Raw genomic sequence first — 57,671 nt, forward strand, 5'->3', positions numbered from 1 at the left:
ATATAAAAACTCAAATAGCGTCGATTTGAGGCACCAGGAATTTACTTCAAAAAAATAAGGTTGTAGTCAAAAGTATGTGAAATACTCATTCTACAACCTTATATATTTTCACCCCGATGGAAATTTAAAGGGGATTTTCAGTGCCCTCTTAAATCGACAGCCTCTTTTTTTATCTTTTTTCATATTGCTGGTTGTAATACTTCTCGTAATCTCCTGATAAGATATGATCTAACCATTCTGAATGGGATAAATACCAGTCAATTGTTTTTTCAAATCCTTCTTCGAACTTGATGCTTGGATTCCATCCTAATTCTTTTTCTATTTTGGTAGCATCAATGGCATACCTAAGATCATGACCAGCCCTATCTTTAACAAAAGTGATGAGTTTTTGTGCGGTGCCTAATTCCTGTCCTAGTTTTAAATCCATTATATCGCATAATTTTTTAACTAATGCCAGATTAGACCATTCATTGTTTCCTCCAATATTATAGGTTTCTCCTATTTTACCTTGATGATAAATAAGGTCTATAGCTAAAGCATGATCTTCAACAAAAAGCCAGTCCCTCACGTTTTCTCCTTTTCCATAAATTGGAAGTGGTTTTGAGTTTTTGATGTTGTTAATCACCAAAGGAATTAATTTCTCGGGAAATTGATTTGCACCATAATTATTAGAGCAATTGGAAAGCACTACAGGAAGGTTGTAAGTGTGATGATATGCACGAACCAAATGATCTGAACTTGCTTTAGAAGCAGAATAGGGACTTCTTGGGTCATATGGGGTGGTTTCCGTAAACTTACCTTCTTTCCCCAACGAGCCATATACTTCATCGGTGGAAATATGATAAAACATTTTACCTTCCATATTATTTTTCCAAGTCTCCTTGGCTGCATTTAGTAAATTTACCGTACCTACAATATTGGTAGTAATAAAAGCTAATGGATCAGAAATAGAGCGATCGACATGAGATTCCGCAGCTAAATGCAAAACACCATCAAATTGATGTTTTTGAAATAAATCTGTAACAAAGGTAAGATCTGTAATATCTCCTTTTATGAAACTATAATTGGCATTGGAATCAATGTCGTTTAGATTTTCTAAATTACCAGCATAGGTTAGAGCATCTAAATTCACAATTTGGTAATTCGGGTATTTATTTACAAAAAGTCTAACAACATGAGAGCCTATAAATCCGGCTCCTCCGGTAATAAGAATTTTCTTTTTCATTTTTATAAATTTTCCTGTGCCTAATTTTGGGGTAGAATATTTAGACTGTTAGTTAGATTTTAATTGAGCGATTGCTATTTGCCATTTCCATGCTGAAAGCAAAGTTTCTTCTAAAGTACATTGAGATTTCCAGCCAAGCGTTTTATTGGCAAATGAAGTGTCTGCATAGATTTTTTCAATATCACCAGGACGTCTATCCACAATTTTATGAGGTACTTTTTCTCCAGTTGCTCTCTCAAATGTTTCGATGATTTCTAATACAGAAACTCCTTTTCCGGTTCCAACATTAAAATATTCGTAATGAAAATCTTGTTCATCTTTCAGGAGTCTTTCAATAGCAACAACATGTGCTTTTGCTAAATCTATTACGTTAATATAATCTCTGATACAAGAACCATCCGGGGTATTATAATCAGATCCAAAAACGTTTAATTCCGGACGAATACCAGCTACTGTTTGGGTTAAAAATGGAATTAGATTATTTGGTACACCTAATGGTAATTCACCTATTATAGCACTTGGATGAGCTCCAATTGGATTAAAATAGCGCAAGGCAATACCTTTTAATTCTGGATGGGCTTTAATCGTGTCACGAATAATGTCTTCACTAATTGATTTGGTATTTCCGTAAGGAGATTCTGCTTCTTTTCTTGGTGTAGATTCAGTTACCGGCAGTTGATCCGGCTGACCATATACGGTACAGGAGGAAGAAAAGACAAGATTGTAAACTTTATTATTCTTCATGTTTTCCAAAACATTCATTAGAGAATTCAAATTGTTTCTATAATAAAGTAATGGATTTTCAACAGATTCTCCTACAGCTTTACTTGCCGCGAAATGAATAATGGCTTTCAGATTTGAATATTTTTCAAACAATTTATCAGTCTCAATTTTTTCACTTAAGTCAACTTTTTCAAAAATTGGGCGAATTCCACTTATTTCTTCAATACCATCTAGTACTTCAATTTTTGAATTAGATAAATTGTCCGCAATAACAACTTCATATCCATTTTTTTGAAGTTCTACAGTAGTATGTGAGCCGATATAACCTGTCCCTCCAGTTACAAGTATTTGTTTCTTCATAATTTAATAATTGATTGCAAATTGATAAGTAAAATTAGAATCTTTTTATGGGATAAGTGTTACTAAATATCAAAAATAATATTTCTTTTCAGAATACTTTGATAATTAAAGAGTTGCTGTTTGTATGTGAATTGTCCATTTGAGTGACATTTATTTTTAATTATATTTGTATACTATGTTGGAAGTATCAAAATATATATCGGATTTACTCTTTATTCACGATTGTGTAATTTTACCTGGTTTTGGTGGATTTGTGGCTAATTACCAACCTGCCGAAATTGACGAAAATCAATCTCTATTTTTACCGCCCAAAAAAGCGATAGGGTTTAACCGTAATTTGACTCAAAATGATGGTTTGTTGATTCATCGTGTAGCCGATTCTGAAAACTTAAGCTATGTGGAGGCGGAAAAATCTGTGCGGTTTTTTATTGAGGATATAAGCGTAAGAATCCAGAGAGGTGAAAAAGTTTCCATAGATAAGGTAGGAGTTTTCTATAACGACAGAAGATATAATTTGCAATTTGAACCTTCAAAGAACTTAAATTATTTAGCAGAGGCTTTTGGATTGGAGCAAATTAAGATTCCTCAATTGAGTTCTTCTGTACCAGAAATTTTGTTGACGGATAAAAAGAAAATTAAACTTTTATTTTCTGAAAAAAGATTGCGGTACGCAGCTGTAATATTACCTTTTGCACTAGCTATAGCTTTAATTCCAATGAGCTCGGTGAACTTACCAAATTTAAGTTCTGCATCGATGAGTTGGTTTCAAAATGACAACAAGGTACTTTTAGAGAAAACAGCTCCTTCCACTCAGATTTCGCCACCTGAAGAATACGTGCGATTTGAGCCTAAATTAAGTGAAAGTATTGTAAAGGCTAAACTTCCTGTGAAAGGAAAATATTATTTGATAGCAGGTAGTTTTACTTCATTAAATAATGCAGAAATTTTGCGCAAAGAATTGATTTCAAGAGCATACCCTGCAAGTATTATTCGAAACAAAAATCTATATTCTGTAGCAATTAATCAATTTGAGAATAGATTTGAAGTGGATTTGTTCAAGAAAAAAGTAATTGCAAAAAATCCAAAATCATTTTGCTGGATATTAAAAAAGTAATAAATAATACTATCTAGGAGTTAAATAACTTCTTATCAATAAGACTAAAAAAGGGAACTTTGTAAAAAGTTCCCTTTTTGTTTGCCCTATGTTAATGGATTATCCGCATTTTGAAGTACCACACGATTGGCAAATTAAACATCCTTCCTGATAAATAATATGCTCAGAACCACAACTGGTACAAACCATGCCCTTCGCTTTAGTCCCATTAGGAATATATTTTTTAAGAGCTCGTTCCACACCATTTTTCCATGTGTTTATATTTTCGCTATCCAATTGAAGACCTGCAACCAAATTAACAACCTGTTCTATCGGCATACCATGTCGTAATACTCCTGATATTAATTTAGCGTAGTTCCAGAATTCTTTATCAAATTTATAGGATAATCCTTCAAAGGTTGTTTTGAAACCACGTTTGTTACAAAATTGAAAATCGTAACGTGTATTTCCTTCTTCATCCTTACGTTTGATTATTACTCCCTTATTTACGGATTTTGGAAGCAGTATACCTTCTTCGTCATCCTGAATACCAGTGAAGATTTCGTAAGGTTGTCCTTTATATAAACCAATAAATGCGATCCACTTTTCCTTGTTATTTTGAAATCGAACCACGTCTGCCTCTAATTCAACCGGACGTTTTTCAGGAATATCTTTCATCTCCTCTTTGCTATCATTGGCAATCAATACTCCAGAACGTGATCCATCACGGTAAACGGTGCAACCTTTACAGCCACTTTTCCATGCTTCAATATATAATTCACCAACTAATGATTCAGAAACATCATTTGGTAGATTTACAGTTACGCTAATGGAATGATCTACCCATTTCTGAACTTTACCTTGCATGCGAACTTTTTGAAGCCAGTCCACGTCATTAGAGGTGGCTTTATAATAAGGTGATTTTTCGACCAAAGCTTCAATTTCTTCATCGGAGAAATGTTGGGCTGCATTGATTCCATTCGCTTCCATCCAGGTCACGAATTTATGGTGAAACACTACAAATTCTTCCCAACTGTCTCCAACTTCATCTACAAAATCAACTCTAACATTCTTATCGTTAGGATTCACTTTTCTTCGTCTTTTGTAAACAGGAAGAAATACAGGTTCAATTCCGGATGTTGTTTGTGTCATCAAACTAGTTGTTCCGGTAGGAGCAATGGTTAAGCAAGCAATATTTCTTCTACCATATTTTACCATTTCCGAGTATAAGTTCTCATCGGCTTCTTTTAATCGAAGAATAAATGGATTTTTAATCTCACGGTTCGCATCGAAAATAGTAAATGCACCACGATCTTTTGCCAGATATACAGAAGATCGATATGCCTCGATGGCTATAGTTTTGTGAACATCAATAGAAAAGTCTATGGCTTCATCGGTTCCATAACGCATGCCAAGTGCTGCCAACATATCTCCTTCAGCAGTTATTCCTACCCCAGTTCTTCTACCTTCTTTTGCTTTTGTTTGAATGTTTTCCCAAAGTTTTTGTTCTACTCTTTTGATTTCGGCATCTTCAGGATCTGAAATTATCTTTTCAATAATTGCATCAATCTTTTCTAATTCTAAATCAATAATATCGTCCATCATGCGTTGAGCCAAAGCAACATGCTTTTTGAATAAATCAAAATTGAATTTAGCTTTATTGGTGAATGGATTTTCCACATAACTATACAGATTTATCGCGAGCAAACGGCAGCTATCATATGGACATAATGGGATTTCTCCACATGGATTGGTAGAGACGGTTTTGTATCCTAAATCAGCATAGCAGTCTGGTACAGATTCTCTTGTGATGGTATCCCAGAATAAAATTCCAGGTTCAGCCGATTTCCATGCGTTATGAACAATCTTGCTCCAAAGCTTATTTGCATCAATATCTTTGGTGTAGGTAGGTTGTTTAGAATAAATAGGATATTGCTGTGTAAATTTATTACCATCGACTACAGCTTGCATGAATTCGTCATGAATTTTCACAGAGACATTAGCTCCGGTTACTTTTCCCTGCTCCATTTTAGCATCAATGAATTCTTCGGAATCGGGATGCTTTATGGAAACACTCAACATTAAGGCACCACGACGTCCATCCTGAGCCACTTCACGAGTGGAATTAGAATATCTTTCCATAAATGGCACAATACCTGTTGAAGTCAGGGCAGAATTCTTTACAGGCGAACCCTTAGGGCGAATATGAGATAAATCGTGACCCACACCACCTCTTCGTTTCATTAATTGAACCTGTTCCTGATCGATTTTCATAATACCGCCATAGGAATCGGAATCACCATCGTTGCCAATTACAAAACAATTAGATAGGGAGGCAATCTGAAATTTATTGCCAATACCAGACATAGGACTTCCTTGGGGGACGATGTATTTAAAATCCTTTAAAACAGAAAATATTTCTTTTTCTGTCATAGGGTTTGGATATTGCTTTTCGACTCTTGCAATCTCTTTTGCAATTCGTCGATGCATATCATCAGGAGTTTTTTCATAAATATTTCCGAAGGAATCTTTCAGCGCGTATTTGTTCAACCAAACTCGTGCGGCTAGTTCATCTCCTTTAAAATACTTAAATGATGCCTCAAATGCTTCTTTGGGGTCGAAAGTTTCTTTCATTTCCTTAGCTTGTCGCTTCTTCTCCATTACTTCCATTCAGATTCAAATAAAGTGGTTTTTTACATGGGTTTACTTTCTCTCAGTAGCAAAGGTTTAGCTGATTTTATTTTGAGAGAAATTGTACTTTGCAAGTTAGGTAATGTCCGCTTTCTGTACAACAAGTAAAATTAAATTTACAGAAAAGTTATCCACAAAAATATGTTAATAGGCAGATTAGTAGTAGTTTAAGTTTCTGTAAAATTGAAAAAGTTTTCTAAAAGAAAAACTTTTAGTCTTATTCAGATAAGAAAACCATTCGAATAAAACAAATTATTTCACCACCAAAAACAGATGTTTGGTAAAAATTAAACATGAAAATCGTGGCACCTCCAGTAAACATTGAGGATCTTGAAAAAATAAAATTTGAAGTGATAAATCAGGACTGGATTAAGGAGAGAATTTTGTTGCTGGCACCTCTCATTTCATCCACATAGTTTTTGGATTTCTGACCGGAAGTTTGTCTGAATTCTGTGTTTTTATGGTACTTGTCGAAATGTTTTTCTAAATCTCTGTAGTTTTCATAAGAATAAGCAGCTCCGATTGCTATCAGATCTTTTGCTTCCTGGAATTTTTGATAATTAGGCCCGAAAAGAATGGGTAAACCGAAGGTTGCAGCCTCCAAGGTATTGTGTATTCCTCTGCCAAAGCCTCCGCCAATATAGGCAATATCGCCATATCGATAAAGAGAGGACAACACCCCAATACAATCGATCACTACCACTTCGGCAGCTTCTATTTCCGCTTTGCTGGCTTGAGTATAGCGCACCCATTTCTTGTTGATCTTCGATACAATATTTTTCACATGACCTTCGTCTACCTCGTGTGGGGCGATGATGTATTTATAATCAGACTTGCTTGTATTTAGGTAACGAATAATATTGTCCTCATCTTTTGGCCAGGTGCTTCCTGCAATTATAACGGGTCTGGCATTGCTGAAGTTTTCCATCTCGGGAAGTGTTTTAGAACTGGTAGCAATGCTGTACACACGATCGAAGCGGGTATCCCCAGTGATGCTGACATTATCAAGTCCAATACCCTGAAGTAAATTCTTAGATTCCTGATTTTGTACAAAAAGATGGGTAAATGCACCAAGCATTCTTCGGTGAAAAGTGCCGTATGATTTAAAAAATAGTTGGTTGGGACGGAAAATAGCAGAGAAAATATAGGTGGGAATATTTCTGTCTTTTAATTCTTTTAGATAATAATGCCAGAATTCGTATTTGATGAAGAAAGCCATTTTGGGCTGAGTCAAATCCATAAATTGTTTGGCATTTTTGCGGAAATCTGCTGGTAGATAGAAGATAAAATCAGCACCCTCATAGTTTTTGCGAACTTCATATCCCGAAGGAGAAAAGAAGGTGAGTAATATTTTATAATCGGGATAAGCCACCTTAAAATTTTCGATAACCGGGCGTCCTTGCTCAAATTCCCCTAGGGAAGCAGCATGAAACCAAACCAATTTATTCTCTCCTTGCAAGGATTTTTCTATTTCCTTCCAAATGTTTTTTCTCCCAACTACCCATTGTTTGGCTTTTGGATTAAAAAGTGATGCTATGTTTATAAGGAAAACATACAAATGGATAGAAATCTTGTATAGGAAAACCATAATGGAAGAAAATTAATGTTTAACGTCTCAGGTTCATTATCTTTATTCCTTGCAAAACTAATAATTTTAAACCTTAGATTTCGTTAATAGTAGAACGAACTTATTTTCCCTGACCCAGACCTGAACCTAAGAAGATTAAGACTGTTGAAAAGCCGAATCCTACTCATATTGCTGTTTTTATTTACAGCAAATTGCTTTGCTCAAATGCAGAACAATTTGAGGAGTAAGTATATATCTGTTCGTAAGGATAGTATTGCATTGGATTCTTTATTGATATTGCCTGCAAGCGTAAAAGTATTTCATCAACAGCGAGAGGTGGATAAGAGTTGGTACCGGATAGATCCCGGTAAGGGCATATTGATTCCATCGGAGGAATTAAAACGATTGGGAGATTCGGCTCGAATTGTCTACCGGATTTACCCTTTTAATGTTTTGAAGCCTATATATCAGCGGGATTTATCGCAATTGAATCTCGCCGGAAGTAGTGCAAGTCCTCGAATTTACTCGCTTGATCATTCCTCCGATAGAATTGGCATACTGGGGAATGGACAATTGGAAAAGCAAGGCAATTACTCTCGTGCTATTTCTTTTGGGAATAATCAGGATGTGGTGGTGAATTCCAATCTGAATTTGCAATTATCGGGAAAGCTTTCGGATGATGTGAACATTTTGGCCGCTATGTCGGATAATAATATTCCCATTCAACCTGATGGAAATACCCAAACTATTCAGGATTTCGATAGAATCTATATCAAGCTTTACGATGAAACCAAAGAACTTACTCTGGGGGATTATGAGCTCGAATCGCCTACGGGAAAGTACATGCGTTTTTATAAAAAAGTGCAGGGAGGTAGATTTTCGGGTTTGATCGTCAAAGGCAAAAAAAGCGGCAATGAATTAAAATCTACTATTAGTGCCTCTATCGCAAAAGGAAAATTTAACAGACTGGAGATGCCTGGTTCGGAAGGAGTGCAAGGTCCCTATCGATTGACTGGCGCGAATGGGGAGACCTATATAATTGTTTTGTCCGGATCGGAGAAGGTGTTTGTAGATGGAAAACGTTTGGTAAGAGGGGAGAAGAACGATTATGTGATTAATTACAATACGGCGGAGTTGACCTTTACTACCAATCAGCCAATTACCCGAAATACCAGAATTGTGGTGGAGTTTGAGTATTCGGAAGAAAACTATGCTCGTTACCTTCTTTTCAACAGCAACGAATACAAGACGAAAGCCGGTAAAATCTGGTTCAATTTTTATCAGGAACAGGATAGTAAGAATCAAAGTATTGATCAGGCTTTGAGTGATGAAAACAAACAGCTGCTTGCAAGCGTTGGCGATCAGTTGAATTTGGCTCGTGTTCCTAATGTGCAGCAGGTTGAATATTCTAATGATTTTGTGTTATATCGAAAAATAACGAAACAGATAGATGAGCAGCAATACGAAGTATATGAATATTCTACCAATGCAGATAGTGCCATTTATCGGGTGAATTTTTCTTTCGTGGGAAGTAGTAAAGGAAATTACAGGCAAGTAAATTCTGCCACCAACGGAAGGGTTTATGAATGGGTGAATCCGGTAAACGGTATTTTGCAAGGAGATTTTGAGCCAATAGTACAGTTAATAGCCCCGCAAAAACAGCAGATGATGACTTTGGGTGCCGATTATCATTTGAATAGAAATCTGAGTACCCGAATGGAGTTGGCATGGAGTAATAGGGATGTAAATACCTTTTCTGCTTTGGATGATAGCGATAATCAGGGACTGGCGGTAGATTTTTCTATTCAAAAGAAGAGTGCTTTTGCAGATACCGTAAAGCAGATGAAGAGCACTTTTCGTTATCATCATATCCAGAAAGAGTTTGAGGCGATAGAGAATTTCAGAACTGTGGAATTTGAAAGAGATTGGAATATTTCTGCATCGCTGATGGATTTGGATGAGGATTACTATTCCCTGCAGAATGCGTTTTCGAATGAAAATTGGGGAGCTGTAAGTTACGAAATAGCCTTCCTGCAGAAAGCCTCTGCTTATCAAGGATTAAAACATGGTGTATATCTAAATTACGATAAAAAAAGATGGACGATGAAGTTCTCGGGAAATGCTTTAACAACGGATCAGGAGCAGTTGAAGAGTAAATTTTATCGCCACAGCCTGAATACTTCTTATGCCTTATCTTTTGTAAAAATTGGAGTGGAAACCGAAAATGAAAACAATAGATGGGAGCAAAAGGAATCCGGACTGTTACAGCCGAATAGCTTTTCCTTTTATTCCTACAAGTTTTTTATTGCCAGCAGAGATTCTGCTATCAATACCTTTCAGGTCTATTATCGTAAGCGAAAAGATTTTTTGCCGGAGAAGAAAGATTTAAAGGCACAAAGTGAGTCGCAGGATTTTGGTGCGGAATTTTGGCTGAAAAAGAATCGAAACAATCAACTTAAAGTAGAAACGGTTTACCGCAAGCTGTCCATATTGGACGATAGCTATACGGATGAAAAACCCGAAAATACATTTCTCGGCAAACTGGAGCATCAGGCTCGAATCGCCAAAGGATTGCTGCAATCTTCTACTTATTACGAACTGGGATCGGGATTGGAAAGCGAGATGGAATTTGCTTATGTGGAGGTGAATGCCGGACAGGGCGTTTATCGTTGGTCGGATTACAATGGCAACGATATAAAGGAGCTAAACGAATTTGAAATCGCCAGCTTTAAGGATGAGGCCAGGTACATTAGGGTGGCTACCAGCACCAATAATTACCAAAAAGTATATACCAGCGAATTCCGACAGATCTTTTATCTGCGCTTAAAGCACTTAAAATCGAAAAGGAAAGTAGTGGGCTTTCTGTCGCGTTTTAGCAATCGTTTTGCTTATCGGATATCGCGAAAAAGTTTGAATAATGATTTTAACCTTTATGCCAACCCTTTTCGTTCCCGCGCAACAAATGATCAGCTGCTAACGGTTCATTCCAGTTTTCAGAATACCTTGTCGTATAAAAAGGCTAAATCGCCAACCAGTTGGGATGTGATTCATTTAAGCAGTGACAGTAAACAGTTGCTCACACAAGGATTTGAAAGACGCAAGTTTAATCAGGATGGTTTTCGCCTGAACTGGAAAATTGGAAATTCAAATTTGCTTACCAACAGGATAGATTGGAGTGAGAAGCGTCTGGCAAATGAATTTTTTACCGATAAGGATTACCAATTAAAGGAGCTGAAGAATGAACTGAAACTTAAATTTCAGGCAACGCTTGCTTTTCAGTTTGGATTGAATTATACCTATCAGCAAAAGGAGAACCATTTGGGTACAGAGCAATCTACTACGCACAATATTGGCGCCGATTGTAATTATGCTTTCGACAAATCGGGCAAGTTGATGGCCAGTATTAATTTTTTGAATATCGATTTCAATGCCGATTCCAATACTTCTGTGGCTTACGAGATGCTGGAAGGGTTCCTGCCCGGGAAAAATGCCAGTTGGAACCTGGGATACAATCAGCAATTGTCTAAAATCTTTCAATTGAATATTACCTATAATGGCAGACAAAGCGAGGGTGGTAAAACCATTCATGTGGGGAGTATGGAGGTGAGAGCTTATTTTTAGGCAGGCTACATTTGGTGCAGTTATTTCGAAAAGATAAGGAGTGAAGTATCCAATAAGTTGAAGTTGGTTTCTCCTATATCGCCGGGAGCTTATATAAAACGACTGTACGATTGGAATGGAAGCTTTCTTGAGAGTTTCGGCAGATAAAAATTTTATCCCGGCTCTTAAATACTATGATGAAATGAATAGTGCCGATAGATCATTGAACTACTACGGAATGTTATTGTATTAATTCACTCACATATTTAAATAATTGATCCAATAATCAGATAAAAACTTTATCCAGACAGGATAAATGATAATCCCGATAGAGTACGACAATATAATAATGGATATAAACATTGTGTTGTTAGTAGTTGACAATATCCCGATTAATTGTGTTGTTAAGTTGTCGGTATTTATTAATTTAGAGGGAAATAATAACAGGGTAATATTTCCCTAAAAATTGATTTTAATGGATAAAAGAACCAATGCCCGTTACAATGCCCTACGACAGGTTATGTTGACTTTAAAGAATAATCAGGAGAAGTATAAAAGTATTTCTATGCTGGTGAAAACAGTGCTCGATTTAGAACAAAGAGTTCTGAAAATAGAGTCCTTAATTGAGAAACGACAGAGTATTCCTCGCAAACCATCCGGAAATAAAAATTTGGCGCAGCAAGAACTGGTAGATGCAGCTCACCAGGTGGGTAGTGTTTTAAAAGCTTATGCGTTTATCAGCAAAAAGCAGAATATCCGGACTTATTTAATTACTTCAAAAAGTGAGCTAAGCGAGAAATTGCCTCAGCTACGTTTGCTGGATTATGCGAAGAATCTATTGGAATTGATAAAGCCCATCTTTAAAGAATTACAAGAGTTTGGTTTAACGCAAGAGATGAAACATGAGTTGAAGCTTAAAATACATCAGTTCGAAAAGTTGATGACAGAACCTCGCCAGCTGATTTCGGAAAGACATACGACCATTTTGATGTTGAAAGTGGAGATCGCGGAAGCGTATCAGATTTTAAAAAACCAAGTCGATCCTTTAATGGAATTATTGAAAGAGGATAAGGAGTTTTATCTATCGTATAAATCGGCCCGAATGATTGTGGATCCGGCTACAAGGAAACGAGTTGGAAAAGAGCTTTAAAGATGATAATACGATGGGTCGATTTTAAGTATTGTATCTGCTAACAGATTGAATATTTACATTACAATTCAACATCCATCTCCGAACAATTGTCGGCATAAAAATGTAATTTTAGCACTTGTTGTAATCATGGTGTATGGCTGATAAAATAAAAATTGTTGTTACTGATTTAGATGGAACCTTACTTCCATCGCGTGGAGAAGTGAGTAAAAAAAACTACGAATGCCTCGAAGGTTTAGGGCAGGAGCAAATCATCCGTGTAATTGCTACTGGTCGTACTTTATATTCTGCCTTGGCCGTTTTGCCCGAAGACTTTCCTATTGACTATCTGATTTTTTCTTCGGGAGCCGGAATCATGAAATGGGAAAACAAAGAGTTGATATATTCGCAGCAGCTGGAAGCAGGAGAAGTGTATGAATTAGCTGAAATTTTGATGAAGCAGGAGGTCGATTTTATGATTTTAGATCCAATACCTCTGAATCATCAGTTTTGGTATTATCAAAGTGGTAAAAAAAATCCGGATTTTGATAGAAGATTAAGTCTCTACAAGCAATTTGCTACTCCTATTGGAAAAATGGAAGATAGCAGGAGAGATGCTTGCCAGATCCTGGTTATCCTGCCGAATAAGGTGGATGGCTTTGAAGAATTAAAAACTAAATTCCAGGATATAAAAATTATAAGAGCCACCTCTCCACTCGATCACGAATCCATTTGGATGGAGATTTTTCCGATACATATTTCTAAAGGGTTTGGATGCCAGTGGTTGTGCAATCATTTGGAGGTGTCGAGAGAGGAATCAATAGTTGTTGGTAATGATTATAACGATATTGATTTATTAGAATGGGGCAAATATGCTTTTGTGGTAGAAAATGCCCCACAGGAATTAAAATTGAAATATCCACTCACCAAAAATGTAATAAACGATGGATTTGCTTATGCCGTGGAAAAAGTATTAGGCAAGGATTCTATCCGCCTTACATCGCAGCAAGCAAGAGATCGATATCTTTAGCAAGTATTCCAAAGGTATTTCCTAAACGCTGATTGGTAAGTATTCCACGATACAAATAAGTGCCATGTCTCATGCCTTTATCGCGCTTAATAAATTGTAGCACCCCACCGTTTTGACCAACATTAAGTAATAATGGAGCACAAATATTGCTCAAGGCTAAGGATGCAGTTCTGGATACATGTGATGGAACATTGGGAACACAATAATGAATAACGCCGTGCTTTTTATAAATAGGATCCTGATGAGTGGTCATCATAGAAGTTTCAAAGCAGCCACCTTCGTCTATGCTTAGATCGATGATTAAGGATCCCGGCTTCATGATTTGTACCATTTCCTCGCTTACCATGAATCCGGCATTTTCTCGTTCTCCACGTACCGCACCGATCACCACATCTGCTGAAGCAAGCGCTTTCTCCAAGACCTGGGGGTGGAAGATAGAAGTAAATACCCGATGACCTAAATGATTCTCCAAACGTCGCAATCGGTAGATGGAGTCGTCGAATACTTTAACCATTGCACCCAATCCTAAAGCCGATCGGGTGGCATATTCTGCAGCTGTTCCTGCGCCTAAAATGATAATTTCAGTAGGTGTGATTCCGGTAACACCACCAAGCATTACGCCTTTTCCTCCGTGGGCTTTACTCAGGTATTCTCCGGCGATCATGATGGAGGATATACCTGCTATTTCGCTCATTGAACGCACTACCGGAAAGAAATTATCCTCATCCTTAATCAGTTCTAAGGCAATTGCAGTTACCTTTTTTTGCATCAGCTTCCGGATATTCCCACCACACTGACTCTTGATCTGTAATGCCGAAAACAGGATTTGATTTCCCTTGAGCATGTCTATTTCGCTATTCGATAAAGGGGAGACTTGCAATATCATATCGCATTGGTAAATCTCCTTTTTCTCATTCATAATCATAGCGCCATTTTCACTGTATTCTTTATCGGAGTAGTTGGAAGCCAATCCAGCACCTCGTTCCAAGAGAACTTCATGTCCGTTGTTTACCAATATCTCTACAGATTGAGGAGTAAGGCAGATTCGATTTTCGCCTCTGTATTCTTCCTTTGGAATACCTATGCTTAGCTGCTTGCGTTTGCTTTCTATTTCCAACATTTCCTCTTTAGGGTGATAAAATTCATGTCCTAATGGAAATTTCTTTGATTCTTCACTTAATGACGCCATATGAAAAATTGTAATGTTAGACTATTGTGTGCTCCAAGGTAATTCATCTGTTTACAACAAATTTTTAAAACTATTTTTTCCTTATCCATGTAAATATGTACTATCTGGAATTAGGGAATGTAGTTGGAGTGTAGCATTACAATTTAAGCAATTTTTTGCTTTTATTCCGATATAAAAATAGTGGGCTTATTGTATGTTAAGGATTCTGGTACCATTGGCAGTTTCGCTAAAGTGAATAACAACAGTTTCTTTGGGTAATAGGCTTTCTATTTTTTCGGGCCATTCGATAAAACACATGGCATCGCTGTAAAAATAATCCTCATAACCAAAGTCGTATGCTTCTTCCTCCTCTTCGATCCTGTAAAAGTCAAAATGGTAAATAATGTGGTCGGTAGCACTATGATATTCGTTTACAATAGCAAAAGAAGGACTGTTCACACTATCCTGTACTCCAAGTTCTTCGCAGATTGCTTTTATAAAAGTTGTTTTTCCAACTCCCATATCACCATACAAGGCAAATACTTTTTTATTGCCAACTAATTGAAGGAATTCTCTTGCAACAGCATGGATTTCTTCCAGGGAATTGATCTTTAACGCTTTCATGTTTTACTACCGTTGTATTAATTCTTGCGAGGACTAAGTGTTACCAACGGAATTATTACTTCTTCCAAGGAGATTCCTCCGTGCTGAAAGGTGTTTTTGTAATAGGAACTGTAATAATTAAAATTGTTTGGGTAAGCTAGAAAGTCTTCACCGGATGCAAAGATATAAGAAGAACTTACATTTACCTGCGGGAGAAGTGCTTTTCGCGGATCGGTAACTTCAAATACATCTTTAGGATTGTAATTTAGATTTTTTCCTTGCTTGTATCTTAAGTTGGTATTAGTTTGTCGGTCGCCAATTACCTTAATCGGATTTTGTACCCGAATGGAGCCATGGTCGGTTGTAATAATTAGTTTCACATTATTCTCAGCCAGTTTTTTAATCAATTCCAAAAGCATAGAATGTTCGAACCAGGAAAGTGTAAGGGAACGGTATGCAGATTCATCCGTTGCTAAATCGCGAATCATATCACTCTCGGTTCGGGCGTGAGAAAGCATATCTACAAAATTATATACGAAAACATTCAATGGGACGTCTAACAGAGACTTAATATTCTCAAGTATTTTTGCACCCATTTTTTCATTATTGATTTTTTCGTAATGATAGTCGTAATCTTTATAGTGTCTTTTCAGTTGAAAACCAATGAAATCCTTTTCGTGGAGATTCTTGCTGCTCTCTTCATCTTCATTAATCCAATGTTTGGGATGACGGGTTTGAATATCCAAAGGCATCAATCCGGAGAACATGGCATTTCGTGCATATTGGGTTGCGGTTGGCAGTATAGAGTAATACATCGCATCGTCTTCCAGTACAAAATAATTACTGATAACAGGATAAAGGGTTTGCCACTGATCGTAGCGCAAATTATCAATTAAAATAAGTGCAACTTTCTGACCTTTATCGAGCAAAGGATATACCTTCTCGCGAAATATATTTGTCGATAGTAATGGTTTGTTTTTCTCATCCGGATTAAGCCAGGAGAGATAGTTTTTCTTAATGAATCGGGCAAACAAGTTATTTGCTTCGGTTTTTTGCATGCGCAAGACTTCATCCATTCCAGAGTCCTCAATATTGGCGAGTTCCAATTCCCAAAATACCAATTTGCGATACAATTTCATCCAATCTTCAAAATCACGACAATCGTTAATCTCCATACCTAATTGTCCAAATCGAGATTGATAGGCTTGGGTTGTTTTTTCCGAGACCAATCTTTTCTTATCTACATTTTTTTTGATGGCGATGAGGATTTGCTTTGGATTTACCGGCTTGATGAGGTAGTCGGAAATTTGTTTGCCAATAGCTTCATCCATGATGTCTTCCTCCTCGCTTTTGGTTATCATTACCACGGGCAATGCCGAGTCTATTGATTTTATCTCCCCCAAGGCTTCGAGACCACTCATACCAGGCATATTTTCATCTAAGAATACCAAATCAAAATGCATACTTTTAACCATGTCTAAAGCATCAGGAGCATTATTACACGATTTTACATTATATCCTTTTTCCTGTAAAAAGATAAGATGTGGCTTTAATAAATCAATCTCATCATCAACCCAAAGTATACTTATCTCTTTCATCATGATATTTTTTTGAAATATATAGTTCTGTCTGTTCGTGATATATATTATCCTATAGATTTTATCAGTGTAATCTGCGAGCTTATCCTAATAATTACATACATTTTACCCTAATCGTCTTAAATTTTGGAAACACAAAATAAACGAAGAAACGTACTTAAGGTAACGATAGGGCGAGGTATTTATTTCATTCGTTTATTTAAGATAGTACTTTTTAAAGAACTGAAGATAAACAGCAGGATCACCATTCTTCATGAAAATATCAAGATTATTGGCTGATATCACAAAGTTTCGGTAGCCAACTTTTTCAACTGGGGCAAATAATTCCCTATTGGTTACAATAGCCCGGAAATACATCATCGCTTGTTTTTTGTTTCGCATATTTGTAACCAGAAGAATCTCCCTGTTATCATCTAAATTTCTTACTTCTACTTTTAAACTTCGAATATTATATCGCTTAATACCACTAAGCAATTGTTTTTTGTTCACATTTTCTTTTGTATAGACTAAAGCAAAATAATGTGGGGCATCTTCATTATAGGAATATAATCCATCCTGAACCAAATTTTTCTCCTTATGCACAGGGGCTTGAATATCCGCATTCAGGTAATTTTCTTTAAAGAACTTCAAATAAGGAAAAAGAGTTTTGTTGATATAGAATTTTTTGAAGTTCTCCTCGCTTATTATAAAATTACGATATTCGATATTTTGTAATTGTGTGTAAACGGTATTATCCTGAACCAGATTTTGGAAATATTTCATTGCCTCAGATTTGGTTCCAATATTATTTACTACTATCATATTCAAATCAGCATCGTATTGTTCTTTCAATACACTATAATCCTTGTCGTGATTGTAAATGTCATTTCTAAGTTTGCTAATATTCATTTTATGAACCGGAACTAAAAGAACGAATTTATGATTATCGGTAAAATTAATTGTGTAAGTGATAGAATCTAAATTAGTATTCACAGATACTAATTTGCCTTTCTTTTTTACGGTTGTTTTATTGGCTTTTCGCTCAACATTAAAATAATTCTTGGTGTAAAAATCAAGATATTGTTTAACATTTTGATTGTTCTTGAAGATATTAAAATTCGATATAGATATGATGAAATTTCTATAATCTACATCTTCCAAACCACGAAAAGCCTTCTTGTTGGTTATGATTCCATTAAAATAATTCAGAGCATCATCCTTGCCTTTTAATCCTTTCACTAAAATCATAATTTGATCTTTGTTCAGGGACAATCGATCTACTTTAAAGGTACGCTTACTGTAGGCATCAGAATTATATCTTGAAATATTAAATAAACTACGATTTGCATCTCCTTCGCTCTTATTAAACATCAAGATGAAATAATGCTCTTCGTTAGATTTGATTTGGTACAATGGTTTGGCCTTAGCTTTTTTGTTGGAAGTCTTCTTGTCAAGTTCAACTGCCGCCTGATTCTCTTCTAATCTCCAATTATGAAGCAATCGATTCTGTCTGGCTTGTTCCATGTCTAGCATAGTGTATTGTAATGGAATAGCACCTTTCTCCAAACTGGCGAGAATGGTAGTGACAGTCTGCTTAATTTCCGGACCAGGATTTGACTTATTAACTTGTAGCAACGACTGCTTGAATGGTTTAACATCTTGAGTTCTGCCAATGCAAAGTGCTCTCAGGAATAAGAATTTTGATCTAAGGTCACTTTCCGGATATCGTAGTAATCCTTCGTTACACGACTTAATTACTCTGAAGTAATAGAAATTTTGGAAGTCTTCGTAAGCTGTTACATATAGATCATTTGCTCTTTTATTTTCCGCATCAATCTTGTTGTAATAATTAGGATCGCTAAGTGCTTTGGCATAATCGCTATTCTTAAATTCGGTAAGAATTTTAGATTTGTATTGATTAGCAGCAGAGGTATTTCCCAAATTTTTATTGAGGGAATAGCAATGGTAGTAAACCGAAAGCAAGTACTGATTATGTGGAAATCTGTGAAGTAAATCTTCCAATGTTTCTAAGGCTTTTTTATGGTCTTTTAATTTTTCTTCATAGACGAGTGCTGCCTGATAAAGTCCTTTTATGATTCGTTCGTCAGATTGAAGCATGGCTGCCTTTGTCATCGGTAAATCAATCATATAATATTCTCTGGATTTTGGATCTTTTTTAAGGGAAAGTCTCGATTTCTTATTTGAATCATCCTCCTCTAAGGCAGTTTCAACATCTTCTACCGTGAAGGTCGATTTATTTTTTCTTCTCCAGTTATCTTCCAGTTTTCTTCGCCCCCATTTTCTCTGAAAATCAGCTTTTCCAAGTCCAATATTGGTTGGGTTGTAGAAATACCAATTTCCTTGATTGGAGGTGGATTTGTTACTATTTCCCAACATGTTGTTTTGACTATAGAAGTTTCGATCTGAGATAGCTTCCGCGGCTTTGGCTTTTTGCTCCCGCTCCTCGTCATTAATCTTATTAATCATGCTAGTGATAAGTTGCTCCCGATCTTTGTTACTCATGTTGGCAACTCGTTGTAAACTATCTTCTCTTTCTACCAGATTTAGGTTGTTTACCAGATCTGTAAGGTTTCCAACACGACTTGAGATCTTTGTGTAATTTGGGTAATCTTTGCCCAGATAAGTCATGGAAGAATCATAGCACAACTGAGATTTTGGATAGTTTTGATTTTCAAAGTAATAATCACCCAATTTTAAAAAGGATATTGCCTTTTGATTCTCATTAAATAGAGACACTTTGGTAGATTCCCAATAGTTCTTTAAAGCAGATTCCACATCTTCATCCTTGACGTCCATTTCTGCTAAGGCATAATAGATTTGATCCTTGTACTCCGTATTTTTCTCATCGCGAAGCATCTTTTTCAAATCCTTGCGAATTTGTTCTCCGTTTTCTTCGCCAGTATAGGAAAGAGCCCTACTGATTTTAGCATTAAAGGTCATTTCATAGGAAGGATTTAAATCTATTAATTTCTGAAACTCCCTGGATGCCTCACTTGGATTATCTGTTTTTTGATACAGTTGCGCCAGTAAATAATAAAAACGGGCTTTTTGGTGCTTATTTTTAGCAAAAGGAATGCTTTTTTCCAAAGCAGGTATTGCATTAGCATATTCTTTTTGCTGAATATAGATGTTAGCTCTTAAGGCTGAAATATCATAAAAAAAGTCTTTGGGTAAATTGGTGTTGTTTTCCAAACGATCAAGTATTTCTTTTCCAGAAATAAATTCTCCTCTGTCAATTAAACTCTTAGCTAACCATAGTTTGGCCTCCGGAATTAATTCAGATTCAGGATATTCTTTTAGTATAAATTGAAATGCTTTTTCAGCAATATGATATTTCCCTTTATAAAATTGGGCTTTTCCAATGAGAAGATAACAATCATCTATCCAATTATTATATTCCTTTTTTTTACGAAAATTCTTGTATTTTTCAGACTGATTATTCTTTTTTCGTTTTGGTTTTCGGGTGATGGAATGTATTTTGATGGCTTTAGCTGCTTTTTCAATTGTTCTATCCATTTCCGAAAAGGATAATGCTCTTGCAGTTTCATTTTGATATTCAAAAACGGGAAGTAAGAGTGTATAGTTTTCCTGAATACCATTTTCAATCTTTTTTTCTCCTTTCTTAAGGCTCTCTTTACCGTTAAAATATACATTATAATGAGTAGTTAAGGAATGGTATTGCCTACTCATGAAGGTATTCTTTTGATTAGAACAAGCAAAAGCAAATATCAGGACGAATACTATTAAAATAGTTTTGTAGAATTTTTTTGGAGCCAAGACTTATCGTTTTGTTAGATAACAGTTAACTATTCGTGTTTATTATATCAGAAATGAAAAAAGATTTATGAATACCACCTTTTTTTGTCAACCTATTTCAATTTTAAGTAATTAAGATACTCATCTTTTCTTATTGATAGTAATAAGTATCGGTAAGAATAAAATTGAATAAACTTTTTAAAAATACTCCTATTTCTGTGAAAATAAAAAAGGAGCAATAAATGCTCCTTTTTTAATGAATTAGTTTTGTTCCTTATCGAGTGATTTGAACTCGTTTTGTAGGATCTAAATTTTTATTTCTTTCGTCAACAACAGAAATTAGTTTGCTTGCTAAATCTGCAAAGGCCATTCCTGTTACAGAATCCTGATCAACTGCTGCAGGTATCCCATTATCTCCTCCTTCACGTATACTCTGAACGATTGGAATTTGTCCCAATAGTTCAATGTTTTTTTCTTCAGCGAGTTTTTTGCAACCATCTTTGCCAAAGAGATAGTATTTGTTTTCCGGTAATTCTGCTGGTGTAAACCAAGCCATATTTTCTACCATCCCCAATACGGGTACATTAACACCAGAGCCTTCAAACATACTTATTGCTTTTATTGCATCAGCTAATGCCACTTCTTGTGGGGTACTTACCACAATTGCACCTGTAACAGGAACTGTCTGAACTAGTGTTAAATGAATGTCGCTGGTTCCTGGTGGTAAATCGATCAAAACAAAATCGAGTTCGCCCCAATTTCCCTCTTCAATCATTTGTTTTAAAGCATTTGATGCCATAGGACCACGCCAAACCGTTGCCTGAGCTGGATCTACAAAAAATCCAATAGATAACATTTTCACCCCGAATTTTTCGTGAGGTTCAATCATATCTTTATCATCCAGCTTAATAAGATTTGGGCGGGCAGATTCCGAACCAAACATTTTTGGAACTGATGGGCCAAAAATATCGGCATCTATTAATCCAACTTTGGCACCTGCTTTGGCAAGTGCAACCGCAAGGTTGGTTGCAATGGTAGATTTTCCAACGCCACCTTTTCCCGAAGCAACAGCTATGATATTTTTTACTTTAGAAAGAACTTTACGATCTTCTACCACATGTACTGCTTTCACTTTAATATTTCCCTTAATTTCTGCATTTCTATCCACAAATTTTAAAATTGCGGAAACGCACGCTTTTTTTAATGGTATAATATTTGGGTCGTCGGATTTTTGGAATACCAAATCGAAACCGATTTTCTTTCCTTCAATTTTAATGTTACGAACCATATCTAAACTCATGATATTTTTATCAGAGCCAGGATAATTCACTAAATTAAGAGCATCCGTAACTTGCTTTTGCGTATAACTCATGATATATGAAAATTTAATTCTTTAATCTTTACAAATGTATATATTTAGATTCAATTTAAATAAAATCCATGTCGAGTTCTTTCATAGGATCCCAAAAAACATTTTCGAAATCTTGAATTTGATCATCAATTATGACAATTCCTTCATTTTCGAGTAATTCCTGCATGATATTTTTACCGGGAAAATGATGTTTTCCTGATAACATTCCGAAGCGATTCACAACTCTGTGAGCTGGCATAAATTCAGAAAAAGAGTGCGATTGATTCATTGCCCAGCCTACCATGCGGGCTCCTTTTGGCGAGCCTATGAATTTGGCAATTGCACCATAACTAGTGGCTCTTCCCGATGGAATCTTGCGCACAATATCATAGATTCTCAAATATAAATCAGTCATTTTTTTCTGTTCTCTTCTCGCGGCCAAAACTGCGATAGGAATCTAGTTCGATTTCTACATCAGGCTCTATAAAATGTCTTTTATCCGCCAGATTGAATTTTAGATATTTTATGGGAATTCCCCGATCTAAAAATTGCTGCTCGTAAAAGGTTCTGATTGAAAGAATATCGTCTGCAATCCCAGAGTTATATAGATCGTTCGTATTGATATCAACATTCAAATTATTTTCCTGAATGACATAGGAGGTGTATTCATATAAAAATTTACTATCGGTTTTTAAGTGAATAATTCCATTCATGGATAATAGATTGCTGTATAATTCCAGGAAGCGTGTTCCTGTTAGTCTTTTTCTTACCTTTTTCATTTGGGGATCTGGAAAAGTAACCCAGATCTCCGCGATTTCTCCCTGTTCAAAAATAGATTCTAATAATTCTGCATTGGTTCGAATAAAAGCCACATTGTTCAAATCTTCTTCCAAAGATGTTTTGGCTCCAATCCACATTCTGGCACCTTTAATATCAATTCCTATAAAATTTTTATCTGGTGATTTTCTTGCTAAACCAATGGTATATTCTCCCTTTCCACATCCAACCTCCAATACAATTGGATTGTTATTTTTAAACACTTCCTGCTTCCATTTTCCTTTTAAAGCATAATTTTTCTCCCAAACTTCGTTGTGGGTAGGTTGAAATACATTTGTAAAGGTATTCATATCAGCGAAGCGCTGTAACTTATTTTTTCCCACGATTAGAGTCTGTAATTTTATGGTTTAATTTTTCTATTCGAATGCCAACATTAACGACACCATTCAGTTTTTGGGGCCACATTCCTTGCGTAATTTCGAATACATATTTTCCGGAATGAGGAAATATTACATTTTGCTGAAAAGGTACCTGTAAGTCAAAAATATCACCAAAGCCACTTCCGTACCATTTTCCCTTTTCATCGGCAAGTTGTAATTCTATTTTTTTGTTTTCCGTTTTCCCATCAGGAGTTATTTTTTTAACAAACACCCATATGTTACTATATTCGTAAGACCCGGTATTCCTAATGTTTAAGAAAATATTATTAGCTTGAATTGTATCTTTGATATTTACTTCAAAGCGAAGGATGTTTTTTTGCTCCCACTGATAGTTAGGAATATCTTCATATTGCTCATAAACCCGGTTAAAATCGCAAGACGTAACCCCTAATCCAATTAAGATTAAAAAAAATGCCCAAATTAGTTTTTTCATTTTTTAGCAGAGGTATTAGGTTTTCTTGGCTTACGTCTAAATTTTCTTTTTCCTCTTTTTTTGCTTGGATTTTCCTTTTTATCAAATCGATTTAAGCTGTCTTGTCCAACCACATTTTCATAATCCAAAGATTTTTTAGATTTGGGTTTTGGTTCGGAAATTAATAGATCTACTTTCGTTCCTTTCTTATTAAATTGGATAATTTCTTTTACCCGATCAATTGGTACTTGTACAAGATTCATTGAGTTGAACTTGTCGAAAGAATACCACATCATTCTTTTGAAAATATCTGTTTTTTGATGATAAGCAGTTCCATCCTTTGTTTCTAATGGAATATTTGTGTTTGGAAAATCTTTTTGAGCATCGATGTAACAATCTAATTCAAAATTCAGGCAGCATTTTAATTTACCGCACTGGCCTGCCAATTTTTGAGGATTGAGAGAAATCTCCTGATATCTGGCAGCATTAGTTGTTACTGATACAAAGTTGGTAATCCAGGTAGAGCAGCACAATTCTCTGCCACATGGTCCAATTCCTCCTATTCTCCCGGCTTCTTGTCGGGCACCAATTTGCCTCATTTCAATTCTTATTTTGAATTGTTCTGCCAATACCTTAATGAGTTGACGAAAATCAACACGGTCGTCAGCAATGTAGTAGAATATAGCCTTGGTTTTATCACCTTGGTATTCCACATCACCGATTTTCATATTTAGGCGCAATTCAGCAGAAATCTGACGAGCCTTAATCATTGTCCTATGCTCCAGTGCAATGGCTTCGTTCCATTTTTCGATATCTACAGGTTTTGCCTTACGATAGATTTTTCTTGCTTCGTAAGTTTTCGGATCGAGCTTTTGTTTGCGCATTTGCTCTAACACTAAATCTCCTGTTAAGGAAACAATTCCTATATCGTGTCCTGGTGATGCTTCAACAGCGATAACATCTCCTCTTTGTAATCTTAATTGATTCGAATTTGAGTAGAATCCCTTACGAGTATTTTTAAATTTTACCTCAACAATATCTGGACATAATGCACTTTCAGGAACACCTTTCAACCAATCATAAACATCTAGCTTTCCTACCAGCAGTCTATGATCTTTCTTGCTGGAAGCACAGCCTGTGCATTTCCCTTTAGGTTCCTTGTTTTCTATCATATGTATATTGATTATTAGTCGATAATCGACCGCAAAAATAGCGAATTTAATTTAAAACCTTTAAAGGTAATGAAATCGGGTAACTATTGAACTTTAAGGGCGTAATAATTTCACTAGTTTTAAGCCCAAATCTAAAAATACAATCTTCGCATTTGCATTCCTTTCTATATCAGTATAGGCTCTGGATAATTCATCGGATATAAACCATACGTTTCCTTCATTAATGTATGGTGAAAAACGTTGTGAAAAATTCATTTCATCTCCACTTAAGAAAACCATATTAGATTGTTTTAAATTGAGAATGAAATTTTCACGAATCATTCTCACCCCGTAATTCAAAAAACTCTTTTGACGCTCCCTGCCAATACTTGCAATTTCTTCAGCCCAATCCATTATGTCAGATACTTTTCTGGCATAACAATGCCTCATAATGGCAACGAAATTTTCGAAATTAAAGGAGTTTTCTTCAGAATTTTGCACAACTATTCTGGCTTTACGAAAACTACCTTCGGACAGATGAACCAAGTTGTCGATTTCTGATTCAGAAAGATTAAAATTTTGCCGAATGGCTTGTGATAAGGCTTCTTTTTCAATTCTTGGAACTTTCACCAATTGAACTCGCGAAAGAATAGTCTGTATAATGTTTTCAGATTCTTCCGAAACCATAAAGAATAAAGTCTTCACGGGTGGTTCTTCAATCATTTTCAATAACTTATTAGCACAGCTAAGATGCATTTTTTCAGGCAACCAAATAATCATTATCTTGTAATCCGACTCATAGGTTTTTAAGTTTAATTTTCGAATTATTTCGTTACTTTCGTGAGAATAAATCATTCCCTGAGAATTGTCCACTCCAATGGTGCGATACCAATCTCCAATATCGAAGTAAGCATCTTTCAATACTTGATTTCTCCAGCTCGCTATAAAGTTATCACTCACAGGGTTGGTAAATCCTTTTCCTTTCACAACAGGGAATACGAAATGTAAGTCAGGGTGAATTAACTTTTGATATTTTTGACAAGAAGCACAGATCCCGCAAGAATCGTTTTCTCCCTTATTCAGGCAAGATACATATTGAGCGAAGGCAATAGCTAAGGGAAGTTTGCCAATACCCGTAGGACCAATTAGTAGCTGCGCGTGGCTAACTCTATTGTCTTTTACGCTTTGTATGAAACGTTTCTTTATGCTTTTGTGACCGATTATATCTTTAAATTGCATGAGTTTAGAATCTGTTCTGGTAAAAGGATGAAGTATATATATGATCGTACTAAAAACTATACTTTCATTTGGAAAAATCTCATAATAGCCTACAAAATTACAATAGGTATTCAAAGATAAAAAAATATACAGGTGCTTTTGTTAAAAGCATACAAGATGAACTTGTAATGGATAAAAAATGACGTTTTAAGGTGAATATTCAGTGATATCAAAATTAATGCAATCGTTTCAGAAACGTAGATAATGTACTCAAAATAATCATGTAATCAGGTAGTTGTGTTGTATTTGGTATCTTTTTTGCAGCAATATACAGAAAAACATACCTTTGTTTGAAAGAAAAAAAACTAAAGATATATTCCAATGCAAACTATTGATTCATACAATTTTTCAGGAAAAAAGGCAATTATTCGTGTAGATTTTAATGTGCCTTTAAATGAACAATTTGAAATTACCGATGACACAAGAATCCGTGCTACTTTACCAACTATCCAAAAGGTTTTAGATGGGAATGGAGCAGTTATATTAATGTCTCATTTGGGAAGACCAAAAGGAGTTGATGGAAAATTTTCATTAAAGCACATTGTCGCTCATCTTTCAAAAGCATTAGGAGTTGATGTTAAATTTGCAGATGATTGTATTGGCGAGAGTGCAAAAAAAATGGCTAATGAACTAAAAGGTGGTGAAGTTTTACTTCTTGAAAATCTTCGTTTTTATGCTGAGGAAACAAAAGGTGATGAAACTTTTGCAAAGAAATTAGCAGATTTAGCTGACCTTTGGATCAATGATGCATTTGGTACTGCTCACCGAGCTCACGCTTCTACAGCTGTTATTGCCAAATTCTTCCCTGATAACAAATTGTTTGGTTACGTAATGGAAGGCGAATTATCCAGCGTGGACAAAGTTTTGAAGGATACTCAACATCCTCTAACTGCAATTATGGGAGGAGCTAAAGTCTCGTCTAAAATTGAAATTATTGAGACTTTAATGTCAAAGGTGGATCACCTTATTATCGGTGGAGGAATGACTTATACTTTTGTAAAAGCTATGGGAGGAAAAATCGGTAATTCATTGGTTGAAGATGATAAGTTGGAAACTGCAAGGGAAATATTGAAAAAAGCAGAAGAAAATAATGTGAAACTTCACTTGGCTACGGATGCTTTAATTGCTGATGATTTTGCGAATGATGCAAATACTAAAGTTTGTGCGGTGAATGAGATTCCCGACGGTTGGATGGGATTGGATATAGCAGATGAAACAACAGAAAGCTTTTTTAAAGTGATTGCTGAGTCTAAGACAATCCTTTGGAATGGGCCAGTTGGTGTTTTCGAAATGGAAACTTTTGCTAAAGGAACCAGAGCTATTGCTGATGCAATTGTTGCCGCAACTGAAAAGGGAGCTTTTTCATTAATCGGTGGGGGAGATTCTGTCGCTGCAATCAATCAGTTTAATCTTGCTGATAAAGTTAGTTATGTATCTACCGGTGGTGGTGCACTTTTGGAGTATATCGAAGGAAAAGAACTTCCAGGGGTTACTGCTATCAGAGGATAGTGTCACGAACACACAATAATATAATTTAGCAGTCCGGTTTCGGACTGCTATTTTTTATTTATGATGTTTTGATATATCAATAAACGGGATTAGAATATGCTGCTTATTTTAGCGAGCTTTTTGAATAGAGGAAATCAAATATCCTTTATTTCTCATTAGCATAAACAGTAACAATAGTATGTCCCGAAGTTTTAAAAAAAGCTTTTGTTTCCGAATAATTTTGCGTGAAACCAAGCAAAAAACCACCGCCTCCGGAACCACAAAGTTTAAACCAGAATTTACTAGTTTGCAATCCTTCCAACCATAAATCTTTAAAACTTTCGGGTATCATTTGTGTGAAATATCTTAATTGAAATTGAGATAAATCAGCCAGATTTTCAAAAAATTTTCTCTTCTTTCCTGCTATTAAGTTTATGATACAATTATTGTTTCGTGGAATTAATTCTTCTTTTATCAAAGTAGAAAATTGTGGAGTTTTGCACTTGTCCAGAAAAGATTGGACGAGAGGAGCTGTATTACTTGTTTTTTCGGAATCAATCAAGAAGATTGCACTATTTTCACCAAATTTTTTTCCGGGAAGAGTCACTTGTTCAATCTTATTCTGATTGTATATCAGTAAGGGAACTTTCAGGAATGAATTTAAAGGATCTAATCCTGAACTTCGTCCATGGAATCCAGATTCAAGTTTAGACAATATTGTTTTCAATCGAATGATTTCTCCATTCTCTAATTGTGAATTGTTTTGAATGGACTGTCTGCCATATTTATTATAAATGGCAGCGCACAATGCTCCGGAACTTCCCAGACCGTAACTTTCAGGAATACTTGATTCAAAATACAATCCATTTTGAATATCCTGTTTTAAGGATGACATATTCAGTTGGGAATCAAAATTTTCAGCTGTGGAGTTTAAAAATTTCAAAAATTTGGTCAATTCCAAATTAGAACGTCTGGCAAAATCCCGGTCGGTATATTTATCTTCACTTATAAAACTTAGTTCTCCATGGAAATGGGTATAAGGAATACTCAAGCCCATAGAATTTAATAAAACACTGTACTCGCCAAAGAGTAATATTTTAGCATAAAATAAATCAGACTGATTTCTCACTTTTATTCGATTATAATTTTTTGCGGACCTTCTCCTACTTCATCTAAAAGATATTTTCCATCTTCTAGCAAGTTCTTAAGCTCAGAATCTACAAATGAAGCTATTACTTCTTTTTCCGATTTCGGAAATAAAAGGTGAATATTTGGTCCGGCATCTAAGGTAAAACAAATTGGGGTTTTGGTATCCGTTCGAAATTGTTTAATTCTTTCAATTGCTTCTAAAGTATTAGGTTTTAAAAGTGTAAATGAAGGACTTGAATTCATCATTAAGGCATGAAGACTCAAGGCTTCATTCTCTACTATCTTGGCAAAATCAATCAAATCTCCTCCTCGCAATATTCCTAATAATCTTTCAAAATTAGAAAATGCCTGTGAATATCTGGCATTAGCATAAGGATGGTTATTCATGAGCTGATGTCCGGCGGTACTGGAAACCAATTTTTGCTTCGCACTTATCAGTAATATAGTATCCTGATAATCGTGGAATACTGGATGTGTGTACTGAGAAAAGGGAACTGCATAATTATTTGATGCTTTAGAAAATGCATTAGTTTCCCCCCAAGCAGCATAACCTCCATAAATCGATCGGGATGCACTGCCGGATCCCAGGCGAGCAATAAAACTGGCTTTTTGCAGATATTCCCGTTCTTCTAATTTTTTCCCAGTAATATTTTCTTCTGCAGAGCAAAGGCATAAGGCTAAAGCACTCATTGCTGAAGCAGAACTTGCAATTCCAGCAGAATGTGGGAATGTGTTTTTAGAGGAAATATCAAATTCAAAATCAGAAATAAAAGGTAGATGATTCACTAAGGAATCGATAAATTCAGCAATTCTTTTTTCGAATGTTGGCTGTGTTTTACCATCAAATTTAAAATGTATTTTTTTCTCAGTTTTTTTAGGGACATAATCCAATTGTGTATGAGTAACAGCGTGTTTTAAACTCATGCTAAGAGACGGATTGCAAGGAAGTTGATTTCCTTTTTTACCCCAATATTTTATGAGCGCAATATTTGAAGGACTTTCCCAACATACAGAACCTCTCTGATTGTCATTATTCATTTGTAGTCAGATATATTAATTTTATCCAAGAATGATTTCATTCCAGGAAAAAATAGTTGTTAATCCTTTTTGGAAAAAGTATTGATGAACATCATTTTTTCTCATGTCTGATCTTATTAGTAAAAAATCACCTCCCCAAGCCCCAAGAGATTTCATGCTACCTTTAAAATCAGTAAAATGCTTTGTTTTTACTGGTTGACAATCCAAAATTCCAGAAATTATTTCTTCATGGTCAGCCAAAAGTAAATCAAAATCTAATGCACTTTTTATTTTAGTAATTTTTCTGCTAAGATTAGAGATATGATTCAATTTATTCTTTGGCGGTGTTTTAATATTTAAAAAATGATTCACACTTTCTTCACTGCTTTGTTTGTTTCCCTGATATACGAAATACAATTGATTGGAAAAGGATGGTGAAAAATCAACAGGATAAATCAAAGGATGATTCCCGTTTTTGCAGAACAAAATAGGTTTGCAATAATTGGCACTCGCAATATCATATCCCGAACCATTGGAAACCAAAGCGTGTAATTCGTATGGATTTATGTTAGCCCATTGAGCTATATTATTGATTAAACTGGAGCTGCTTCCCAATCCCCAATTTCTATTAAAATCAATTTCAGTCTTGATCTGTAATCCCAAATTCAATAAAAAATTTGAATTTAAGGTTTTGGCTTTATTTAAAAGAAAACAAATAAATTCCTTTTCAGTTTTTCCTTTTGTTTTTTGAATTTCAATTTCTTGCTGCTGGATGGTAAACTGAAGCCATTCTTTTCCCTGTTCAAAGGCTACCCATTGCAATTCGTTTTTATCGGTCGGGTAAATTTCCATGGATTGTCCAAATTTTAATGGTACTGCAAATGCAAGTGCTCCATGTAAAACAAGATATTCGCCAGTGATTAAAAATTTGGCGTTGGAATAGTATTTATTTATCGGATTCAAATTTATTGTAGCTTAGTTCTTATCGATTTTATAAATGCTTCTACCTCGCTGTAAGAAACGGTTTTGTGAGCAAAATACTCCAATGCCTGTTTTTTCTCTTCATAATCTGCTTTCAAAGTATTTAGTAGATTAGAAAGATGCATTTTCATATGCCCTTGCTGAATCCCAGTGGTTACCAAGGATCGTAAAGCTCCGAAATTATTAGACAGTCCTGCTGCAGCAGTGATCATCATTAACTCTTTTGCCGATGGTTTTCCCAATAGTTCCAAACCAAATTTTGCTAACGGATGCAAACTAGTGAGTCCACCAACAGTTCCAAGTGATAATGGAATTGTGAGCTGATACCGAAATCGATTATAGGAGATGCTGGCTTGTGTAAGGCTTTTGTATTTTCCAGTTTTGGATGCCCAAACATGACCATTTGCCTCAATTGCTCTAAAGTCATTGCCAGTAGCTAATGCTACTGCATCAATTCCATTAAAAATACCTTTGTTGTGGGTGGTAGCCCTATAAACATCTAACTCTGCAATCTTTGAAGCTTTTAGAAATTTTTCTGCAAATTCTCTTCCGCTCAAGCCCGGATGAATTGAATTCAATTCCTCTAAACTGCATTCCACAGAACATTCAACAAGACAGTCTGGAGTGTAATTAGACAAGATGGACATGATAATTTCACAATTTCTTTCCTCTTCGCTTAATTCCTCAAAATATTTAAAGAATTTTCTCATGGTTTGAGCCATTTGTTCCAAACAGGAATTAATGAAATTGGCTCCCATGGAATCTATTGTGTCAAAAGTAACGTGCAATTGATAGTAATTATCCATTTCTCCGGTAAGATCAACCAATTTTATTCCTTGGATTCCGCCGCCTCTTTGGCGCATATTTCGTGTCAGCTCTTTAGTTGCGCGATACAATTCAAATTTTAATTCGGGTAGTAATTCCAATAAACGATCTTTTTTCCCATTCCATAAAAAATGAACTTGTCCTGATTTTATCACCGAAATTACCCTGGCATGAAAACCACCATGGTCAGCCCAAAATTTAGCAGATCTGGAAGCAGCAGCTATAACTGAACTTTCTTCTGTCACCATTGGAATATGGTATAATTTTTCATTGATCAGAAAATTAGGTGCAACACCAAATGGTAAGTAGAAATTGGATAGTGTGTTTTCACTAATCTCGTCTAGTAAATCTTGCTGTTCCTTATTTTTCAGGCGAAAACTATCTAATTGAGATTTAATTCTTTCAGCACTGCCTGTTAATTCTGCCATTTTTTCCATTTTCTCCTCACGAGATAATTTGGAAAAACCTGATATTATTGCCTTGCGCTTCATATCGATCACATTTATATTCATCTGATTATTCATAGGAACAAACAAATGATAAAATAAAATACTTGAAGATCCTAAATTACATATTTTCTTTGTCTAGCCCAAAAAACGGTAATTTATTTGAGGAAAATCCTATTTTCTGAGTTTTAAATAGCTTTGTGATATTTGCAAGCCTTGTTTTTGTGAAAGGAGGTATGATCGTAATTTATCGTAGGATACTTGTGCATATTTTAACAATTCAGATGCTTGACCGTAAATAGATGGTAGCTTGCATTTTTCCATAAAATAGTAACCATCCAGGAAATTACGAATCCCTCCTGAGATAATTACCTCTTTGCATTGTATTTTATCATCATTAATTACGATATCATTCAGCCATTTTATCATTTGGTCGGCGGTATGCCCTACTCTGGTTAAAGGATCTAATAATTGAATATTGGAGTTCGGATTCCGCATCATTTCCACTTTAGCAAAATTGGTTCCTCCAAAAGCGGCAAATTCAATTGCCTGTAATGGCATTCTCATTAAGGTTTGCAGACTTTCCGGTCCCATTCCTTGTCCCACTTCTTTCACAATAACCGGAAAATTGATATGTTTCAGTAGAAATTCAATGCTCTCTATAGGTGGTTTTTGCATGCGATCTCCTTCGGGTTGCAACCATTCCTGCATGGGGTTAATGTGGATGATCAAGCCATCGGCATCAAGCCTTCCAATTAAATCACCTATCCTATTAAGTTCTCCATTGGCAATGCTTTCTTCCAATTGACAAATACCCAAATTGGCATAAAGAGGTAACTCGTTACCAATGATAGAGCGAACATCAAAATCAGAAAAATGATTATCATTTTGTAGTAGTGATCGGCAAGATCCTAAACCCATACCCATACCAAATTCAGCACAGGCAAGTGCAAGATTTTTATTGATTTTTTCGGCAAGCCTAGTTCCTCCGGTCATACTTGAAACCCAAATGGGAGTTCTCAAACATTTACCCAGAAAAGAAAAACTGGTTTCTTCCGGCTTTGGATGAGGACTGAGCAAAGGCTCGTAATAAAAACGTTCATCGAGTAATGCTTTTTCAATTTGAGAACGAAAAGCAAGATCGATATGATCTTTTTTTCTGTTTGCCATGTTGCAATAAGCTTTATGGTTTGTATATCTTAGATATGAAATTTTCCGACGTTATAAGAATCGAATATAACTTGAAATTACTAATCTAATAATTTCTAACCTACTCTATACCAAAAGGTGATTTTCTTTAAGATGATTGATTTCAAATTTGCTTATTATTTCAATGCTAATGCCAAATTAATATTACTGTATTTTTCCTCACAATTGACTCAATAAAATTAATAGCTTTTTTTGAACTCCTTTGTGGGCTTTTGTTGTATCTAGAACTGTTAAGAAGTTGCTGAGTTAGTTCTAAGTTCAAATATCCTGAAAAGGATAGCTCAAACCTATGCAATAGTCTAATTCCGTGAAAATTATTTAGAATCAATTTTAATAGGGAAGCTATTAGTTTTCGTAAAGGTCAATAAAAATAAGGGTTTTATGCTTTTTGATCAACTTGACACTTTTGACACTTGCAAGTTTTGGAATCTTGACCTAATTTCACAATTCGATTAAAAATATGAAGTTATGGAATTCAATATTTGGTATTTATGGTTCACCATTTCTGTGAGTTTATTTGTTTTAGAAATTATTATTTCCTCCTATACCGCTGTCTGTATTGGGTTGGGAGCGCTCGTTGCTGGAACACTTTCATTTTTGGGAGCTGATATTGGCTATCAGGTGGTTAGTTTTATTGGTATTTCAGGAGTCTTTCTTTTTTTTATAAAGTTCTATTATAGGAAACATTTAATAAGTAGATCTTATCAACCAATATCCAATTTAAATGATATTGTGGGTAAGGATGCTTATGTAATGGAAGAAATTAATCCTGTAGGAAATCACGGAAAGGTTATTTTTTCAGGCGAAACATGGAAGGCAAGAAGTGAATTCGGTGAAGTAATTTCTAAAGGTGAATTTGTGAAAATTATAGATACCGATGTACGAACCGTAACGGTTAAGAAATGAAACCCTAATTCGAAATATCCTAAAACCGGAGGTCATTCCCATTGACCTTATTTCCCCTTCTTCACAAAATTATTTCTAGCTATTGATTATTTTGCTTTTTGTCGACTGAAAAATAATTAAAAAGGAAATGAGTGGAGAAGGGTTTTTTATTTCTATACCAATTGGTAAATCTGTTTGGTGGTTGATGTTATTTACCATATAGGAGAATTGTTGGCTATAGAATTAGTTGTCGCCCATATCTGTAAACTTGTTGTTTTCACCTCAAAATTTATATTGTATTTGTCGAACTGGAGTAATCCTCTTCGCAATTTCTACAATGGAATACATTAATAATATTGCAAGTAAGTAGCTTGTTAATCTTTCAAAATTTATTGAATACAGGATTTAGGATGTATTCATCGTTCAAAGTAAATCAATAATCGGTTTTTAGAGTAGTTCATCGGGGAGATGATCTCTCTCATCGGCATTTTGAGGCTTCTATCGGGTAAATGATGCCTCCTATCGGGAAAATGATCAATCATCGCGCGGCTTTCAGGAGGTTTTATTTTATTTTTTCGCCGATAAGTCAGGATATACTCAGCAAAATTTAAAAGGTGAATAGGAATTGATTTTGGAAGATATATCAGAAAAGGGAAAACCTTTTGTATTGCGTGAAAGAATTCTGGTAGAATAATTAAAGGTGTTGATATTTTAAATCGAACTCAGGTTAATAATATCTGACCACACCAGGATCAACTTCAACTGACCAACGATTGATGCCTCCGTTAAGGTTAAAGGCTCGTGTGAATCCATTGGCGCGAAGATATTCTGTAATTTGTTTGCTCCGAACACCCATATGGCAGAAAATTACTAAATCCTTATTTTGGGGTAGATGATTTAACTTTCCTGAAATTTCCCCCATGGGAATATGTATGGCATTTTCAATATGGCAAATTTGTACTTCAACAGGTTCGCGCACATCAAGAAGTATCATATCCTTGTTTTTCTCCATTTCTTGTATCAATTCTAATGGAGTAAAATCTACTTTACTGTACCGATCATTCTTGTAAGATATACTTATGAAAAGATATTGTTTTTATTTTAGCGATAAAGATAATTGAATCTGTCTTCTGAGGGTTCCTTTTAATAACAAAAGGAGATTCCAACGAAATCTCCTCCAAACAATAATCATTTAAATCAACCACCACAAGTACCCGTACAAAATGATCAAATTAATTAATCCTGTAATTCGTCTATTTAGAAATAGCAGAAATTCAAGTTTATTGCTAACAATAGATTTGAAAAAAACACAAACAAATCAGAATTTTAAGCGACGACCAATAGTCCCTTAAATGCAATGCTTTTATCTATATCGAATAAGTTTTGAGGAAATGTAATAAATCTAGGATTTAGAATAATTACCAGGAGAGGTACCAAATACTTCTTTGAAAGAACGATAAAAATAAGTTCTGTTATTAAAACCGGTTTCATAAATCACTTCCGTAACACTTAAAGATGTTTCCTTTAAGAGGTGACCTGCTTTTTTCAAACGGTAATGCTTTATAAATCCATGAGGGGTAAATCCTGTAACAGCTTTCACTTTTCTGTACAATTGGGTTTTACTCATGGCAAGTTCTCTGGCCATTTGGTTTGCATCTAAATCAGTTTGATCTAGATTTTTTTCCACAAAACTCTGCATTCTACTAAGGAATTGAGTGTCGCGACTATTTAGTCCTTTGAGAATTTCCGGAGATTTTTCGGGAGATAATCTTAATTCATTCTGAATTCTTAAACGAGATTTTATTAATTGATGTATACGGACCTTCAAGTGTCGGGGATCAAATGGTTTTGGGATATAACTATCTGCTCCGACTTCAATGCCTTCAATTCTATGTTCTAATTCTCCCTTTGCTGTAAGTAAGATGACAGGTATATGACACGTATTAATGTCTTCTTTAATAGACTGGCACAGTTTTAATCCATTCATTTGTGGCATAATGATATCACTAATTACCACACTAATATTTTCCTTTTTTAGAATGTTAAGAGCTTCTAATCCATTTGAAGCTTGCATTATCAGATAATCTTTATGCAGAATATCGCTAAGTAAATTAAGTAGTTGGGGGTTGTCATCAACAATAAGAAGTGTATGTTCTGATTTTTTATTTGAGGATTCCATGCTAGATCTATCGCTTAAGGTTTGCTCCAATCCCATAAATTCCATAGCAGCCTTTTCTTTAATTCTGCCTTCATCAATAAGTATAGCTTGCTGGCATTCCTGCTCTCGGTATTGTTCTTTGTTCAAGGGAATAACAACGGTAAAACAACTGCCTTTTCCAAAAACACTATCTAATATAATTTCACCATGATGAAATTCAACAAGACTTTTTGTAAGAGATAAGCCAATGCCAGCACCCTCTGTTGAACCCTTTAATTTAGGAAATTCATTTGTCTGATGAAAAAAGCGATCAAATACTTTATCTTTCATCTTTTCTGAAATCCCAATACCAGTATCTTTCACTTTTATGTGAGCATTATCACCGTGGAGAGTTAAGGAGACAGAAATAGTTCCCTCTTGTGAAGTATATTTAATAGCATTCGAAATTAGATTTAAAAGGATTTTTTCGAGTATCCCATAATCGAACCACCCCTTTATTTCAGCAGGAAAGGATTCAACGGTAAGACAAACATGGTTTTGTTGGGCATATTGAACGAAAGCATCTGCAACTGAGGATATCAGTTTACTTAAACTTCCTTCTCTAATTTTGAGTTCCATATGTCCTGTCTCTATCTTCCTGAAATCAATTAATTCACGAATAAGGTGATGTAGGCGGTTGGAGTTATTATATATTGTTTTCACATAGGGAGCAATCTTTTTGTCACAGATTTCCATTAATTGTGATGCCGGAGCCATGATTAGGGTAAGTGGGGTGCGAAATTCATGCGCGATATTAGTGAAAAACTGTAGTTTGTATTGGTTCAATTCTTCTGCTTTCTGCACCTTTATTCGTTCCATTTCTAATTGATTGCGAATACGAACGCGACGAAGAATTAAAAAAATAATTATATATAAAATTATTGATACGAGACAGATATATGCTAAGTAAGCCCAAGTTGTTTTCCAAAAAGGAGGCGTGATGATAAAATAAATTTGACGTGAATGAGGACTCCAGATTCCATCTTCATTTGTACACTTTACTTTAAAATTATACTCTCCAGGAGGTACATTGGTAAAACTAATTTTTTCTTCCCCATCTGAAATTATATAATTTTGATTGAAATTTTCCAATTTATATGCGTACTTGCATTTCCGTTTGTTGTGATAATTTAAAGCTGTAAATTTTAAGCGGAAAAAGTTTTGATTATAGGGAAGAGAAATTGTATCGCTAACATCTATATTTTGAGGCAGAGTTTCCGTTGGATTGTTTGTGTTTTCAAATTCAGTAATGATCAGGCGTGGGAAATAATGAGAATCAGTAATTTGTTCCGATTTAAATAGGTTAAATCCATTTACTCCCCCAAAATACAGAAGGCCTGAGAATTTTCCTAAACATGATGCTCCATCTGTGTATTCATTACTTTGAAGACCATCGGATTGGAGGTAGTTTCTTATCTTGCTTGTTTCGGTGTTTATTTTCGATAGACCTTTGTTGGTACTTAACCAAATATTTTGTAGGGAATCCTCCAAAATTGCATGTATTGTATTGTTCGGCAATCCCTCATTTTCTGTAAAATGAGTAAATTGATAGGGAGTAGTTGACAAATTTAATTTATTAAGACCTCCGCTGGTTCCAATCCATAATTCCTGTTTGTTGCTTTTCCATAGACTTAATATATCATCATTATTGATTGTGTTTTGAATTTTTGGATTACTTCGAAATACTTCTATTTTATTAGTTATTGTGTTGAGTCGGTATAGTCCTCCTCCGCGGGATCCAACCCATAATATATTTGGACTTCCTTCAGCTATGGCATAAATAACATCACTCTGAAATCCATTTGTTTTGGATGTATCACTTCGGTATTGTTTATGATCCAGAAGAATATACTTTCCATTTTCATTTTTGTTAATGGAGAAGCCAATAAGACCGTATCCACTTGTACCAAGCCACATATGCCCATACGAATCCCTGCAGATGGAGTATACAAATCCAAAATCTACTTTTGGATGGTTGATAAAGTCTCGAGGAAAGTGAAGAATCTTACCTGTCGTTGTTTCATACATATCTATACCTTCGCCATCTACTCCAATCCAAATATTACCGTTCACATCACTTTCCAAAGAAAGCACTGCATTATTTGAAAGACCTTTATCACGATTAAAAATACGAGTTGCTCCTCCTGAGGATGGAATATAATTAAGTCCATTTCCTCTTGTGCCAACCCAAATATTTCCATTCTTATCCTCATGAATGGCTCTTACGATATTGTGATTTATTAGTCCCTTGCTAAGATTTCCTTTTTTTATAGTTGTAAAAAAATTAGACTTGGTTATATATTTATGTACTCCATCTCCATCAGTTCCAATCCATAATATATCAGGTTTGGTTTCGGTGATAGACCATATTTTCACCTGATTTCCGGAAAGGCCGATCAGTTGATTTTCTAGGAAATCAATTTTTATTTGCGGTTTCAAAGATATTTTAAAAAGCCTGCCAGAATCAGTTCCTCCCCAAAAGATACCTTTTCTCATCCCTTTTGAGATGGTGGTGACATTAAAGTTCTTATCTCCTTTATGGAGGATTGTACTCTTTCCATTTTCAAGATTTATTACAAGGAATCCTCCTTTTGCCAAGCCAACGATTAGGAAATTATTTTTTCCATCATTTACAAACCAATTTTTTTCCGGGAGAACCTCTGAATGAGAGGAGAGATTAAATTGCTTCGTTATTTTCCATTGATCAACATTTTTTAGTGCAAAAACAGCCCCATTACTATTTATCACCCATAAAATGCCTTTGGGAGAGAAAAATAACCCCTCGATATTTTGTAATAACTTGGGTTCTTTGGCAAGTTTTATGGGCGCTAAAAAGGTTTTTGTTTGCAAATCAAAATGGGTAATTCCATAATTATATACACTGCACCAGAGTAAACTATCGGGACCTATTATTGCGTGAAAACTATTTTCCCGGTAACGGTTATTCTTAATATTTTGTAAAAAGGGAGTAAACGATTCCTGATTAAAATTGTAAGAGTTAAGTCCTTTTTCGGTTACAATCCAGAGTTTGCCTGTTTTATCCTCGATAATATTACGGATAATGTTATTGCTAATACTTCCATTTATGTAGATGTCGGGTTTGAAGACCTTGATATTACTTCCATCAAATCGGTTTAATCCATCCCATGTACCAAACCACATAAAACCCCTGGAATCCTTGAAAATAGAAGTTACAGCGCTATTTGAAAGACCATCAGAATTGCTGATATGGTCATGTCTCCAGTTTATGGGTTTAAATCCGGATAAAATGAGAATGCTTATTAGGCCAATTAGGAAATTTTTCACCATCTGGGTTTTGATAATATTCTTGGCTAAAGATAATAAAAAAGCATGCTAACAAATTCTCTATTTCAGGGGATTATGTGATTTAGGAACTCCTGTGTACAAAATTGAGAATAGAGTAAACAACAGTTTTGTCTAATTAAGGTTCATTTGATCGTCAGTTGTAATACCCCCTCAAAGGATATTATCGATAACTCCTTATCAGTTATTTTTTGTAATTTATGGGGTGACTTAAAGAAATGTGAAAATGTTGAATCCTTTTAATAGCTAACGAATGGAACTTGTATCGCGAAGAATATCATTGTCTGGAGAAGTGGCAGAAGTGAATTTGAATAAACCCGTAGAACGTTTTAATGGTAATCCAATACTAACTTGTCATGAAGTAAATAGCATTTGGAAAGATCCAAAATATCAAATTATAACAGTTCATAATGTAGGTATTGCCCAATATAACGACGAAGTAATCATGTTATTTCGATCGCATCTACGAAATGGTATTTCTGTACTTGGAGTGGCACGCAGTAAAAATGGATTAAATAACTGGAGTGTTGATCCTAAACCTGTTTTGAAACCTTGTAATAGGCAGGATTTGTTTGGTGAAGGTGTGGATTCAGAGGAGATAATTGAGAATGAATCAGGAGGGCTTGAGGATCCTAGAATTTCTAAGATTGGCGACACCTATTTTATCACCTATAGTGCATATCATAGCAGTATTAAAGATAGAGTGAGGGTTTCTCTTGCCACTACAACAAACTTTAAGGAATTTGTGCGCCATGGTCCATTGATGGATGTGGATATGAGAAATGTAGTTATTTTCCCTGAGCTTTTTGGTGACAGATATGTTGCCCTCTTCCGACCTAATGATCACAGTATAGATCACACAGGAGGCGTTTTTAAAGAAATCAGAATTGGATTCTCCAAAGACTTATATAGTAATGAGTGGGATTTGCTTGAAACACCCATTATGAAACAGGGAGGTGGTCCGAGTACTTTCTCCGATAAAATTGGTCCGGGAGCTACTCCCATAAAAACAAAATATGGATGGCTTAATATATTTCATGGAGTTCGTGGCACTATGGATGGAAATCCATATACGCTGGGAATTGCATTACATGACTTAAAAGATCCTCAAAAGGTGAAAGTTTCCAATATTCCTATTCTGTTTCCTTCTGCAGCTGACTGCAAAAACCAACAAGAGGACTATGTTCATGTTCCCAATGTAGTGTTTTCCTGTGGTGCGTTTAGAAGAGAGGATGGAGCTATTTTTATCTATTATGGGGGAAATGATACAGTGGCCAATGTGGCAGTAACACATGAAGATGTATTGGTTGAACTTTGCCAAAGATATCCTCAAGATCCTTTAAGTGGTTTACCTGAATATGAATTGTAGAATGTAGCCTTGCTGATAATGGTCTAGATCTTTGAGGAGGCAGAAACTTGATTAAATGAGTATAATATTTATTTGACAATCATTAATTGCACACTTGATTGTGTACTATAGTTGCAAAAACTTGATTTTGTAATATGGTATACAAATATGATGATATGGTGGACTAAAAGTATAATTAAATGAATGTCCTTTGAAGGAAGAAAAATAAACTCTATATGGATATCGCTAAAAGATTTGAGCAAAATCCTTTGCTCGCACCGAAAGACATTACACCAAGTATGCCAGGGATGGAAATAGAATGCTTATTAAATCCTGGTGTATTTCGTTACCAAGATAAAACATGGTTATTACTTCGTGTTGCAGAAAGGCCAAAACAGGAGAAGGGGAAAATTAGTTTTCCGGTTTATAATAAGGAAGGAAATATCGAAATCTTAAGCTTTGACGAGCATGACCCGAATTTGGATGTTTCGGATCCCCGAATTGTCATTTATATGGGAAAGTATTATTTAACCACACTCTCTCACCTTCGTTTGGTGTGTAGTGATGATCAAATAAACTTTAAAGAAGCTCAGGGAGTTAGTCCTATTATGGGATTTGGCTCACAGGAAACATTTGGAATTGAAGATTGTCGTGTAGCAACAATGGATGATGGATACCACCTAACATACACAAAAGTTTCTGCCAATGGTGTAGGTGTAGGCTATATTCAAACTAAGGATTGGAAACATTTTGATCGGCATGGAATGATTTTTTCTCCACACAATAAGGATTGTGCAATGTTTGAGGAGAAGATTAATGGAAAATATTATGCATTGCATCGTCCCAGTAGTCCGGAATTAGGAGGAAACTATATTTGGATTGCCGAATCACCAGATAGAATTCATTGGGGAAATCATCAGTTGTTAGCTACTACTCGAACCGGAAATTGGGATAGTGCGAGAGTTGGGGCAGGAGCTGCACCCATTCGAACAGCCAAAGGGTGGCTCGAGATTTATCATGGTGCAACAAAAGAAAATCGTTATTGTCTGGGAGCATTATTGTTAGATCTTAATGACCCCTCCAAAGTAATTGCTCGCAGTCAAGAACCAATTATGGAGCCAATTATGGATTACGAAAAAACTGGATTCTTTGGTAATGTTGTGTTCTCTAATGGACATTTGGTAGATGGCGATGTTATCACATTATATTATGGAGCTTCCGATGAAGTGATCTGTGGAGCTCAACTCTCCATTAATGAAATTTTAAAATCTCTAAACATATAACTAATGGAGAAAATTATTAAAATATTGAAGAAGCCATTGTCTGAGTATTTTGTGTTTCTGAGTTACCCACGGGATATGAGGGTACTTCTGGTAACAAATATGATATATGCCGTGGTTCTTCCAATTATTGATCTTTTTGTAGCAGCCTATATCATGCGTAATACAAATGATCCCACACTTGTGGCCATATATCAGGTAGCTTTATATACAGGAATACCAATTACTTTTCTAATTAATGGCTTTTTGTTAAATAAAATAAAGATAACTAATCTTTACAGCTTTGGAATGCTTCTAAGTGGCGCTTCTATGTTGTTTATGATGACATTAGATGAGCTTAATATTGTGGGAATAGGTTTATCTGGATTAATCATGGGTTCTTCGTTTGGTTTTTTCTGGGCTAATCGTGATTTTCTTGCTTTGAATACAACGAATAATGAAAATCGTAATTATTATTATGGAATAGAAACATTTTTTTACACCATTACCTCAATAATAATCCCTTTTATTATTGGCTGGTTCCTGATTACCTATGAAAATTTAGGCTGGTTTGGGGGAAATATTACCAAAGCTTATCAATTGGTTACACTTTTTGTATTTGCGCTTACCATTGTTTCTTCCATTGTTATTCATAAAGAAAAATTCAAAAATCCAACTCAGAAAAAATTTGTATTCTTTCAGTTTCATAAGTTGTGGAACAAATTGCTTGTATTGGCCGGACTAAAAGGTATGGTTCAGGGGTATCTGGTAACAGCACCTGCTATTCTTATTATGACTTTGGTAGGAAATGAAAATTCACTTGGTACCATTCAGGCCATTAGTGGTATAATAACTGCGATCATACTCTATCTTTTAGGTCGTTTTTCCAAGCCAGAACACCGAATCTACATATTCACTGTTGGACTTACTTTATTTGTAATCGGTACGTTCACTAATGCAATTCTTTTTTCAGCAGCTGGAGTCATTGTGTTTATGTTGACAAAAGTATTATTCCAACCCCTTCATGATATTGCATACTTTCCAATTCAGATGAGGGTTATCGATGTGGTATCAAAAAAAGAGAAACGTAGCGAGTTTGCTTACATCTTTAATCATGAATTCGGACTTTATTTGGGACGTGTCTTTGGTTTGGGCTTGTTTCTTGTGCTTGCCAATTATGTTTCACTTATGTTTTCTCTTAAGTATTCGCTCCTAATTGTGGCGTTAATTCAATTGTTATCCATTCCAATGGCGCAACATATTATTAAGCGCTCAGATCAGGAAGCAAATTAATAATCAGATTTTAATAGGAGTCAATTAAATTTCTATTGACTAAATCTAAAGAAATAGTAAATAATTATCAAAATAATAACAGATGAACAAATTACGACTGCTTGTAGTTTTGCTTAGTTTACTGTGGGTTTCGTGTACTCAGCAAGTACAAGAACCAGTTACGCAACTGGAGATTAGTAAAATCGAAACCATGCCTAATCAACCTCAACCATACAAAATGTTGGATTGGAAGGAAAAGGCAGTGAACTTCGATAAAGTGATATTTAATTTTAAAGATACTGGAGAGTATCGTCCCTTTATATGGCTGGATAATGGTCATCGAAATCTTGATCAGCAAACTTTTGGTCTATACACTGTTATTGGGGATATTCGTCAAGGTCCACAACACAATAAGGGAGAGTTCCACGAAGCAATCAACTCACTAGGAGCCCTCATGAGTGCTGGTTTAGTTGGTATTGATAAGCGACATCAAGATGGGTACAATTATGTGAAAATGATTCAGAACTATTTCAATACTGATAATGGTTGGAATATCATGATGAATAATACTTGTCCTGAAGTTGCGCTGCTAGGTGGAGGATATGGTCGCGACTGGTGGTATGATGTTTTTCCTAATGTTCTATTTTATGCTGTTTCTGAATTGCAACCTAAGGTAGATGGAGCCGATCAAATTCAGAGAACTATTGCAGAACAATTCTATAGAGCAGATTCTACATTGAATGGGAATTACGATTACTCTTATTTCGATTATTCTTCCATGGAGGGAAAACGAAACCAAATTCCTTATCAGCAAGATGCAGCTGCAGGACATGCTTATGTACTTTATGCTGCCTATCAGAAATTTGGTGATCCTCGTTATCTCAAGGGAGCAAAGTCTGCTATTGAAGCCTTGCTTAGTCAAAAAGAAAGTCGTTTTTACGAAGTGTTGATGCCTTTTGGAGCATATGTGGCTGCCCGCTTAAATGCAGAACATGGAACAAACTATAATGTCACTAAAATTATTAATTGGACTTTTGATGGCTGTACCGCTAAGGATGGTCGTACAGGATGGGGAATTACATCTGACCACTGGGGGGATTATGATGTTTCAGGATTACAGGGAAATGTACTTCAAGAAGGAGGATATGGCTTCCTAATGAACACTTTTGATATGGCTTGGCCTCTTATTCCAATGGTTCGCTATGATCCAGAATATGCAAAAGCTATGGGGAAATGGATCTTGAACGCAGCCAATTCCACTCGCTTGTTTTACCCATATGAAATTCCTGACAATCATCAGTACTTGCCAGGTAAAAAAGCCATTACTCACAATGTAATTGCATACGAAGGATTAAAGAAAACAGATGCCTACAATAATGAGAAATTTAAAGGCGTTTCTCCTATTGCATTAGGTGATGGTCCAAATTGGGTGGTGAACCAACCAAAACTCTCTATGTTTAGTATATACGGATCAGCTCACGTTGGAATTTTTGGTTCTATAATAAGAAAGACAAATGTGGAAGAAATTCTTCAACTCAATTGTTTGGCAACAGATTTTTACAGAGGTAAAGCATATCCGACCTATCTCTATTATAATCCATATTCTGAAGAAAAGAGGATAGAATATTCCTCTGAAAAACCAATTGATCTCTTCGATATTGTCTCAGGAGAAATTATTGCCCATAAAATAAAAGGAAAGGGTAGCTTTTTAATTGAGGGGGACAAAGCAATGCTATTAGTTGAAATTCCTTCAGGAACAGAATTAATTAGAAAAAATGGAAAAGTTTTGGCTAATGGGATTGTTATCTCCTTTATTAAAACCACTAATTTTTGAAATAACATAGCTTAATCAATAATTCGTGATGAAAAACTCCTACAAATTAGCCTTCTGATTTTTTCTTGATGATGAGAATCATTTGTAGTACAAAAAATAAGATTTAAAGAATATTGAATTTTTTCTGGAGAACTAAAGAATGTTCAATGATATAGTGAAAACGATTGCAAATCACAAGGGCAAGCTACTTAGAATGAATTATTGTAATATGATAATACAAATTTCTATTTTACTATTGTTAACTAAATTAAATTAAATGAAAACTATTTTTTTCAATTTAAAAAGAGGAATACTTGGTTTTGTATTTATCTTTTTGACAAGTGCTGTCTTTGGACAAGTTCTTGTTTCAGGAAAAGTTACCACTGAAAGTGGGGAATCTCTACCGGGGGTTAGTATTACAGTAAAAGGTACAACCACGGGTACTATTACAAATATCGATGGTAACTACAAATTGGAAGTGCCAGATGATGCACGAGTATTGGTGTTTTCTTTCATTGGAATGAAAGTAGAAGAAGTTGAAATTGCAGGACAAACAAATATTAATGTCATTTTGCACGAAGATACAACTGGTTTAGATGAGGTTGTTGTTGTTGGATATACATCAAGAAAAAAATCTACCTTGACAGGTGCGGTATCTGTTGTTGATGTTTCGGATATGGAAAAAACACGGGTGCCAAATGTTGCACAGGCCTTGCAGGGACAAATTGCAGGAGTGTTGGTAACATCAAGTACGGGAGCGCCAGGGGATCCCATTCAAATAAGGATTCGTGGAGAAGGAACCATTGGAAATAATAACCCTTTATATATAGTTGATGGTGTTCCTTCACGTGATATCACCTTCTTAAATCAGGCAGACATTAAAACAATGACTGTTTTAAAAGATGCTGCAGCAGCTGCAATCTATGGTTCCAGAGCTTCTGGTGGTGTGGTAGTAATTACTACCAAAAGTGGAGTGATAGGGAAAACAAGTTTTGATGTAAGCTACTATAGAGGACTTCAAAAAGTATCTAATCTTCCTAATATGCTGAACGCTGACCAGTATATAAATACTCTGGAAAAAGCATGGAATAATTCTGACAGAACAGGAGTAAATCCTTATACAGCAGATAGAGGTAGATCTGATTTTTCTGATACAAATTGGCTAGATGAATTGTTTGAACAAGGAAAATCACAAAATTTACAATTAACGGCTAGTGGAGGAACTGATAAAATGCAATTTTTAACGTCCTTAGGTTATTATGGACAAGATGGAATTGTAGTTTACAATAATGATAAATACCAAAAATTAAATTATAGAACCAATATAAATGTAAATATAACGGATCGTTTTAAAATTGGTACGAATCTTCAGTTGTCCTATTCAACTCAAGATGCAATTGCATCAAAAGGGGAAAGTCTAATTAGATTTGCTTTATTAAGAGCACCAGTTTTAGCAGTACGTAAAGATGTTAATGATCCTACTTATTCTGAGAGAGATCCTTTTACTGATATGCCATTTTTTACACCTACTGGATATGATCAAGGATTACAAAGAACAATGTATGAAATGGTAGGTAACCCAATTGCTAAAGCCTTTTTTTCAGATGACAAACGAAAAGTTTATAAAACGTTTGGAAATGTGTATGGTGAGTATGCATTTTTGGGGAACAAAGAATTAAAATTCAGAACAAACCTTGGTGTAGATTTAACAATGTTTCACAACAAAGCCTTTAATGAGAATTTTGGTGATGATGATGGTGGTGGATCTGCAATTGATAAAGGATTGGGCAGACAAAACAGGCCAAATAATTTAAGTGAAGAAAGAGGAGAGGCGCGTACAATAACGTTTAACAACACATTAAACTACGCTAAAACCTTCAATGATAAGCATGATTTTAGTGCTATGGTTGGTACAGAATATATTGAGAATTATGAATCCTCAATAGGGGCCAGCAGAGCTCGTTTTCCTTTCACAACTGATAAATATAGATACTTAGATTACGGTGGTTCGGATTTGGATATTTGGAATAGCGGAACTGCGTCAGAATGGGCATTATTCTCTTTGTTTGCTTCAACATCGTATGTGTATGATAATAAATATATGGTTACTGCTAACGTAAGAGCCGATGCATCCTCAAGATTTTCTGAAAACAATCGCTGGGGTTATTTTCCTTCTGTTTCTGCTGGCTGGAAAATTTCTGATGAAGATTTTTTGAGCGACGTGGATTGGTTATCTAATTTAAAATTAAGAGCAAGTTGGGGTAAACTTGGGAATCAAGAGATTGATGATTATGCTTATTTAACTTTAGTTAGTCAAGTTGATGGTGTTGTTAAAACAAACCGTTTTGGTAATCCTGATTTGAAGTGGGAGAGTTCTACTCAATCAAATTTTGGTGTTGATGTTGGTTTATTCAATAATAAATTGGCAATGTCAGCAGAATATTTTGTAAAGAATACCTCCGATATATTATTGCCAATTAGTTTGCCATCTGTAGTTGGAGATGTAGCTCCTACTATCGTTAATGCTGGTGAAGTTAGTAATAAAGGATTCGAATTTTCTTTAGATTATAGAAATTCAGATAAGGCGTTTAAATACAATATAAATGCCAATATAGCGACATTAACTAATAATGTTGAAAAACTACATCCAAATGTACCCAATATTGTAACGGACGTAACAAAAACAGCAGTTGGTCATCCATTAAATTCTTATTATGGATATAGAATGATTGGTATATATCAAAATCAGGCTGAAATAGATAGTTATTTATCAGATGGAAGTGCAAAACCTGGTGATATTAAATTCAAAGATGTTAATGGTGATGGAAAAATAACTCCGGATAAGGATAGAGAATTTTTAGGAAGTCCTATTCCAGATTTAACTTATGGATTTTCATTCTCAGCAACTTATAAAGGCTTTGATTTTTCTATGTTATTTCAAGGGGTTTCGGGTGTTGATAGATACAATCAAGGGAAACAAATTGTAGATTATGACACGCGTCCTTTTAACTATACTACAGCTGTTTTAGGAGCTTGGGATGGAGAGGGTAGCAGTAATACTATACCAAGAGTTACATTCCAGGATAATGGAAGTAGTAAGGTATCTAGCATTTTTGTCGAAGATGCTTCTTATCTACGTCTTAAAAATATTGAAATTGGATATAATATTAAATCTATAAAAGGAATTCAAAATTTACGTTTTTATGTATCTAGTCAAAATCTATTTACAATAACTGACTATAGTGGATTAGATCCAGAATCTACAGATTTAATGGATTTGGGAACCTACCCTCAATCGACATCGGTTTTATTCGGCGTAAATGTTAAATTTTAATATTGAAAAATTTAAATCATGAAACATATATATAGTAATATAATCATTATTTTATTCCTCCTTACAGGTCTTGTGAGTTGTACGGATGAATTAGACAAAGATCCGATAGGACTGCTAACTAAAGATCAGATTTCATCAGATCCTACAATTGCAACAATCGAATCTTCGGTGAACTCCTCCTACTTACCTCTTGAAAACACGTTAAATGGTATCATACCTGGGTGGAGATGGGATTTAGGAACGGTATTTAGAAATGACATTGTTTTGCAAGATATTGCTTCTAATGACATGAATAAAAAATGGAATCCCGATGGAGACCAACCTTGGATGGATAAGATCGCAGATTTTAGCTTTACACCGGAGAATCAAGCATTCAATGGGATTTGGGTGTATGACTATGAAGGTATTAGTAGAGTAAACATTGCAATAAACTTCTTAACTGATACTGAGTTAATTCAAAAGGTAGGAATGGAAGAAGCACGTAAAAATCAATTATTATCAGAAGCCTATTTTTTAAGAGCTTTTTACTATTTTGATTTAGTAAATAATTTTGGTGATGTACCGTTAGTTCTTAATTCACCGGCTTCATTTGAGGAAGCTTTTGATGTTTCCGTGAGAGCATCTGCAGATGATGTTAAAACACAGATAAATTCAGATTTATCAGCTGCTAAAACAATTGCAGCAAATGCAAAATATCCTGTACTTTCTGAACCATGGAGAGCTTCAAAAGGTGCAATTATTGCATTACAAGCTAAAGTTGCATTATATAGTGAAGATTGGACAACAGTACTTAGCTTAATTGCAGAACTCGATGGGCTAGGTTTCTACAGTCTTAACGCTAACTATTTCGATAGTTTTGATGCTAATTTAGAATTTGCTGATGATGAAGTGATTTTTGCATATGATCACCGCTCAAATGAAACTCCTAATAATACTAATGGACTCAAAGATGTAAGTGGATGGGGATTTTTCTCTCCTACTGATGATTTTATTAATGCATTTGAAGCTAACGATCCTAGATTGTTATATACTACTGACATTGCTAATAAGCGTTCCTCTAAGATAGTAGGATCAACAACTGATCAGATTGATTATGGTAATAAAGTATATATACGCTATGCTGATGTATTACTTTGGAAAGCAGAAGCTCTTAATGAAACCGGAGATTATTCTGGTGCTGTGGCTATAGTTAACCAAATAAGAAGAAGAGCTAGAACCAGCCCTACTGCCGATGGTTCCATAGTACCTGTAGGAACATTACCAGATAGAGTTAGTTCTACGAATCAAGCGGAAATAAAAGATTGGTTAATGTCGGAAAGAAGAGTTGAATTAGGTTTTGAGTCTCAAAGATTTAATGACTTGAAAAGATGGGGAACTGCCCAAACGGTATTGACAGCACTTGGAAGAAATTTCCAGGACTATAATTACCTGTATCCAATTCCTCAAAAAGATATTGATAAGTCAGGTGGAAGTATTACTCAGAATCCAGGGTATTAATTTATTACCTTAGATAAAAGGAAGAGGCTGTTTCGTATAACGATTCAGCCTCTTTTTGGGTGCTGTGCATCGAATAACTAGACGGTGCAAGTCCGTTATACTTCCCTCTCCGTTTTCTAAGCTTTCGTTGTGGTTTGCTACCCAAATTTTGAGGTTCCGAACCTAAAATTTTACGTCTCCTAAGGCTTCCGTTGAGGTGCGAAACCCCAAATTATCGGTTGGCGACCGTTCTGTTTAGGTTCGTTATGCTTCCCTTCCCGTTCCCTAAGCTTTCGTTGTGGTTTGCTAGCCTAATTTTGAGGTTGGGAACCTAAAAATTTACGTCCTCTAAGCCATCCGTTGAGGAGAAGGACTGCATAACTTCGCTTCCTAAGTCCAAAATTTCGGTTAGTTAAGCCAAATGCTTTGGTAAATAAGCGAAGCATTTCTATGCAGAACCATACTACCTGTGTATCCCCAGATTGTTGATCGTGCAGTCCAACAGGCGATAATATAAGTTTTATCACCTATTTATGAGCACCAGTTTTCACCGTACAGTTATGGATTCAGACCTGAACACAGAGTGAGCAAAATCAAAGAATATATTATTGACGGCTATAAATATGCTGTGGATATGGATTTGGAAAAGTTCTTTAAAGGAAACCTAAATAAAGGAATTCGGTTATTTGGAGAGGTAGGCACTGGAAAAATCATGATTTTAAAAATTCTATGTGAGTTCATGCTACATGCTAATAAAATAATTGCCCAATATTCTGCATGTTATGTAAATAATATTTTTGAACGACGTTTAACTAAAAAAGAAAGACTTCTTGTCTCCCCTCTATTCATTGATGACATTGGTACAGAACAGCCTCAAATAAATGTATTCGGAACGATCAAACAACCAATTTACGAGATATTAAACCAAAGATATCTTGACAAACGATTCCTAATGTTTGTGACTACTAATTTAAGTCCATCACAAATCGAAGAACGATATGGTGACCGTGTAAGAAACCGACTTAAAGAAATGTTCAACGTAATGAGCATGCAAGGTGAAAGCCGAAGATATTAACAGAAAAGGAAGTACTAACAAGCACCTCCTTTTACTGGAATGTTCTAAAAGTAGAGTTCTAATGTTTCATTTAACTAGTACATTTGAATTAACATTCATTCAAAAAAACCACACCGATAGAATTATCCGTATGGTTTTCTTGTGTTGTCTTAATTTTAAAACAAATCTATATAATCACTAAAAGCATAAATCTTTTTTCTCTTTCTTCCAGTAATTTCTTTTAGTATTCCCAATTCAACCAATGATTTTATTAAACTGTAACCTGTTGCATCAGACGTTTCTGTAATTTCTGATACTTTGAAAGCATTCACTAATGGTTTTTTGTATAAATAGTTCATTAACTTGAAAGCATTTGCTGAACGATTGCCAAGAGTTTGAATTTTACTATCTACTCCACTCTTTAATTTTAGTATCTTATCAAATGTTTCAATTCCATTTTGAGTTGTTTCTATCAAACCAACTAGGAAGAATTTAAACCATTGTGTTATATCATCTTTTTCTCTTACTCTTGAAAGATTGCCGTAATACAATGTCCGATTTCTTTCAAAGAAGTCCGATAGATATAAAATTGGCTTTTTTAAAATTCCTTTCTCAATCAGATATAATGTAATAAGTAGGCGACCAACTCTTCCATTACCGTCTAGGAAAGGATGAATAGTCTCAAATTGATAATGTATTAGCGCAATTTTAAGTAGATCTGGGAAGAAAAAATCTGTATTGTGTGCAAAATTTTCCAAGTCGCCCATTATTGTATTAATAGAAGTATATACTGGCGGAACGAATGTAGCATCATTTATAGAGGCTCCTCCGATCCAGTTCTGGCTTGTTCTAAAATGCCCCGGAAGTTTGTGTGTTCCTCTAACACCTTTTAGTAGTGTTTCATGAGTTTCTGTAATTAATCTTGATGAAAAGGGTAGTCTGTTAAGTGAATCTACAGCCTTATTTAAAGCTGATATATAATTCTGGACTTCTTCCCAATCATTACGTTTTTCAATATTCACATCCTCTTTATCCAGTAAAGCTTCCTCAATATTCGTTTGTGTTCCTTCAATTTTACTTGATTGAGTAGCTTCTTTCAAAACGTGCATACTAATAAATAAATCAATATTAGGAATGTATTCTGAAAACATGTCCAGACGGCCTAGATGTCTATTAGCTTTATCTAATAAACTTATAACTTCCATGTTATCAATCTTCCATTCTCTATTTATTAGTTCTGGCTGAAAACTCTTATAAGTACCCTGGTTTATATAGTTGCCTGCTTTAAAATCTTTCATATTTTTAAAATCTTAAGTATTCTATTTTTAGATTTTAGTATGAAATTAAACTAAAAAGGCGAATAATTTTAAAAAATGGGAAAAAATTAAAATAAGAAGAATTTATCTTTTAATATTTTATCGGGAATAAAAATTAATATTTTAAAGAATTAAGAAAAATCGAAGTAAAAATCTATTTCTCTAAAAAAAAGATAATTGATCAAATTCTGATTCTCCAGAAATTCAATTATAAGATTATCTGGATAATATTTCAAAGAATTTAATAAACGAACTAATACATGGAAGAAAAGCCACATCGATAAAATTATCAGTATGGCTTTCTTGTATCATGGATTTTCGCCCCAAAGGCAAAGGGTAAAACAAAAATAATTTTCCGTCAGGTATTTCGTCAGGCATAAAAAACAAAACGCTTAACTTTCAGCAAGTTAAGCGTTTTTATTGAGGTCTCTGGCGGACTGAAAAATACTTAAATTAATGTTTTTCTAAACTATTAAATCACACTATAAAAATCATTAAAACTTACTATCCATAGCACTTACAGCTACTATTCGATATAAAAGTAAATTAAGTAGATTAAGATAAAATAAAGAAAAAGCGGCAACAAAAGCGGCAACAAATTCAAAATAGTATATCTTTGGCAAATCAAATAAAGAGATAAGCCAATGTCAAACGTTCGATTTACTTTAAGATCTCCAAAAAGCGAAACTGAAACCCCAATACACCTAGTTTACCGTCTAAAAGGCGAAAAATTGGTATATCCAATTGGAATAAAAGTAATTCCTAAATATTGGAAAGATCAAAGAGTGCGAAATGTCGCAGCCGCAAAAAATAAAGTTTCAATAAATAGCTTGCTTAATAATCTTGAAAATAAAGTAACCGCTTTTGTTGATGGATGTATAGTTGATGGTTTACCCTTATCAAAGTACACTTTAAAGAAATTCCTTGATAATTATTTTGCACCAGTTAATGAAAAAGAAAAGAGCTTTTTCGGATTTATAGACAAAGTAATAAAAAGCTATGAAGGAAAAATAAATCCAAGTACAGGACGACCAATTACCCAAGGAACAATAAAGAGCCTTAAAGGAACTAAAGCTGTTCTAGAGCTATTTGAAACGGCCAAATATCACCTTTCATTTGAACTTATTACACTCGATTTTTATTATGATTTTATTGTATGGTGCAACACAAAAAACTATGCTACCAATAATACAGGCAAACACATAAAGAATCTAAAAATGTTTATGGGTGAAGCTGTGGAACATGAATTAACCAACAATTTAAGTTTTAGAAGTAAACGCTTCGTAGTTCTCAAAGAAGAAGTAGATAATATCTACCTAACTGTTACAGAACTAAAGAAAATGTACAATCTCGATTTATCCGAAAAACCTCTACATGAAAGAGCTAGAGATTTATTTTTGATTGGTGCTTTTACAGGCTTACGAGTTTCCGATTTTAATGATCTTAAACCTGAAAACATTATAAAACGAATTGATGGTTATAGGCTAAAAGTTGATACAAAAAAAACAGGACAAAAGGTTGTTATCCCTTTGCACCCTATTGTAGTAGCAATATTAGAAAAGAATGACGGAAAACCACCTAAGAAAATGGCTGACCAATCAATTAACTACAAAATAAAAGAGGTAGGAGAACTTGCAGAGCTTGACGACATAGAAAGCACTAGCAAATCTAAAGGTGGCTTAAAAGTGAATAAACACGTTCCTAAGTACACTCTTATAAAAACCCACACAGCAAGACGTAGCTTTTGTACAAATGCTTATTTAGCTGGTGTTCCAGTAATTGATATCATGGCTATCAGTACTCATACCACTGAAAGCTCATTTATGAAATACATCAAAGTAACCAAGGAACAGCAAGCCGATAGAATGGCACAACATCCATTTTTTACGGATAAAGCTATTTAAAAAAAGAGATTTCTTTTTAAGAAATCTTGCGCAAAAAATAAGAATCAAAACTATCTAATGAAAAGTAAAAATTGCGAGATTTTAAACAAATCTCGCAATTTTAGCAATAACAAATCACATAATTAACTCCAACATAAGACATATACTTACAGAAAAGTACCAACAGTATCCATATGGATTCAATTATAGATTATAACCTTTTATAATTTTATCAAAATCTGAAGATTTTATAAAATTTTGCTTCTTCTTGTTGACTTTAATTATTTCAAGAAATCCTAATTCAACAAGGTTTTTTAAGTCTGTTCTTGCAGTATAATTTGAAATACTAAATCTTGATTCTATTTCTTTAGTATTAAGGACCCTATCAGCATCATCATAAATAATTTTTAATATCTGAGCCATCCTGTCATTAACTAAAGGTATTTTCAGAAATTTAGAAGCTTGAGAAACTTCCTTTTGTTTACGATTGATATATGATTTTAATGCTTCAACTGCTTTTTCCAAAGTTTTAATATGGTATGTAATAAAATAGCTTAAGTCATTCCCATCTGATTCAGTATATAAAAAAGCCTTTTCATATTGATTTTTGGATCCCTTGATAATTCTTGAAATAGATAAATACTCCGTCATCCAGTAACCTTTTTTCAACATATACCAATAAAACAAAGCTCTTGATGTTCTGCCATTTCCATCTGCGAATGGATGAATCCAAGCTAAAATAAAATGAATTATACAGCCTTTTACAATAGGGTGAATAAAATCATCCGTATCGCTATTAAAAAACAAACAAAGATCTTCGATTAATCGAGGTATTTCTTCAAAATTAGGTGGTGTGTGAACTGTTTCGCTACTTGATGTATTAACAACGAATATATCATTATCCTTTCGAAACCTACCTTCATCCTCTTTATTATCTAGAGTATTATTTGAAATTAAGCGATGAATAAAAAGTATTTTTTTAGGCGTTAATTCTTCATCTTTACTTTCTGCAATTTCTTGCATAGTAATAAAGTTATTAAGAATCATTAATTCATCTTTACTTTTAGGTTTTTGCTCCTTATGAATCATTTCTTTTGCCTTTTTTCTGGTGGTATTAGCCCCCTCTATTTGGCTACTCGAAATAGCTTCTTCTATTAATGAACTTATTATAAACTTCTTTTTGTCCGTTTCTGCAATTCCTATATTACTGCTTAAAGTACCTCCAAAATGCATATCAAAACTATGTAAGCTTCTTTGAATATAATCAGTAAGCATAAAAGAAAATTTATTTTCTCCGAATTTAACGACACTACTATTTATGCGTCTATGAAATTTTACAGCACTCCATAACTTAACGGGATCATATTGTTGAGCTTTATACTTTAATTTATCCCAGTATAAATAATTATCCTGTATGGATTTTAACAAACCGTTACTTTGCAACTCTATCATCAATTTTATTACACTATCAGTTTGTTTAATTTTTGGAGGTTGCTCAATCATATCATTCAGGTATTAATTATTAAAATTGCGAGATTTTAACTAAATCTCGTTATTTTCATATAAGTACTAATATAGTTTTAAATATCTAAAAGACTAATATAATTTATTAAAAATGCGAGATTTTAACTAAATCTCGCATTTTTGACAATAAATGAATATCATTCTTCCTGAAAAAAATAACGAGTTTTCTTTACATGAAAACATTCTTATTTAAATTTTCGAGCATTTTTTTAATTAAGGGAAAGACTTATTTAAAATTTTGATTGACTTTTTAAATAAGGATTGGATATATATCAAACTAAATCTAATCTCAATAAAAAGATAAAGCCACATCGATAATCTTATCAGTGTGGCTTTTGTTGTTATTCTTTTGCTTTATCCTGTTGCTTAAGGAAGTTGTTTATTTGCTGTTCCAATCCTCCTAAATAGTTTTCTATATTGTCGTAATATATTGGCACAAGAGACTGTAAAGTATCAGCATCTGATATATTAATATATCTAGTCAATTCTTGTACTTTTTTTAATACCTCCCATAGTTGGAGGTCAATAATTCTAGACAACTTCAATCCAGTTTTATCAAACAAACTATATTCCGTTTTAGTTTTAATATTATTAATTAGCTCGGTAGTTTCTGATATTTTATCCATGCCTGTACGTATGGCTTTAATACGCTCATAGGTTTTACTATCTTTTTGAGCAAAATTTTCTAAAGCTTCTATAAACGGCATAAAGTGTGTTAAGCAAGGTGTTAAAACAGAAAGTTCAAGCATTTTTCTTGAAATCTGTTCTTCACTATCATTATTCCCACCCACTTCAGTACCAAATAATAACCAATCCGCCGAAATATCAAATCCACTTTTTAGAGCTTCCAACATCTTGAAATTAATTTCTCTCTCTCCTTTTTCAACTAACAAATAGGTCGATCGAGATACATTTAACGTTTCGGCAAAATCATTTTGGGAAATTTTTCGCTCTTGTCTCACTTTTTTTAAACGCTCACCTACAGACATTTAGATATAGTTTTATATTTTGTGTTGAATAAAACACCGTTTTAGTATTGTTTTATAAACTTTTAATGTGTTATTTTGTGAATGTGTAATATCTCTAAAACGAAACTTAATCGTTACTAATTGTTCACAAATAATACAAAAGCACAATGATAAAGATAGAGAAAATAATAGAACTAGGAAATCAACTTCCTAGAGGGGCAAAAACAAAAATATCAAATAAGTGTGGAGTCTCCAGAACACTTGTTGTTCAGTTTTTTAAGGGTACAAAACTCCCATCTAATTACACTATAAAAAAGGTGCTCGATGCAACTAGCATAGTAATAGAAGAGTATCGAAATGAATCCAAAAGCATCAATACAATTGTAGATGGATTGAAACTTTAATAGACACGTTAATAAATATTAGTATTCAAAATACAACACACATGACTGAAAAAATATTACAAGTATCAGAAATGAGTTCAGCCGATATAATTAAACAATTTACGGCAATGAATCAAAAACTATCAGAACTAGCAGAATACGTTAAGCCTAATAATTCAGCTACATTATTAAGCCCAAAAGAAGTAATGGAATGGTTGAGCATTACTCCTCCCACTTTAAACGATTGGGCTAAGAAAGGAATCTTAAACCGTTATAAACTTGGAAATAGAGCCTTTTATAAAAAGGAAGAAATCATGGCAAATCTTGACGGCACAAAATACGCTAACAAGCTATAAAAAAAACAACACGCCAAAATCACAACACACCTTTATTCAAGGGCAATACAGAATAAAACACGCATGTAAAATTGGTACGAATACACCATTTTTTTTAGAGTCTTTATTTAAAAAAAAATATCGCTCAAATAAATAACAGAAACGCACATTTTTTTGTGACGCATACACCATTTTTTTCGACAATTAACTAACTACTTTTTTACCCTTGCTAG

General features: G+C 34.7%; 41 protein-coding genes (1 of these 41 running past the window's edge). 17 read left to right on the plus strand and 24 right to left on the minus strand.

The features are described from left to right. Positions 1-169: 169 nt before the first annotated feature. Together rfbB and galE are read right to left on the minus strand one after the other, a co-directional pair. Entirely contained in the window at positions 170-1,225 is a 1,056-nt protein-coding gene (gene rfbB / locus DLK05_RS09895; RefSeq protein ID WP_127343848.1) for a dTDP-glucose 4,6-dehydratase, read from the minus strand. 48 nt (positions 1,226-1,273) lie between these two features. Further along, a complete protein-coding gene (galE, locus tag DLK05_RS09900; protein WP_127343849.1) occupies positions 1,274-2,308 on the minus strand; it encodes a UDP-glucose 4-epimerase GalE in 1,035 nt (344 codons plus the stop codon). 175 nt (positions 2,309-2,483) lie between these two features. On the opposite strand from galE, the gene DLK05_RS09905 reads away from it, so the two are divergent. Further along, entirely contained in the window at positions 2,484-3,422 is a 939-nt protein-coding gene (locus tag DLK05_RS09905; protein ID WP_127343850.1) for an HU domain-containing protein, read from the plus strand. Between the two features lie 99 nt (positions 3,423-3,521). Here the strand turns inward: DLK05_RS09905 and DLK05_RS09910 are convergent, their stop codons facing one another. Both DLK05_RS09910 and DLK05_RS09915 read right to left on the minus strand, forming a co-directional pair. Further along, a complete protein-coding gene (locus tag DLK05_RS09910) occupies positions 3,522-6,071 on the minus strand; it encodes an adenosylcobalamin-dependent ribonucleoside-diphosphate reductase (protein WP_127343851.1) in 2,550 nt (849 codons plus the stop codon). 379 nt (positions 6,072-6,450) lie between these two features. Beyond that, entirely contained in the window at positions 6,451-7,680 is a 1,230-nt protein-coding gene (locus DLK05_RS09915; protein ID WP_127343852.1) for a 3-deoxy-D-manno-octulosonic acid transferase, read from the minus strand. A 204-nt stretch (positions 7,681-7,884) separates the two neighbouring features. Here DLK05_RS09915 and DLK05_RS09920 point away from each other — a divergent pair, with 204 nt between their 5' ends. The 3 genes from DLK05_RS09920 (at position 7,885) to DLK05_RS09930 (ending at position 13,418) form a co-directional block, all read left to right on the plus strand. Then, entirely contained in the window at positions 7,885-11,280 is a 3,396-nt protein-coding gene (locus DLK05_RS09920) for a DUF8818 domain-containing protein (protein WP_127343853.1), read from the plus strand. A gap of 454 nt (positions 11,281-11,734) precedes the next feature. Next, positions 11,735-12,409: a hypothetical protein gene (locus DLK05_RS09925; protein ID WP_127343854.1), complete on the plus strand. Its 675-nt coding sequence runs from the start codon at positions 11,735-11,737 to the stop codon at positions 12,407-12,409. Positions 12,410-12,545: 136 nt separating this feature from the next. Then, positions 12,546-13,418: an HAD family hydrolase gene (locus DLK05_RS09930; protein WP_127343855.1), complete on the plus strand. Its 873-nt coding sequence runs from the start codon at positions 12,546-12,548 to the stop codon at positions 13,416-13,418. Here the strand turns inward: DLK05_RS09930 and DLK05_RS09935 are convergent. From DLK05_RS09935 to DLK05_RS09980, 10 genes are all read right to left on the minus strand, one after another. Then, positions 13,384-14,607, minus strand: coding sequence for an alanine dehydrogenase (locus DLK05_RS09935; protein ID WP_127343856.1), 1,224 nt, complete (start codon positions 14,605-14,607; stop codon positions 13,384-13,386). The two genes, DLK05_RS09930 and DLK05_RS09935, sit on opposite strands and share 35 nt — an antisense overlap. 186 nt (positions 14,608-14,793) lie before the next feature. Beyond that, the gene (gene tsaE, locus DLK05_RS09940; protein ID WP_127343857.1) at positions 14,794-15,210 is read right to left on the minus strand and encodes a tRNA (adenosine(37)-N6)-threonylcarbamoyltransferase complex ATPase subunit type 1 TsaE; all 417 of its coding nucleotides are present in this window, start codon (positions 15,208-15,210) and stop codon (positions 14,794-14,796) included. Between the two features lie 17 nt (positions 15,211-15,227). Next, positions 15,228-16,787, minus strand: a complete 1,560-nt coding sequence (gene porX / locus DLK05_RS09945) for a T9SS response regulator signal transducer PorX (protein WP_127343858.1) — start codon at positions 16,785-16,787, stop codon at positions 15,228-15,230. Between the two features lie 195 nt (positions 16,788-16,982). Then, positions 16,983-20,564 (minus strand): type IX secretion system periplasmic lipoprotein PorW/SprE, encoded by a 3,582-nt coding sequence (gene porW, locus DLK05_RS09950; RefSeq protein ID WP_498366002.1) that lies wholly within the window; start codon positions 20,562-20,564, stop codon positions 16,983-16,985. Positions 20,565-20,817: 253 nt separating this feature from the next. Then, positions 20,818-21,915 (minus strand): Mrp/NBP35 family ATP-binding protein, encoded by a 1,098-nt coding sequence (locus tag DLK05_RS09955; RefSeq protein WP_127343860.1) that lies wholly within the window; start codon positions 21,913-21,915, stop codon positions 20,818-20,820. Between the two features lie 55 nt (positions 21,916-21,970). Then, a complete protein-coding gene (locus tag DLK05_RS09960; protein WP_127343861.1) occupies positions 21,971-22,309 on the minus strand; it encodes an MGMT family protein in 339 nt (112 codons plus the stop codon). Further along, a complete protein-coding gene (trmB, locus tag DLK05_RS09965; RefSeq protein ID WP_127343862.1) occupies positions 22,302-23,054 on the minus strand; it encodes a tRNA (guanosine(46)-N7)-methyltransferase TrmB in 753 nt (250 codons plus the stop codon). Before trmB ends, DLK05_RS09960 begins: the two co-directional genes overlap by 8 nt. Then, positions 23,041-23,544, minus strand: coding sequence for a gliding motility lipoprotein GldH (locus DLK05_RS09970; RefSeq protein WP_127343863.1), 504 nt, complete (start codon positions 23,542-23,544; stop codon positions 23,041-23,043). The genes trmB and DLK05_RS09970 overlap by 14 nt, the downstream gene beginning before the upstream one ends. Further along, entirely contained in the window at positions 23,541-24,695 is a 1,155-nt protein-coding gene (locus DLK05_RS09975; protein WP_127343864.1) for a PSP1 domain-containing protein, read from the minus strand. Before DLK05_RS09975 ends, DLK05_RS09970 begins: the two co-directional genes overlap by 4 nt. Positions 24,696-24,788: 93 nt before the next feature. Further along, positions 24,789-25,913 (minus strand): DNA polymerase III subunit, encoded by a 1,125-nt coding sequence (locus DLK05_RS09980; RefSeq protein ID WP_127343865.1) that lies wholly within the window; start codon positions 25,911-25,913, stop codon positions 24,789-24,791. 360 nt (positions 25,914-26,273) lie between these two features. On the opposite strand from DLK05_RS09980, the gene DLK05_RS09985 reads away from it, so the two are divergent. After that, a complete protein-coding gene (locus DLK05_RS09985; protein WP_127343866.1) occupies positions 26,274-27,461 on the plus strand; it encodes a phosphoglycerate kinase in 1,188 nt (395 codons plus the stop codon). A gap of 145 nt (positions 27,462-27,606) precedes the next feature. On the opposite strand, the gene DLK05_RS09990 is transcribed toward DLK05_RS09985, so the two are convergent. The 5 genes from DLK05_RS09990 to DLK05_RS10010 form a co-directional block, all read right to left on the minus strand. Beyond that, positions 27,607-28,569, minus strand: a complete 963-nt coding sequence (locus tag DLK05_RS09990; RefSeq protein ID WP_127343867.1) for a GHMP family kinase ATP-binding protein — start codon at positions 28,567-28,569, stop codon at positions 27,607-27,609. Between the two features lie 2 nt (positions 28,570-28,571). Beyond that, entirely contained in the window at positions 28,572-29,627 is a 1,056-nt protein-coding gene (locus tag DLK05_RS09995; RefSeq protein WP_127343868.1) for a diphosphomevalonate decarboxylase, read from the minus strand. Positions 29,628-29,648: 21 nt separating this feature from the next. Next, positions 29,649-30,569, minus strand: a complete 921-nt coding sequence (locus tag DLK05_RS10000; RefSeq protein ID WP_127343869.1) for a GYDIA family GHMP kinase — start codon at positions 30,567-30,569, stop codon at positions 29,649-29,651. Between the two features lie 2 nt (positions 30,570-30,571). Beyond that, the gene (locus tag DLK05_RS10005) at positions 30,572-31,903 is read right to left on the minus strand and encodes a hydroxymethylglutaryl-CoA reductase, degradative (protein WP_127343870.1); all 1,332 of its coding nucleotides are present in this window, start codon (positions 31,901-31,903) and stop codon (positions 30,572-30,574) included. Between the two features lie 129 nt (positions 31,904-32,032). Next, positions 32,033-33,028, minus strand: a complete 996-nt coding sequence (locus tag DLK05_RS10010) for a beta/alpha barrel domain-containing protein (protein ID WP_127343871.1) — start codon at positions 33,026-33,028, stop codon at positions 32,033-32,035. 507 nt (positions 33,029-33,535) lie between these two features. On the opposite strand from DLK05_RS10010, the gene DLK05_RS10015 reads away from it, so the two are divergent. Next, the gene (locus DLK05_RS10015) at positions 33,536-33,973 is read left to right on the plus strand and encodes an NfeD family protein (RefSeq protein WP_127343872.1); all 438 of its coding nucleotides are present in this window, start codon (positions 33,536-33,538) and stop codon (positions 33,971-33,973) included. 706 nt (positions 33,974-34,679) lie between these two features. On the opposite strand, the gene DLK05_RS10020 is transcribed toward DLK05_RS10015, so the two are convergent. Next, positions 34,680-34,976 carry a rhodanese-like domain-containing protein gene (locus tag DLK05_RS10020; protein WP_262707817.1) on the minus strand — a complete coding sequence of 99 codons (297 nt, stop codon included), beginning with the start codon at positions 34,974-34,976 and terminating at the stop codon, positions 34,680-34,682. Positions 34,977-35,354: 378 nt separating this feature from the next. Continuing rightward, positions 35,355-39,455, minus strand: coding sequence for a hybrid sensor histidine kinase/response regulator transcription factor (locus tag DLK05_RS10025; protein ID WP_209319822.1), 4,101 nt, complete (start codon positions 39,453-39,455; stop codon positions 35,355-35,357). A 271-nt stretch (positions 39,456-39,726) separates the two neighbouring features. Between DLK05_RS10025 and DLK05_RS10030 the strand changes: the two genes are divergently transcribed. From DLK05_RS10030 to DLK05_RS10060, 7 genes are all read left to right on the plus strand, one after another. Continuing rightward, positions 39,727-40,842: a glycoside hydrolase family 130 protein gene (locus tag DLK05_RS10030; protein ID WP_127343875.1), complete on the plus strand. Its 1,116-nt coding sequence runs from the start codon at positions 39,727-39,729 to the stop codon at positions 40,840-40,842. 215 nt (positions 40,843-41,057) lie between these two features. After that, positions 41,058-42,104 carry a glycoside hydrolase family 130 protein gene (locus DLK05_RS10035; protein WP_127343876.1) on the plus strand — a complete coding sequence of 349 codons (1,047 nt, stop codon included), beginning with the start codon at positions 41,058-41,060 and terminating at the stop codon, positions 42,102-42,104. A 3-nt stretch (positions 42,105-42,107) separates the two neighbouring features. After that, on the plus strand, positions 42,108-43,373 hold the full coding sequence (locus DLK05_RS10040) for an MFS transporter (RefSeq protein WP_209319823.1): 1,266 nt from the start codon (positions 42,108-42,110) through the stop codon (positions 43,371-43,373). An 82-nt stretch (positions 43,374-43,455) separates the two neighbouring features. Beyond that, the gene (locus tag DLK05_RS10045; protein WP_209319824.1) at positions 43,456-45,186 is read left to right on the plus strand and encodes a hypothetical protein; all 1,731 of its coding nucleotides are present in this window, start codon (positions 43,456-43,458) and stop codon (positions 45,184-45,186) included. A gap of 256 nt (positions 45,187-45,442) precedes the next feature. Beyond that, complete coding sequence (locus tag DLK05_RS10050) at positions 45,443-48,499, plus strand: SusC/RagA family TonB-linked outer membrane protein (protein WP_127343877.1); 3,057 nt, start codon at positions 45,443-45,445, stop codon at positions 48,497-48,499. Positions 48,500-48,517: 18 nt separating this feature from the next. Further along, complete coding sequence (locus DLK05_RS10055) at positions 48,518-49,996, plus strand: RagB/SusD family nutrient uptake outer membrane protein (protein ID WP_127343878.1); 1,479 nt, start codon at positions 48,518-48,520, stop codon at positions 49,994-49,996. A 562-nt stretch (positions 49,997-50,558) separates the two neighbouring features. Then, positions 50,559-51,050: a P-loop NTPase family protein gene (locus DLK05_RS10060; protein WP_127343879.1), complete on the plus strand. Its 492-nt coding sequence runs from the start codon at positions 50,559-50,561 to the stop codon at positions 51,048-51,050. Between the two features lie 155 nt (positions 51,051-51,205). On the opposite strand, the gene DLK05_RS10065 is transcribed toward DLK05_RS10060, so the two are convergent. Beyond that, positions 51,206-52,327, minus strand: a complete 1,122-nt coding sequence (locus DLK05_RS10065) for a Fic family protein (protein WP_127343880.1) — start codon at positions 52,325-52,327, stop codon at positions 51,206-51,208. Positions 52,328-52,989: 662 nt separating this feature from the next. On the opposite strand from DLK05_RS10065, the gene DLK05_RS10070 reads away from it, so the two are divergent. Further along, on the plus strand, positions 52,990-54,249 hold the full coding sequence (locus DLK05_RS10070; protein WP_127343881.1) for a site-specific integrase: 1,260 nt from the start codon (positions 52,990-52,992) through the stop codon (positions 54,247-54,249). Positions 54,250-54,432: 183 nt separating this feature from the next. Here the strand turns inward: DLK05_RS10070 and DLK05_RS10075 are convergent, their stop codons facing one another. Beyond that, positions 54,433-55,731 carry a Fic family protein gene (locus tag DLK05_RS10075; protein ID WP_127343882.1) on the minus strand — a complete coding sequence of 433 codons (1,299 nt, stop codon included), beginning with the start codon at positions 55,729-55,731 and terminating at the stop codon, positions 54,433-54,435. Between the two features lie 362 nt (positions 55,732-56,093). After that, positions 56,094-56,741: a helix-turn-helix domain-containing protein gene (locus DLK05_RS10080; protein WP_127343883.1), complete on the minus strand. Its 648-nt coding sequence runs from the start codon at positions 56,739-56,741 to the stop codon at positions 56,094-56,096. A gap of 146 nt (positions 56,742-56,887) precedes the next feature. Between DLK05_RS10080 and DLK05_RS10085 the strand changes: the two genes are divergently transcribed. The 3 genes from DLK05_RS10085 to DLK05_RS10095 form a co-directional block, all read left to right on the plus strand. Beyond that, entirely contained in the window at positions 56,888-57,124 is a 237-nt protein-coding gene (locus DLK05_RS10085) for a hypothetical protein (RefSeq protein ID WP_127343884.1), read from the plus strand. Positions 57,125-57,165: 41 nt separating this feature from the next. Beyond that, positions 57,166-57,459 (plus strand): helix-turn-helix domain-containing protein, encoded by a 294-nt coding sequence (locus DLK05_RS10090; protein ID WP_127343885.1) that lies wholly within the window; start codon positions 57,166-57,168, stop codon positions 57,457-57,459. 205 nt (positions 57,460-57,664) lie between these two features. Further along, positions 57,665-57,671: the 5' portion of a hypothetical protein gene (locus tag DLK05_RS10095; protein WP_127343886.1), read on the plus strand. It continues 1,388 nt past the right edge of the window; only the first 7 of its 1,395 coding nucleotides appear in the window; the start codon lies at positions 57,665-57,667; the stop codon falls past the right edge of the window.

It is taken from the genome of Ancylomarina longa, from assembly GCF_003996985.1.
Lineage (GTDB): Bacteria > Bacteroidota > Bacteroidia > Bacteroidales > Marinifilaceae > Ancylomarina_A > Ancylomarina_A longa.

Coding starts and splice junctions, on each gene's coding strand:
- rfbB (WP_127343848.1), bottom strand. CDS start 1,225: ATGAAAAAGAAAATTCTTATTACCGGAGGAGCCGGATTTATAGGCTCT.
- galE (WP_127343849.1), bottom strand. CDS start 2,308: ATGAAGAAACAAATACTTGTAACTGGAGGGACAGGTTATATCGGCTCA.
- DLK05_RS09905 (WP_127343850.1), top strand. CDS start 2,484: ATGTTGGAAGTATCAAAATATATATCGGATTTACTCTTTATTCACGAT.
- DLK05_RS09910 (WP_127343851.1), bottom strand. CDS start 6,071: ATGGAAGTAATGGAGAAGAAGCGACAAGCTAAGGAAATGAAAGAAACT.
- DLK05_RS09915 (WP_127343852.1), bottom strand. CDS start 7,680: ATGGTTTTCCTATACAAGATTTCTATCCATTTGTATGTTTTCCTTATA.
- DLK05_RS09920 (WP_127343853.1), top strand. CDS start 7,885: ATGCAGAACAATTTGAGGAGTAAGTATATATCTGTTCGTAAGGATAGT.
- DLK05_RS09925 (WP_127343854.1), top strand. CDS start 11,735: ATGGATAAAAGAACCAATGCCCGTTACAATGCCCTACGACAGGTTATG.
- DLK05_RS09930 (WP_127343855.1), top strand. CDS start 12,546: ATGGCTGATAAAATAAAAATTGTTGTTACTGATTTAGATGGAACCTTA.
- DLK05_RS09935 (WP_127343856.1), bottom strand. CDS start 14,607: ATGGCGTCATTAAGTGAAGAATCAAAGAAATTTCCATTAGGACATGAA.
- tsaE (WP_127343857.1), bottom strand. CDS start 15,210: ATGAAAGCGTTAAAGATCAATTCCCTGGAAGAAATCCATGCTGTTGCA.
- porX (WP_127343858.1), bottom strand. CDS start 16,787: ATGAAAGAGATAAGTATACTTTGGGTTGATGATGAGATTGATTTATTA.
- DLK05_RS09955 (WP_127343860.1), bottom strand. CDS start 21,915: ATGAGTTATACGCAAAAGCAAGTTACGGATGCTCTTAATTTAGTGAAT.
- DLK05_RS09960 (WP_127343861.1), bottom strand. CDS start 22,309: ATGACTGATTTATATTTGAGAATCTATGATATTGTGCGCAAGATTCCA.
- DLK05_RS09970 (WP_127343863.1), bottom strand. CDS start 23,544: ATGAAAAAACTAATTTGGGCATTTTTTTTAATCTTAATTGGATTAGGG.
- DLK05_RS09975 (WP_127343864.1), bottom strand. CDS start 24,695: ATGATAGAAAACAAGGAACCTAAAGGGAAATGCACAGGCTGTGCTTCC.
- DLK05_RS09980 (WP_127343865.1), bottom strand. CDS start 25,913: ATGCAATTTAAAGATATAATCGGTCACAAAAGCATAAAGAAACGTTTC.
- DLK05_RS09985 (WP_127343866.1), top strand. CDS start 26,274: ATGCAAACTATTGATTCATACAATTTTTCAGGAAAAAAGGCAATTATT.
- DLK05_RS09995 (WP_127343868.1), bottom strand. CDS start 29,627: ATGAATAATGACAATCAGAGAGGTTCTGTATGTTGGGAAAGTCCTTCA.
- DLK05_RS10005 (WP_127343870.1), bottom strand. CDS start 31,903: ATGAAGCGCAAGGCAATAATATCAGGTTTTTCCAAATTATCTCGTGAG.
- DLK05_RS10010 (WP_127343871.1), bottom strand. CDS start 33,028: ATGGCAAACAGAAAAAAAGATCATATCGATCTTGCTTTTCGTTCTCAA.
- DLK05_RS10015 (WP_127343872.1), top strand. CDS start 33,536: ATGGAATTCAATATTTGGTATTTATGGTTCACCATTTCTGTGAGTTTA.
- DLK05_RS10030 (WP_127343875.1), top strand. CDS start 39,727: ATGGAACTTGTATCGCGAAGAATATCATTGTCTGGAGAAGTGGCAGAA.
- DLK05_RS10035 (WP_127343876.1), top strand. CDS start 41,058: ATGGATATCGCTAAAAGATTTGAGCAAAATCCTTTGCTCGCACCGAAA.
- DLK05_RS10040 (WP_209319823.1), top strand. CDS start 42,108: ATGGAGAAAATTATTAAAATATTGAAGAAGCCATTGTCTGAGTATTTT.
- DLK05_RS10045 (WP_209319824.1), top strand. CDS start 43,456: ATGAACAAATTACGACTGCTTGTAGTTTTGCTTAGTTTACTGTGGGTT.
- DLK05_RS10050 (WP_127343877.1), top strand. CDS start 45,443: ATGAAAACTATTTTTTTCAATTTAAAAAGAGGAATACTTGGTTTTGTA.
- DLK05_RS10055 (WP_127343878.1), top strand. CDS start 48,518: ATGAAACATATATATAGTAATATAATCATTATTTTATTCCTCCTTACA.
- DLK05_RS10065 (WP_127343880.1), bottom strand. CDS start 52,327: ATGAAAGATTTTAAAGCAGGCAACTATATAAACCAGGGTACTTATAAG.
- DLK05_RS10070 (WP_127343881.1), top strand. CDS start 52,990: ATGTCAAACGTTCGATTTACTTTAAGATCTCCAAAAAGCGAAACTGAA.
- DLK05_RS10075 (WP_127343882.1), bottom strand. CDS start 55,731: ATGATTGAGCAACCTCCAAAAATTAAACAAACTGATAGTGTAATAAAA.
- DLK05_RS10080 (WP_127343883.1), bottom strand. CDS start 56,741: ATGTCTGTAGGTGAGCGTTTAAAAAAAGTGAGACAAGAGCGAAAAATT.
- DLK05_RS10085 (WP_127343884.1), top strand. CDS start 56,888: ATGATAAAGATAGAGAAAATAATAGAACTAGGAAATCAACTTCCTAGA.
- DLK05_RS10090 (WP_127343885.1), top strand. CDS start 57,166: ATGACTGAAAAAATATTACAAGTATCAGAAATGAGTTCAGCCGATATA.